Here is a 57,671-nt window from a genome sequence, read left to right on the forward strand (position 1 = left end):
AGAGTCATCTATGGTTTTGGCGAGCGTAATGACCGTATTCGGCTGTCGGGTTTCTGGGCCCAAACGATTTCAGGCTTCATACCGAAGCTGATGAACGGACTGAATAATCTCAGCTTTGCTATTGTAGCGGGGATCGGTGGGATTTTGGCCATTCGCGGCTCCATTACTATAGGTACAATTATTGTATTCGTAGAATATGCCCGCCAGTTCACCAGACCGCTGAACGATTTGGCTAACCAGTGGAACACCCTGCTGTCTGCCATTGCCGGAGCTGAGCGTGTATTTGAAATATTGGATGAAGATGAAGAGTCCAAGGATGAACGCGGCGCAGTGGAAGTAGGGCATGTAGAGGGGGCGGTGCGGTTTACGGATGTTTCCTTCGGTTATGATGAGGGAAGCGCTACGCTGGAAGGTATTTCCTTTGAAGCCAAACCTGGTGAAATGATCGCACTAGTCGGCCCGACCGGGGCAGGGAAAACGACACTGATCCAGCTCCTTTCCAGATTCTATAGCCCCGACAAGGGAACGATTACGCTGGACGGGCGCGACATTATTACCATCCGGCGTGAAAGCTTGCGTTCCCGTATGGCATTTGTGCTACAGGACTCCTTCCTGTTTCAGGGGACGATTCGTGAAAATATCCGCTTCGGCAGACTGGACGCCACCGATGAGGAGGTTGAACAAGCATCGAAATTGGCCAACGCCCATTCCTTTATCATGCGGATGAAGGACGGATACGACAAGGTGCTGGAAGTGAATGGCAGCGGCATCAGTCAAGGGCAAAAACAGCTGCTGGCTATTGCCCGTGCTATTTTGGCCAACCCTTCTATCCTTGTACTCGACGAGGCAACCAGCAGCATTGACACCATTACAGAGATGAAGATACAAGAAGGACTGGAGCGGCTTATGCAGGGTCGAACAAGTTTCGTCATCGCGCATCGGCTGAATACCATTCGTAAGGCTGACCGGATTTTGGTCTTGAAGGATGGCCGTCTGGAGGAGCAGGGTTCTCATGATGAACTGCTGGCTCACAAAGGCTTTTACAGTGATTTATATTATGGTCAGTTGAGAAAGCAAAGCTCTTAAGCGGCTCGCGATTAACAGCTTTGCAGGTATACTTAAAAAGGACTACCTACCCCGGGGTGGTCCTTTTTAAGTATGCCTTTTTATAGGTACGTACTCCTAAAGGTCATTGTTCTGGTTTTGGCATGGGAATTGGGAGAAGACATGTGACACGGGTTCACCCAAGAAAGCTCCTGCTAAATTGGTAGAACAAATAAGAGGCATGTTACAGGAGTTTGCAAAACAGGAGCCCAATAGCTAGGCTTAATAGGTTTGTATTTTTATTTACAATGGCCCCTATTTCAGCTAATATGGTTTACACATAGTAAAGGGTTACATAGTGTAAATGGTCGGAGGGGGTTACAAATATGAGCAGTTTACCTAAGTCTGCTACATTTCCACTTTTCATTCTGATGCTGAATTTGTTTATTGCTTTATTGGGTCAAGGTATGGTGATTCCCATTCTGCCTGAATATCTGAAACAATTTAATGCGGCAGGAGCTGCTGCGGGGTATCTTATTGCCGCTTTTGGAGCAGCACAGTTTATTTTTTCGCCCCTAGGTGGGCAGCTTTCGGATAGATGGGGTCGAAAATCCATGATCATCACCGGTCTGTTTTTAACCGTCATCTCGGATCTCATGTTTGCTGTTTCTACGACATTGCCTCTTCTATATATTGCCCGATTTATCGGGGGGATAGGTATTGGACTAATGGTTCCTTCCAATATGGCCTACGTCGCGGATATTACCACTTCTGAAACCCGAGCTAAAGGAATGGGATACTTGGGTGCCTCCATGAATTTAGGTATGGTGCTTGGTCCGGGGTTAGGCGGTATGATCGCTGAGTTTGGCATCAGGGTGCCCTATTTTTTTGCTGGTGGACTTGGACTTGTAGCTACGCTGCTTAGCTTGTGTATGCCAGAGACATTACCCAAGGAAAAACGAAAACCCGCTAGCCAATGGGTCCGCCGGGAGCCAATTCGCAACCAAATCCTAAATTCATTTCGGACATCCTATTTTCGTTATCTTCTCCTCATTCTGATCATGACATTAGGTTTGATGAATTACGAAACAGTGTATGCTCTTTTTGTGGAACGAAAATACGGTTTTGATGCCACTAAAATCTCAATGATCATTACGGTTGGTGCAATTATAGGCATCGTTGTGCAGATATGGCTGCTCGATTATCTCATCAAGAGACTTGGAGAGATGAAGCTAATACGTCTCTCTTTGATCATGACAGCCATCGCTTTATTGTTAATGATAATTAAGATCAATTTAGGTTATTTGCTGGCGGTATCGGCACTGTTTTTTGCTTTTAATGCCTTCCTAAGGCCAACCGTAAATACAATGATCGCGAACTCAGCTGGTGATCGTCAAGGATATGCCGCCGGATTGAATACGACGTATACTAGCCTAGGCAATATATTGGGGCCTATTTTAGCGGGTTTGTTGTTTGACAAGCACATTCATATTCCTTATATTTTTGGTGCAATTATTCTTGCATCTGCCCTTTTCTTAACCTTACAAAAACCAAAAAATGAGAAACGGATGGTTGCTAATGACTGAGAACTGGCACCAGAATTTGAAAAACAAAAATCGGGAAGAGCTCATTGCTGCTGCGAAGGAACTTTTTATGAAGCAAAGCTTTCTCAAAGTTAATGTTAAGGATGTATGCAACGTGGCTGGTGTAAGCCGGGTCACATTCTATAAGCACTTTCAGTCCATGAACGAACTGATCTTTGAGGTCCAGATGGAAATCCTGGAGAGCATGACCGAATTTGTTAGAAGGGCACCTTCAGCCGAAATGAGCGGTAAGAAGATGCTTACTTCGATGCTTGATGCATGGATTGATTACGCTTGGCAACATCCGGAATACATCAAGTTTATTCTTTTATTCGATCTGCATTACGAAGCTTATGATTCAAATCAAGAACTCAAAGAACAGTACAAAAATTTTGTTAGCAGGGGAAAGGAACGACATTTCCTGATGGATGCTCTGGAAGCTGGATTCCAAGATGGATCATTGAAGTCTGATACGGAACCCTTAAAGACCGCTCATTTTATCTTCACGTCTATGATGGGTATACTCCAGAAAATGAGTCTGACGTCCAAGGACGATTGGAATAACGAACTTGAGGATATACAAATTGCTAACCGATTTGTGGGAATGTTGATTCAGTATTTAAGTCCAGAAAGTGATAAATCCCCAACCTTTTAGGCAGGAGTCCCCTAACGTAATCCAAAGGATTCCAGATCGTCCGATGGAGTGAAATAGAAGTACATGGCTCAGTCTGTTAAACTGTGAAAATAGAGCGGTTGCAGATACGTTGTCGTGTTAGCCTTATCTATTTTGTGGAGGTGCGGGGATGAACGGAAGTCTGTTTGAGCCACGGCTGCGTGACAGGGATTATATTCCCCGTTTTTTTGCTTACTATTACAAGCAATGGCATGACTATACCATGTCTTACCACGATCATCATTCTACCGAAATTATGTACATGATTTCCGGCTTTTGCAGGGTAGATGTACAAACGGGAGAGAATGTGGAAGAAAGCATCACGCTGCGTAAAGGCGAGTTTATTATGCTAGACGCAGGTGTACCGCATCGACTGGTGGTGGAAGGAGAACAACCGTGCCGGATGCTAAATGTAGAGTTTGGTTTTTCGGAGGGAGTGAGAGTAGGACCGTCTATCCGACAAATGGCAGCAGAGGAGCAGGAGGTCACGACTCTCATGTCACGTCCGTTCCCGTATTTGGTACTATCGGACCCGGAAGAGGTATATTATGCGCTGAAAAGTCTCGTGCTGGAGCTGGACCAACGAAAAGCACAGCCGGGTGCAATGGCTGAGATGCTTTTTATGCAATTGCTAGTACGAATTGCACGTCTACGGGAAGAGGCAGAGCGCAGCAACACGCAGCAAACGGATATGTACATCAAACGATGCATTGAATTTCTCCATCTAAACTATGACCGAGATATTGTGGTTAAGGACATGGCGGCAGCCGTGAATCTGCACCCAGGTTATTTGCACCGTATTTTCAAAAAACATACTGGGCAAACGCTTACCGCGTATTTAACGATGCTGCGAATGGACAAGGCCCGTATGCTTCTTCAGCAAACGGACATTCCCATTCAAGAAATTGCCGATTATGTAGGCGTGGCCAGCAGGCAGTATTTTCATATGTTGTTCAAAAAGCACACAGGCAAGACGCCTGTAGAATACCGCTCAGCTGTGGAGCGCAATGTGAGGAACTATGCGGAGGAGGATGGGAGCTGATAATAAGAAGCCTCTGAACCATTGCCGATTTAAGGTCGGTATGACTCAGAGGGCGTGGCTAAAGTTGGGTCATTTCCCAAGCCACATATTTTCCATCTGTTCAAGTGATCTCCCCTTGGTTTCGGGAACCTTGCGCCATATAAAGACTACGACGAACAACGAGATGGCTCCGAATAACCAGAAGGTATTGGACGGGCCGGCTGAACTCAGCAGAGGAGGGAATGCCTGCGATACTAGATAATCGCCGGCCCACAATGCCATCGAAGCGATGGCCACCGCTTTGCCGCGAATGCGGTTCGGAAAGATTTCCGAGATCATAACCCATACGATCGGCCCAAGCGATATAGCATAGGAGGCCACGTAGATCAATATTAGGATGAGTACGAGCGGTCCGGTGGTCAAACCCATTTTGAATGCGGCGCCAATAATAACCAAACAGCAGGTCATCAACGAGGTGCCGATGATCAGCAGGACTTTTCGTCCCGCTTTGTCGATCAGCCATACGGATACGATGGTGAACAACACATTGATCAACCCGATCCAAATGGTCTGGGTCAAAGAAGCGTCCGTACCGAGTCCCATTCCTTTAAAGATAACCGGCGCGTAATACAAAATGGCATTGATGCCGGTAATATGCTGCATAATGGCGAGCATGACACCGATAAAGAGAGCGACCCGAATACCGGGAGCAAACAATTGCTTCAATGAGTTGTTCTCATTTTTGAATGATTCCTTGATATCAAGCACTTCCTGCTTAGCGGCTTCTTCACCGTGAATTTTCAGCAAAATCGGCAGCGCTTCATAGGGCCGATTTTGTTTAATAAGCCATCGCGGGCTTTCGGGTATGAAGAGCATCAAGAGCATAAAGATCAGTCCCGGAACGGCTCCCACTCCGAACATCCAGCGCCAGGCTGTTGAGACACCCCAGGCTTCATCTCCCATGCTGACTATCCACGAATTCTGAAAATAAACCAGGAAAATCCCTGTTACGATCGCCAACTGATTTAAAGCAACCAAACGACCTCGGTATTTGGCGGGAGCGATCTCCGCGTTGTACACCGGACAAACGGTGGAAGTGATTCCTATGCCAATGCCGCCGATCATGCGAAAGATAACATACCCGGTGAACGTGTCTTGAAGCGCAGAGCAGATCGAGCCGACGACGAATAAAAATCCGGCGGCCAGTAATACCTTTTTTCTGCCGATCTTTTCACTCATGTAGCCGGAGAGAGCTGCTCCGGTGACACTCCCGACAATCAGACTTGAAACGGCCCAACCAACCTGAAATTCGCTCAGCGAAAAACGCTGCTGTAGGAATTCGACTGCTCCCGAAACAACCGCGATATCAAAACCGAACAGGATGCCTCCGAGCGCAGCTACGATGGATACCAACGTCACAAAAAGCATATTGGGTTTTTCTGATTGAAGCGCTTTCTGTTTAGCGCTTTCATTATTGATGATTACTGCCATATGGTCATCTCCCCTCCAGATCTCTGGAACCTCATTCCGTTCTTCGAGGAGAAGTATAACATGCGCTTATAAAAGAAAGGCCAGTTATCGTCTTCAATAAACGGACCTTTTCATGCACGATTTTGGCTTCGGTTCCCGAATCGGAGATAGAGGGGCTGAACCTAGCATTACCTTGTCATTCGAGCTTAAAAAAATCCATGCCGATAGTCGGCATGGATGAATCTCTACTATTTTTGGCCTTTGAACTCAGTAGGAGGAACGCCCGTTATCTTCTTAAAGACGCGGCTAAAATAGTTCGGGTCCTTATAACCCACTTCAAAGCTGATTTCCTTAAGAGTAAGGTTGCCAGCCTTAATCAGAGAGATGGCTTTATCAATCCGCAGCCGGGTTACAAAGTCGATGAATGTTTCTCCGTATTCCTGTTTAAAAATTTTGCTGAAGTAGTGAGGATTCAAATGGACAAAATCAGCCACTTCTTCCAGCGAAAGATCATCGTTGAACCGTTCCTCAATATACATTTTCGCCCTACCCAGCATAGTCAGTGTTTGAACCTCCCGCTGTTCGCGTATCCGTTGCAGTGCTGACATGACGTACGTCTGCTGAAGCATTCCATTCTCCGCTTTGACGGCAAGCAAAGAAGCGTTTCCAGCCTCTGATGACTTCAGTTCGTCAAAGTGGCAGTAACCTCCATCCCGTTTGCGTAGGGTGGAGGCAAAAACAGCTTCAAAATAGGATTTGCGAAGTCCTTCCTCGCCGTTATGCAGCGATCCGATTCCAATGGCTGTCTTTATACCAAGTTGCTGCTGGGTAAGCTCGGAGAGCTGCTGAACAAGGTGTTTAACCAACTGGCGCCAGTCGTTTTCGCTAGTGGCAGGCGGCTTGCGTAAAAAAGTGGCTACATGATGGTCGATCAAAGAGCTTACAATGGCATTCGGGCCATGCGTTTTTACATAGCTTCGGAAATGATCGTAAATTTTCTTTTTATCCTGCTCGTCCGTATATCCGTCAAAGGCGGCAATGATGGCGCTTCCCTGATCAAGAGGAAAGTCCAGCCATTCTGATAGCTGGGAAGCGCTCGAATCCACGGTCTGGTCGACCATAAGCATTAAAGCCAGCTCATTTTCTGCGAGCGGCATCAGCTGTGAGATTTTATGCCTAAGCTCCAATTCTTCCGTACGTGCCCGCTTCTCGCACTCAATTTCTTCAATCAGTCGTTTCAATGTGCCGATGATGAGTTCTCGCTTCGCCGGCTTCAGAATATATTCTTTTACGCCCAAAGAGAGCGCCTTCTGGGCATAGGCAAAATAATCGTAGGCAGTGACGAGCACGAATCGGGTATCGGAAAGCCGCTCCTTTAATTCACGAAGCGCTTCAAGCCCGTCAATTCCGGGCATATTGATATCCAGAATGGCAATATGGGGACGGTGCTCTTCCGCGCATTCAATCGCCATGCGGCCGTTGCCAGCATGAATAAACCGGAATATCCCCGGCATCGCCCGTTCCACTGTCAATTCCAGTCCTTCCCTCTCCAAAGCCTCGTCATCCGCGATCAACAACCGATACATCAGTCCGCTCACTCTCCTTCTTGACTGGAATTCGTATGGTTATGGTAGTACCTCGTCCGATATTGCTATTGATTTCAACCATTTCTTCTTCCTTTCCGTAAAACAACTGCAGCCGCCTAAACACATTTTGCATTCCAAGTCCTGTTGAACTGCCGCTTTCGGCTTCGCCTTTAAGACGGAGTACGGACAGTCGGGTTTCCTCCGTCATGCCCTTTCCGTTGTCCGAAATTTCAATTTGTACATCTTCGTTCGCTCTCGACAGCGTTAACACGATAATGGCTCCGCTTTCCATATCTTCCACACCATGAAGAAAAGCGTTTTCAATAAATGGCTGGATCGTCAGGGCCGGAATTTGCTGCTGAAGTACGGAAGCGTCAAAGTGAAGATCAAAGCGAATCCTGTCCCTGAAGCGCGCCTGCTGGATGGTTACGTATTCGCGGATATGATCCAGTTCCTCCTGGAGAGTTACGGGTTTGTCCAGCTTCTGCAGGCTGTACCGTAGCAGATTGGACAGCGAAACGATCAGGTCGCTGGTTTTCTCCGCCCCTTCCAGGATCGCCAGCTTGGAGAGCACATTTAAGGTATTAAATAAAAAGTGCGGGTTAATTTGATTTTGCAGAGCCAGAAGCTCCAGTTCCTTCACAAGCCGCCGCATTTCCAGACTCTGTTTATCCTTCTCGATAAGGATGCTCAAATCGGTGGACATTTGCGAAATGGCGTCCGACAGTACGCCTAGCTCGTCATCCCGTCGCGGTTGGGGCCTAATATTCAGATCACCTGTGGCGATTCGCTTCGCCAGTCCGACAAGTCTGCCGACAGGGCCAGTAATGCTGCGCGAGACCCAGATTGCAAGCAAACCCCCCATCAGCGCGTTCATGCCGAACAACGCGACTCCCCATCCGTTCATTCGCTCATTCTTGTTCCGGATGTTCTCAATGATTGGCCGGTAATAAGCCAGTTCAGCATCGATCAGTTGCTGACCCTCCTCATGAATATAGCTGACGGTTTTTTCCGCTTCAATATAATGTTCAAAAGCCGATTGTGGATCTTGTGCCTTTGCATCCAGAACTGCGGCTTGTTTCTGTTCAAGAAATGTGGCCAACAGATTCATGTAGTCCTCTTCGGCGAAAGAAGGGTCGGTCGAGTCGGAGACTTCCTGAATTCTGGCTTTCAACTGCATTAATTGGTATTCTGTCGGACCCTGCACAGCCTTATCGCCTCTTGGATTAAGCAGATAGGCATATAGGAGCTTTAAGTTGCTCTCCGCCGATTCGGAGGTTTGCTCAATGAGGAGAATTCGGCCAAGCATTTCATCGTAGCTCTGTTGTACGACCTTTCCGCTTTGGAATACAAAATAAGCGATGATATTGGCGAACACAACTAGAAGAGGGATGAACAGAAGCAGCTTCGTTCTGATCGTCATCGTCTGTCATCTCCGGACATGTTGTCGGGAGTGTCCGCATGCATCTCATATATTCTGGTGTAGGTTAATTCCTGGGGGGCATTCCCCTTTAGATAATCATTCAGCAATTTTATGGCCTTAGCCCCCATTTCCTCTGGCTGTTGAACAATGGTCAGTTCAATTTTGCCATCTCTGATGGCTTCCAACGTCTCGGTCATATCGTCAAAAGCGAAAATCTGCAAACTCCGCGCGCCGCGCCGCTCCGAGGCTTCCAGAATGCCAAGGCCGTCCAGCGCACTGAATCCGACCATGTAGCGGATCTGCGGATACCGGGTGAGCATGTTCTGAGCTTGCTGTGCTGCCTGAAGCCGTGAAATATTTGAGGAGCGAATCTCCACAATGCGGAGCTTGGGATAACGACCGATCACGGAACGAAATCCAGCAAGCCTGAGTCGCTGATTCTCGACACGCTCGCTACTGATCATAACTCCGATGTCGCCACGCTCTCCAGAGGCTTTCGCTAACAGCGCGCCCATCCGTTTTCCAGCTCCTTCGTTATCCGTTCCCACGTAAGCTAGTCTACGGGAGCCTGGTTCATCCGTATCGATCGTGATGACGGGGATGCCAAGTCCGGCTGCTTTGTCGATTAATCGGCGATACTCTGGATCATTTATCCCTTGAACCAGAATTGCATCCGCCTTACTGGCGATCGCTTTATCCAGCAGTTTGACCTGCTTGGACGGATTAATGCGGTCCGGCCCGATATAATCGAGCCGCATACCGTACTGTTCCGCTTCCTTTCGGGCTCCTTGTTCAATTGACCGCCAGTAATAATTATCCAACTCCTGTGATATCAGTACGACTTTTGTATCGGAAACCCCGTCTTTTGGAGAAACCGTCTTCAATAACTCTGCAAATTGGTGAATCTGAAAAGAAGACAGAGTGAACTGAAAGAGCAGCCAGGCAAATAGCAGAAAGACGGGGATAAGGATAAATGTCCATTTACGGTTTGACATGTCTTGCTCCTTTGTCAATATTTAGAGACTTAATTCATTATACAGCAACAAAAGAAGCGTAGGCAGCTATCGTCAACGGCAAGCAGCATTTATTGATGCGAAAGTTAGGATTTTTGACACCTAAATACGAAACTGGTCATGATTTTGATAACGCTTTCTACGGACCTATTGCTACAATGACGGTATATACCCATTCTAATTACCGGAGGTTGAATGCCGTGTCATTTAAAGTAGCGTTTATTGGAGCAGGAAGCATCGGTTTTACCCGTGGAATTTTACGAGATCTGTTAACGGTGCCGGAATTTAATGATATTGAAGTGGCTTTTACGGACATCAGTCAGCACAATTTGGATATGGTCACTGAGCTGTGCCAACGGGATATTCGGGAGAACGGTTTATCGATACAAATACAGTCCTCTACGGACCGAAGAGTAGCTTTAAAGGGCGCCAAATACGTCATTTGTACGATCCGGGTTGGCGGGCTAGAGGGCTTTGCAACCGATGTGGATATTCCGCTGAAATATGGCGTGGATCAATGCGTGGGCGATACCCTGTGTGCAGGAGGCATTATGTACGGTCAGCGCGGCATTGCTGAAATGCTGGAGATTTGCAAGGATATCCGCGAGCTAAGTGCACCGGATGTATTGCTGCTGAACTACTCGAACCCCATGGCGATGGTGACGTGGGCCTGCAATAAGTACAGTGGTGTACGTACAATCGGTCTATGTCACGGCGTCCAGCATGGGCATCACCAAATTGCCGAGGTGTATGGTCTGGAGAAGCAGGATGTGGACATTGTGTGTGCCGGAATCAATCACCAGACGTGGTACATTCAGGCGTCACATGAAGGCAAGGATCTGACAGCCGGACTGCTGGAGGCTTTTGAAAAACATCCCGAATATAGCCGCACCGAAAAGGTACGCATCGACATGCTTCGTCGTTTTGGCTATTACAGCACAGAGTCGAATGGTCATCTCAGTGAATATGTACCTTGGTACCGGAAGCGTCCGAATGAAATTATGGACTGGATTGATCTAGGCAGCTGGATCAACGGAGAAACAGGCGGCTATCTGCGTGTATGTACAGAAGGACGTAATTGGTTTGAAACAGATTTCCCTAACTGGATGAAAGAAGACCCATTGGAGTACAAGGCGGAAAATCGCGGTGAAGAGCATGGTTCATACATTATCGAAGGTCTGGAAACCGGACGTGTATACCGGGGGCATTTTAATGTCGTAAATAACGGTGTGATTTCCAATTTGCCAGACGACGCGATTATTGAAGCGCCTGGATACGTGGATCGGAATGGTATCTCCATGCCACATGTAGGAGACCTACCGCTTGGTCTTGCTGCCGTCTGCAATGTAAGTATTTCCGTCCAGCGTTTGGCTGTCGAAGCGGCTGTACACGGAGATGATAAGCTGCTGCGGCAAGCGTTTATGATGGATCCGCTAGTAGGCGCGGTGTGTAATCCGAAAGAAATTTGGCAGATGGTCGATGAGATGCTGGTGGCGCAGGAAGCATGGCTGCCGCAATATGGAGCAGCGATTGCCGAGGCGCGTCAACGTCTGGCTGCAGGCGATCTGATTCCAACCCGACCCTATGAGGGAGCAGCACGACTTAAGGTGAAGACGGTTGAAGAAATGCAACTGGATCGGGATGCCGCCAATAAAAATGCAGGGCAATCCGACAAAGGCAAGGATCGCGAAAAAGTGTAGAACAATAAGAGCAGAGATTGTCTTCACAACAATTAAAGGGTGTTTTCATGGTCATGATGGCCTGAAAGCACCTTTTTGCTGTCGATAGATATAACGATTTGGCACAGTTGGCGTGCTGAAGTTTATCATTGTCGATTTAGGCTGACGGAAATTAAAGAATACGGTCTTACTTTTTATGAATTTGCTCTTTTGCCGTCGATCCTAAATCTCCCGAAAGCTTGTTATAGCAGGGATGTTCAACAAATGAAGAAACCGACTTCAGAAAAAGAGGGGCCGCGATGAACCACTAGGGTGGCAATTCATATGCCTAATTAATAATGTAGTCCTTAATTTATTCAATTTACAGCAGATTTCCAGCTCACTATAATCTAACATAGGAGGTGACAAAAAGGGGAAAATGTGAGCGCATGAACAAATAGAAAGCGCTTACCTTTTACAACTATGAACGCCGCTTTTTTTTGGAGAGAGTAGGCGTAACTCACATTTAATCATGTAACAATCAGGTGCCGACATAGGAAGATTCAACAAAATCCACGGAAAGATAGGTGAAGCAATTGAAAACAAAGCAAGTGCTTCGTAAAAGCATGAAGTATGCTTTTGCGCTATCACTCGTCGCAAGCAGCTTTCTACCAGGTGCAGGATTTACGGATAAAATACATGCAGAATCCCATGTGGACAATCCTTACCAAGGGGCTACAAAATACATTAGCCCTGATTATGCGGCTAGTGTCGACACATCGATTGCCAAAATTACGGATGCCAATCTGAAAGCAAAAATGCAAACGGTCAAAACATTTCCGACAGCCGTATGGCTTGATCGTATCGCTGCTATTAACGGCGGTGGAGGCAAGCTTGGCCTGGAAGCGCATTTGGACCAAGTATTGGCGCAAAAGAAAGGCAGCACACCGATTACGGCGGAATTTATTGTGTATGATCTGCCCGGACGGGATTGTCATGCCTTGGCTTCCAATGGTGAATTGCCACTGACTCAGGCAGGTCTGGAAACCTATAAAAAGGATTATATTGACAAAATTGCTTCTATTTTTGCGAATCCCAAATATAAGGATATTCGTATTGTAACGATCATTGAACCAGATAGTTTGCCAAATCTGGTAACTAATCTGGATGATCCTAAATGTGCGCAAGCCAAATCTACAGGAATTTATGAAGCTGGCGTGAAGTACACAATGAATAAGCTGAACGAGATTCCTAACGTGTACAAATACGTAGATATCGGTCACTCTGGTTGGTTAGGTTGGGATAACAACCGTTCAGCAACGGTATCCCTGTTTACAACCATTTTCAAAGATACTAGCAAAGGTCTGGCCAGTGTAGATGGCTTTATCACGAATACAGCCAACACTTCACCGCTGACAGAACCTAATTTACCTGATCCAAATCTGAATATCGGTGGACAGCCGATCAAATCGTCCAAGTACTATGAATGGAATCCTAATTTCGATGAATCGGATTTCGCAGAGGCATTGCATAGAGATTTTGTCAGCGCAGGCTGGCCGAGCTCACTCGGTATGTTAATTGATACAGGCCGTAATGGATGGGGAGGACCTAACCGTCCGACTTCCGCAGTCGGCAATGATATTAACTCCTATGTAAACTCAGGCCGTGTAGACAAACGCTCACACCGTGGTAACTGGTGTAATAACAGTGGGGCAGGTATGGGAACGCCGCCACAAACGGCTCCAGCTGGCCATATTGATGCCTATGTCTGGGCGAAACCTCCGGGTGATTCCGATGGTTCGAGCTCACTCATCCCGAACGATGAGGGTAAAGGCTTTGACCGTATGTGTGATCCTACCTATACAACCAAGGATGGCACATTAACAGATGCTTTACCGAATGCACCTATTTCAGGAGCATGGTTCCATGATCAGTTTGTAATGCTGGTACAAAATGCGTACCCTGCTATCGTGCCTTCCACTGGTGGTGTGGACCCAGCGCCTACAGCTCCAGCTGTACCGTCAGGCTTAAAGGCTGTTGTGGGTAATGCTCAAGTAACGCTGACTTGGAATGCGTCTACGGGTGCCGATAGCTACACGGTCAAACGCGCCACTAGCGAAGCAGGTCCTTTTACAGCCGTTGCGCCTCTTGTAACGGAAAGAGAGTACACGGATAAGGGACTGACGAACGGAACAACTTACTTCTATGTTGTAAGTGCTACGAATGCGAACGGAACAAGTAAGGATTCCGCAGCGGTAAGTGCTGAACCTAAAGGTACACCGACAGATCCGACGGACCCTACAGATCCTACAGAACCAGCGGGAGATCTGGTTGTAATGTACCGGGCCGGGGACACTGATCCAGCGAATAACGCAGTCAAGCCTTTCTTTAACTTGAAAAATAAAGGAACAACACCTGTGAAGCTGAGTGAGCTGAAAATTCGTTACTATTTCACGAAAGATGGCAGCCAGGAGCTGCAATCTGCAGTAGACTATGCACAAGTAGGTAATGATAACGTGCTGCGCACCATTAAAGACAACTATATTGAAATTGGTTTCAGTCCTGCTGCCGGTACGCTTGCTGCCGGAGCGCAAACAGGTGATATTCAGATCCGCATGAACAATAGCGACTGGTCCAACCTGGACGAATCCAATGATTACTCCTTCGATCCAACCAAAACCTCTTATGCAGAATGGAACAAAGCAACGTTGTTCCACAATGATAAGCTGGTGTGGGGAATCGAGCCTTAGGATTTGGTCAGAACATGTGCCCTTGAATGATTGAAAAGTATTAAAAGAAGGTTACGGCATAACTGTCGTAGCCTTTTTTACGTCTTCGAATAAAGAATTTGATGACCAAGGGAATAAGCATTGAAATTGTGTATAATGAAAAAAAGAATGCTGTTCTACTGTGGAGGGTCATCATGAGCAAAAAGTTAATCTTAGATGTAGATACTGGCATTGACGACGCGCTTGCTATTGCGTACGCGGTCCATTCGCCGGAATTGGAGCTACTCGGTATTACAACCACCTTTGGTAATATCTCGGTGGAGGAGGCAACACGCAACTCACTGATTCTGCTGGAAAAACTGGGGGTAGAGGCTCCGGTCGTGTCTGGCGCTCACAAGCCGTATACTCGGGAGCTGTTCAAACCTTATTCCCGGCATATTCACGGCGAAGACGGTATTGGCAATCAGTTAAAATCAGCACCCTCCCGTCAAGCTGCGTCTGGGGATGCCGCTGATTTTATAATCGGACAGGCTCGTCGCTATGAAGGCAAACTTACCCTGGTAGCTGTGGGACCGCTGACCAATCTTGCGATTGCATTGGATCGCTGTCCCGAATTGCCCCAATTGCTTGACCGCCTGATCATCATGGGCGGCGCGGTCACAGTGAAAGGGAATGTAACTCCGACGGCTGAAGCGAATATTTACGCCGATCCAGAAGCCGCAGCCTATGTGCTGGGAGCGGGCTTTCCGCTTACGCTCGTTGGGCTGGACGTCACGATGCAAACACTGCTTCCACAGCAGGATGTGGACAAATGGCGTGAGCAAGGGACCGAGCTGGGTGCGTTTATGGCAGATATGACAGACTTTTATATGGAAGCTTATCGCAACTTCAGACCTGGTATTGCAGGCTGTGCTTTGCATGATCCACTGGCTGTAGGATTAGCGATAGATTCCAGCTTTGTGGAGACGCGTCCAATGCACATTGCCGTTGAGGTGGGCGATTCCACCGAGGTTGGTCGCACCCGTGAGGTGCAAAATGAGAACGAAGCTCAAGCACTGACTACGGTTGACGTGGCACTTAAAGTCGATGCGGAGCGATTTTTGCGTCATTTTCTTAGCCGGGTGGTATAAAAAAATAATTCGAAGATTGCCGATGAACCTGCATCGGCAATCTTTTGTGCATACATGTTTTAAGGGCATTCATCTAGAGGCGGACTCACCGTTATAAAAATTCCATATCATGTTAGAATAGGTATAGTTAGAAAAACTGCCGGACCACAAAGGAGGAGATTCATTGTGTTTTCTGCTGCTCGACGACTGCCTTTGCTGGAACATATGTATAATCATGCCCCGACAGGAATCGTGATTTTGTCGAGGGAGGGGAAGTGCCTGTACGTCAATCCCGCCTTTTGCAAAATGGTCGGATATGAGCAGGAGGAATTACTAGATATCCGATATTACCATCTCTTATATAAAGAGGCTCAGGATCAGCAAGGGTTGAGGGAGGCTTACGCAGGTTGGCTTAAGGCTACAGATCAAGTCTATAAGACAGAGCTGCGTTTGAAACATAAACGGGGAACATCCGTCTGGCTATCGCTGGAATTAACCATATTTGATGATGAGGCTACCGAACAATCTTATTTGATTGCGTATGCAATGGATATCACGGAGAAAAAAGATATGGAGCAGGTGCTCTCGGATAATGAGGATTTGTACATGCTGATTACGGAAAATACGCCGGATGTTATCTCATATAGCACGGCGGACGGCATACTCCAATATATTTCTCCTTCGGTGGAAAAACTCCTAGGCTATACAAAGCAGGAAATGCTCGGCAAAAAACGGCTTCAATTTTACCATATCGAAGATGCCGATTACATGCGTGTACATGGAATGTTCAAGGAAACAGGCATCATGAAGCGGCGTGTACGTCATAAGGACGGGCATTATTTGTGGCTGGAAGTATCGTACCGTATTATTCGGGATGAACAGGGCAAGATCAAGCGAGTTCTATCCATCGGACGAAATATCACAGAGCGCCAGAAGAGCGAGGAGAACCTGGCAAAAGCTCAACAGTTGGCGATGTTCGGCTCATGGGACTGGGATCTGGTCAACGATGTTATGCATTTTTCCAAGGAATTTCGCAGCATATTTGGCTATCGTGTCAAGCCGGTTGAAACAAGTATTGACGCCTTCATGAAGGCAGTTCATCCCGAAGATACTGAACGGATGAAGCAAATTATCAACAACGTGATCTTAAAGGGAATTCACGAAGAAACCTTTTACCGAATTGTATTGCCCACTGGGGAACAGAAGGTACTGCGTTCGATCTGGGAAGCTGAGATGGACGAGCATGCAGGCAAGCCTGTTCAAGTAGTCGGGATGATACAGGATGTTACAGAGCACCGGGAAATCGAGCAACGTCTTCGTGAAAGTGAAAATCGTTATAAGTCACTATTTCAGCATAATCCACTCGGGATATGCGCCATGAATATGGAAGGTCATATTTTGAGTGTGAATCCGAGCTTGGTGGAGCTTACGGGCTATACGAAAGATGAGCTGCTAGGAGCTGAAATACTTGTAATGGCTTCCTCTGAGGAACAGGACAAAATCAAGCGTCATATGGAACTGGCCAAGCAGGGTGAGACGCAAACCTATGAATCGGAATTCATACATAAGGAGGGGGAGCGTCTATTCATTAAGATGACGAATATCCCGATTTTCGTGCAAGAGGAAATTGTAGGCTGCTACGGGATTATAGAAAACGTTACCCCTCTCAAAAGCTACATTGCTCAAATTGAAAAGCTCAGCAACGAGCATTCGCTTATTTTGAATGCCGTATCCGAAGGGATTGTGGGTTTAAGTAACGAAGGACATGTCCGCTTTATGAACCCGGCAGCTGTCGAGATGTTCGGCATTGGATCGGCTAATCCGCTGAACGGCCCATGCATAGATATCATTCGCCATGCAGACGAGATTGGTAGCCATTTTCCGGACGAACAGTCCTCTATTCTTCAAGCGATTCGAAGCGGAGCTTCTTATCAGGCAGAGGAAGCTGTATTTTGGAAAAAAGACGGGTCCAGCTTTCTGGCCTCCTATCGAATCAGCCCTTTGATGGATAATGGCGAGCGAAAAGGGGCTGTGATGGTTTTTGTAGACAGGACGAATGAAAAGGAGATCATTCGGGCCAAGGAGTCTGCCGAACGCGCCGATCGGGCCAAGTCAGAGTTTCTCTCTGTGATGAGTCATGAGCTCCGAACACCGATGAACGGCATTATAGGCATGGCAGGGTTACTGGCAGATACTGAATTGGATGAGGAGCAGCGTAGCTATATAGACATTATTACCAGCAGCAGCGGTGCTTTAATGCAGATATTGAACGAGATACTGGATTTGAGCAAAATCGAAGCTGGGAAAATGTCTTTGCTGCACGAGTCCTTTGTGCTAGATGATGTGGTCGGCAGTGTGGCTGACCTATTCATGACGCAGGCTATGGAAAAAGGCATTGAGCTGGAATGGCATGTGGATCAGGAAATGCCGGGAATGCTGGTCGGTGATCATGTGCGTATTCGACAGGTGCTGGTGAATTTGGTGAGCAATGCGATCAAATTTACGGAGCGAGGGCGTGTAAATATCTTTGTGGAGAGAAAGGCTTACAGCCGTCGTAAAAATAGATGCCTGATTGAGTTCAGTGTAACGGATACTGGAATCGGTATTCCAGCAGACCGCCAGCATTTATTGTTTCAGCCTTTTTCCCAGCTTCACCCGGCACTGAACCGAAAATATGGAGGGACAGGACTGGGATTGTCCATCTGTAAAAACTTGGTCAAGCTGATGGGAGGTTCTATTGGTGTGGATAGCGATGAGGCCAGAGGAGCGACGTTCCGGTTCCAGCTGGATCTTAAGCTGCCGGAAGGTTCAACGCTTGCGAATATAAGCCGTGATGAACCTTATGAGTCAAGGGAAGGCTAAAAAGCGATAACCGTGATGCATGATGCATCACGGTTATTTTTTTTGTAAGAAATCCCCAAAGAAAAGATTGACAAACTGTTCTAACTGTACTATTAATTATAGTACAGTTAGAACAGCTGAGCATATACAAATGAATCAGATTAAGTCTTGAAAGGAGGAAGTCCATGTTCGAGCTGGATATCCGCAGCCGCAAGCCGATCTACGAACAGCTTATGGACAGGGTAAAGGAAATGATCGTGTATGGGTCACTTCAGCCGGATGAGCAATTGCCTTCTGTGCGGACATTGTCCGCTCAGCTAACGGTGAATCCGAATACGATTCAGAAGGCGTATCGCGAGTTGGAACGAGAAGGATACATTTATTCCGTTCAGGGCAAAGGCAGCTTTGTCACACCTGCCCAACATCAGCCACAACAAATCAAGCGAGATGAGATTCGGGCGGCGTTGTTAAAACAGATGATTGTAGCCGTCCATTTCGGTTTTACACAGCAGGAAGTGGACGACATATACGTGGAAGCTATACAAACAAAGGAAAGGGGGATGTCCCTTGATTGAATTAAGGGAAGTCACAAAGACATTTACAGAAGAAAAGGCTGTCGACCAGCTCGCCCTTAGAGTGAAGAAGGGCTCCATTTTTGGACTGCTGGGCTCAAACGGGGCGGGGAAAACAACACTGCTCAAAATCATCGCCGGGATTTACCGACCGGATGCAGGAAAGGTACTGATTGGCGGACAGTCCGTATATGAGCAGCCAGAAGTCAAGCAGCACATTCTGTTTATGCCAGACACCCCCTATTTTTTTCCGCAAGCGACAATTCGTCAGATGGCCCGGTTTTACCGCTCCATTTATCCGAGCTGGAGCGAGGAACGCTACATACAGCTTACGGAGATTTTTAAGCTGGATCCTAAACGAAAGCTCCACCGTTTTTCCAAGGGGATGAAGCGTCAGGCTGCTTTTTTGCTTGCCTTGAGCTGTATGCCTGAGCTGCTCATTTTGGATGAACCGATTGATGGACTGGACCCGGTGATGCGTAGAATGATCAAAAATTTACTGTTCCAGGAAACCGCTGCACGCGAGATGACCGTCGTGATCTCATCTCATAATTTGCGTGAAATAGAAGACATGTGTGATCACGTCGGCATTATGCACCAGGGGCGGATGCTGTTGGAAAAAGAGGTCGACGACCTCAAGTCTGATACGCATAAGGTGCAGGTTGCCTTTCGTGAAAGCACGCATGAGGAAACCGTATGTGGACAACTTTCGGTTGTACATAAGGAGCGGAGGGGCAGTGTTCTGCTGCTCATTATCCGGGGGGAACGAGAGCGGATTGCAGAGACGATTGAGGCGTATGAGCCGCATGTGTTTGATTTGCTGCCGTTGACGCTTGAAGAAATTTTCATTTATGAAATGGAGGACGCAGGTTATGACATCCAACCGATTCTTCTGTAGCGGCGGCGTAATTCGCCAATGCCTGAGACAGCATGGCTGGATCGGTCTATTGTACTTGGTAGGATTGCTGTTTACAGTACTGCTGCCATTGTTTATGAGCATTGGTGATGAACAACCACGAGTGGTTTTAAAAAGCTTGTTTGATAACACAAGCTCAGGTAATGAATTGCAAAAATTAATCTTAACGACCGTACCCGTGCTGGCAGGTGTGATGCTGCTTCGTTTTGTTCAGCGACAGGGGTCATCCGATTTGTATCACAGCCTACCTTTGCGTAGAGAGCATTTATTAACATCACATTTAATTAGCGGTCTTATTCTTTTACTTGTACCTGTATGGCTGACTGCGGGAGTAACTGCTTGGGTTAACACGTCAGTCGAACTGCCTTATATTTTTCATATCAATGATATTGGATCGTGGGCACTGGTCGTATCTGTCCTTACGATTTTCCTGTTTACTTTTACTGTGTTTGTAGGGATTTGTGTGGGACAATCGTTGCTACAGATCGTAGTAGTGTATGTTTTGCTGCTATTGCCTCAGTTTCTATCCATGATGATAGGGCGTTTTCTGGAACGTAATTTATACGGTTATGTGCAAGTGCGAGAAACCATTGTTCAATATATTAACGGCTCGGAGTTTCGCAGCAGTAATAATGTCTGGGATAACTTATCGCCGTTTGTACGCATTATGGACAATTTGCCGCAGCGCGCCTTTTCCTACATGGAGCTACTTGCCTATTTAGGTATCTCTCTGTTGTTTGTTGCCTTGAGTTATGGTTTGTATCGTAAACGCTTGGTCGAGAAGGCGACTCAGGCCATGGCGTTTTCTTTCTTTCAACCTTTGTTCAAGGCAGGGGTTATACTATGCGCCATGCTTGTAATAGGCGATTATTTTTATAATGCAGGTACAAGAGGAGCTAATTGGTCGATTTTTGGGTATGCACTTGGAGCTGTTCTAGGCTATATCGTTGTAGAGATGGTCGTCCGCAAGACGTGGCAAATTGTGCGTGTTCGAGCTTTGGTGGAAATGGTCGTGTACGGTGTGATCATGGGGCTGGTACTATATATCCCGATATCAGGTTGGTTGGGTTATGAGGGGCGGATTCCAACAGCACACTCCGTAGAAAAAGTTTATGTCGGGCAAGAGGAGCCTCTAGGGGGAAATACAGAAAAAGAAGCTTATTACTCCCAAGACAGGGCCTATATCGCCTCTGTGCTGAATTTACATCGTGAACTCGTACGTGCACATGCAGCTGGCGAGAAAACATTGTCCAAAAACCTGGCCGTCGAAAGGGCAGTCATAATCTACCGCTTGGATGATGGTTCCACCATGACTCGCCGCTATACATTCCCGGAGAAGCCTTTCCGGACAGAACTGACTAAAGTGATGGAAGCAGAGCCTTATAAAACGGTAAGATACGAGCTGGATAAGCTGCAAGGAAAAGCAGAGACGATTAATATCCAATCCGTAGATGATAATGAAAGACGAGTGGTTTTAACCAATCCAAAAGAAACTCGTGAATTTGAAGATATACTCAGAGAAGAAGTATTAAATATGAGTTATAGCGAAATGCAATCACATCGATATCCCCTAGGGAGTGTTTCTATTACAAACAAAGAGTCATCCTTTACCAATAACGAACCGAGCTGGCATCGTGAATTTTCATTTGAATGGCCGGCTTCCTATCACAAGCTTACAGGTTGGCTAGAGCAAAAGGGATATGCGGATAAGGTGATCATTGATTCCAAGGATATTTTTTCGATACGGGCTGTTCCTATTATTGCTGAAGAGCTTGAACCTTATCAACCCAATCAGTATATTGAAGACTATAAGCTATTTAAAAGCATCCAACAGAAGCATAAAGCAATAACGATTGAAGACCCGAAGCTGTGGAGCACTGTACTGGAAAAGCGTAGATCTAATAGCTATACTCCAAATATGACGAAAGGCACTTACCTGGTTCAGGTCAAGATCAAACCTTTATTTAGTTCAGATCCCCATACACGCTATTACTATTTTACTCCGAACGATATGACACCGGAGCTTGCGAAGGCATTACCGACAGCTCCTTAAGTGGGACAGCATCTGGTTTGGATGGCATATGGACGGAGGTAGATGAACATGGGATGGTTCCGACACGACATATAACAACCTCACCGACGGGCAAGAGCTCCTCAACATTAGAGCTGACATAATAAAGGCACAGAGAGATACAACGTAGAACATACAGAGAGAAGAGTTCAATTATGTCCAGTCCAATAGTGGAGGAGCAAAATAATATGAAATATACAGAAGATCGTGAATTTCTACAGTTGTTGGAGCATCATAGGCAGCCATTTTCCGGATGGGATTTTTCATTCATTTTGGATACAGGACGAGTGGCGAGCGAACCTTTGGACTGGTCTTATGCCAGCAAGGCTTTGGCATTGATCCATTCCTCCAAAGCGATGCTGGATATGGGAACAGGCGGGGGAGAGCTATTGTCGCGGTTACGTCCTTTTCCAGAGATCGTTTGTGCGACAGAGGCATATGCACCGAACGTTCCTATCGCCAAGGCAAGATTGGAGCCGCTGGGTGTGCGCGTGATGGCTATACATGATGACGATTCCCTTCCGTTTGGCGATGCCGGGTTCGATCTTGTGCTGAATAAGCATGAGTCATTTTCGCCAACGGAGGTACGACGTATTTTGCGCCCAGGTGGGACGTTTTTGACTCAACAGGTAGGGGGCCTGGATTGTGCGGGTATCAACGACCGTTTGGGAGCACCTGAATACGAGTATGCGGACTGGACCCTTTCTCAAGCACTTGCAGGTTTGAAAAGCAATGGCTTCGAAATTGTAGAGCAGCAGGAGCAGTTTCCAATACAGCGGTTTTACGATATTGGAGCACTTGTCTACTATTTAAAAGCCATTGAATGGCAGATTGCAGACTTTCAGCCAGAGAAATATATAGAACAGCTGTATGGTCTGTATTTGGATATCCAACGTGATGGGTACTGGGACGTGAAGCAGCACCGTTTTTTGATCCATGCCAGAGCGATATAAAGAAGATTCGATACCAAAAAGGTCCTTCCCGTGGGGGAGGCCTTTTTTGCCATAAGCATTAGGGTAAGAACAATATCAGAAGCCACATGGCGGTTGGCAGTGAAATACCAACGGCTATCGCTATATAGGGCAAGGGAGTTCGGAAGTAGTTTTTACAGTCCGCCTCCTTGTCCTTTTTCTCGTGATAGAACGCTACCTGGGTTGCAAAGCTGTGAAGTAGCTTGAGTGCTTCATCGCTTGGAATGTGCTGTAAGGAATGCCATAGATCATCATGTGCTTTTCGGAGCAAGGTTACATCAGATGTATGATTCGGATGATCGGATAAGGACATTTTTATCCTCCTCTCGTATACTAATCTTTACCATAATTGTACAATGAAGAAGCAATGGTTTACAGTCTCATTTCATTCATTAGATATAGGGGGATGTACATGTCTGATCCAAAGAGAGTTATAACCAAGCCGGAGAAGGATGAGTCTGTGCGGATAGCATGGTTTTGGCCATGGCTGGGCGGTACGTTTATGTTTGGATTGTTTTCAGTCATGTTTAATGTAGTTTGGAGTATGGTTGTGGCACCCCAAGCGCAGCTTCTGCTGAGGCATGAAGGTGTCACAGATACAACTGTGTTTGTAATACTACTTCTATATGCATGGATTATCGGTCTCATTTTTGCAGCTTATGGTGCCTTGAGTGCGCGTATGTCTAGCATGGGCAAGCTTTCGCTCATGCTGACTGGGCTATTATCATTATTATGTGGGCTGTGGTTGTGGATTGTAGGAATACAAGGGTCTGGTGGCCAACCTGCTGAAGTGGGAGGGGCGTGGGAGCTCTTTTCACTCTATCACGCTTGGGCAGAACCTGTACTAGAGGTATTGGGGTTATATACACAGCGTAGCGGAATCTGGTTTTTGCTGACCGCACTGCTACCCATAGCTGGCATGGTAGTCGGGGTTGGGGTAGATCGTTATCCTGCGGTGACCGACAAGCACGGAAAGGTGGACCATAGATGGCAATGGGTTGTAGCTGCAATATCTGCTGCGCTCATTATTGTGCTGGTGATTACGATCATGCTTCCTCAACGTCCGTACATTGCGGAAAGGGATTTCCCGGTAGTAGATGGAGCTACAGCGGCCATTCCATTCGCGCAGGATATGCTGCATGAATTGACCGGAATGAACAAGGTTCGTGCGGCTCACGAACTGAGATTCAACACAACACATCAGGCTTATGTCAATCTGATTGAAAAGAAGGCGGATCTGATCCTGGTGGCCGGTCCTTCCGATGAGGAATTACGCCTGGCAAAAAGTCGGGGAATTCAAATGAAGCTTACACCCATTGGGTGGGATGCTTTTATTTTTCTCGTTCATAAAGGCAATCCAGTTAACGGACTTTCTTCGGAGCAGGTACGCAGCATATATGAAGGATCTATTCGTAACTGGAGTGAAGTAGGGGGAAAGCATCAGCCGATCGTTGCTTATCAGCGGGAGGAGAATTCAGGAAGTCAAACATATATGCAAAAGAAAGTGATGAAAGGTCATGACATGGCTGAACCTCCTCGGGAACTCCGAATTGGTATAATGGGTGAAATGATTAATGCAGTTGCTGATTTTAACAAGGATCACAACGCGCTCGGATATTCATTTTATTATTTTGCAAATGTGATGCATAATCGTCAAGAGGTCAAATTTTTGTCTATTGATGGAGTGAAGCCGAACAAAGAGCACATTCGCTCGAAACAATATCCATTCACAGCTCAACTGTTTGTGGTCACACGGGAAGGCGAGAATTCAAGCCCTTCGATGCAACGATTACTCGAATGGCTGCAAAGCGAAGCAGGAACCCGGGCCATCGAAAAGGGTGGCTTTGTTCCTGTAAACTCGTAATCCTGTAACACTGGTTTGCATTCAGTCCATTCCGTATATTCACCTTAAGAGTGAAACGAAGACAGCAGGGTAATACATAGAATATACATGGCTGTGAATACAATACCCGCACAGCATGTATATCACCAACATAAGGGGATGAACGAAAATGAAGAAAAAAACATCGGTCTGGGTGCTTTTACTCGCCGTAGCCATAGTGACAGCGGGGTGTGAAACAGGTTCGGAAACAGAACAAACGGCTCAAAATCAAAATGAGCAAAAGGGTGTCACCTCGGCACAAGCGAATGGTTCGGGAACCACTGTGGATACGCCGAAAACAGGAGGACAAGCAACCACAGACACTACGATAGCGAAGGTCCGCATGGATAATATTACCGCGCTGCGTTTGATCGACGGCCAATCCGGCTGGATCGGCGGAAATGGCTGGATTGCCCGAACGGACGCGGCTGCATCCGGTTCAGTCGGATCGACGTGGAATGTGCAATATCAGGGCCAAGGTACGGTTCAGCAGATTTTTGCCTTGAACGGGCAGCAGGCTTGGGCTCTTATGGCAGACAGCGGATCGCTGCTGGCCACTCGCGATGGCGGCAAACGCTGGGAGGTTGTTGGGACTGTACCTGAGCAAGGGCAAGCGGGCTTTTTACACTTTGTATCATCCAAGGAAGGGTTCAGTGGCAACCAATATACGAAGGATGGCGGGCAAAGCTGGTCTTCGCTCTCCGTGCCTGGTCACACGGTAGGACAGCCATATTACCATGATCAGCAAAACGGCTGGGCAGTTACGCAGGACACAGACCGTTCGTTTCAGATTTTACACACGGTTAACGGGGGCCAAAAGTGGACTACTGTCATGTCACGGACAACGGAGGCGCCTCTAAATGGAGCCATTATTCGTTCGGTAGAACGTGGCAACGCATGGATCGAGCTGGTTGGCGATACGGGGATGAATCAGACGTCGTATTCGCTTTGGCATACTGCCGATAGTGGACAAAGCTGGCGTGCTGTGCTGGCGAATACCACTGCTGGCGGCGGTCCGGCACCAGGTATTAGCCAGCAAGACAACCAGGTTCCCAAAAATGAAGGGGCTGCACCAGGTATGCTCTATGCGGTTAATAGCAGTACCGCATGGATGGGCGGTTACTGCGCACCGTGCGACAAGCCCAATAACATCGGCTGGACGACTGACGGCGGCAAGACGTGGAACAATGGCAAGCAAGGCTTTGAAGGTTATGGTGGTCAGCAAATCGGGATGGCAAATGCCAAGGAAGGCTGGGCTATTTTCTCGGATTCAGAGCAGGCCCCAGTCATGTATACCACCTCGGATGGTGGACAGCATTGGACGCAGAGCCATGTATTTGACAAGCCTGTGGCATCAGGCTCCTAAGGAGGGAATGCATATGAGCCAACATAAGAAAAGTGTGATTACCTGGACTGACGGTCGTGAAGTGCCGCTAATCGGGCAGGGCACGTGGCATATGGGTGAAAAAGCATCACTCCGCCAGGAAGAAGTGCGCGCGCTTCAACTTGGCTTGGAGCTGGGCATGACGCTGGTGGACACGGCTGAAATGTATGCGGAGGGCGGCGCAGAAGAGATCGTCGGAGAGGCCATTCGGGGTCGCCGGGATGATGTCTATCTTGTTAGCAAGGCGTATCCTCATCATGCGGACCGTCAAGGACTGGCTCAAGCGTGCGAAGCGAGCCTAACCCGAATGGGAACGGAGTACTTGGACATGTATTTGTTGCATTGGCGTGGGAATATTCCGCTTGAAAAGACGATACAAGGTATGGAAAAACTGCGTGAGCAGGGCAAAATCCGCAGCTGGGGAGTGTCCAATCTGGACAAGTCCGACATGGAGGAGCTATGGAGCCTAAGTGGAGGCGAAGCCTGCGCTGTCAACCAAGTGCTGTATCACGCAGCTTCGCGGGGCATCGAATATGATCTGCTACCTTGGAGCCGTACGCATGGAGTGCCTGTGATGGCCTATTGCCCGATTGCCCAAGGTGGCCGCCTGCGACGGGGGCTGTTGGAGCATCCTGTTATGGTAGACATTGCTGCCAGCCACGGGGTAACTCCATCCCAAATTGCGCTCGCATGGGTCATACGGGACGGCGATGTCTGGGCAATTCCGAAGGCGGTGCAGGAATCGCATGTACGAGAAAATTCAGCGGCAGCAAGTATTCGGCTCACTCCTGAACAACTTCAACAAATAGACGAAGTTTTTCCTCCGCCAACGCGGAAGCAGCCGCTGGATATGGTTTGAGGAAGGAGGAGCCCATGACAGAGCGAGAGACAGAACTGCATGAGGTAGATGATCATCTGGATTATGGATTATCCGTTGTATTCATCGGCTTTAATCCCAGCTTGAAATCAGGCGAGGTAGGACATCATTATGCGAATCCGCGCAACCGATTTTGGCGCATACTGGAGGGGGCAGGCTTGACACCTCGCTTGTACGATCCATCGGAAGATCGGGAGCTGCTGAAGCTGGGCTTTGGCTTTACGAACATTGTTTCCCGTCCCACGAGGGGAGTAGAGGATATTTCACGCGAGGAATACGCCGAAGGACGTCTGAAGCTATACGAGAAGCTAAAGGAATACCGCCCGAAGGTTGCTTGCTTTGTCGGCAAAGGCGTGTACACCGAATACAGTAAAAAATCCAAAGTAAATTGGGGATTTCAGCCTGAACCGCTCATTCCCGAGATGCATGAATTTGTGGCACCTTCGTCTAGCGGACTGGTGCGCATGTCGCTGGAAGAAATCACAGATATTTATCGCCATCTTCAAACGTTCCTTTCGTCAGAAATCGTCTGAAATGCAGTAAGCACGGTGAATACAGCTAGCACAAAAAGAACCACACGCTTCAGTCCCTGCTGGGAAGAGCGTGTGGTTCTTTGAGTTGTTTCTATTCTATTGTAAGGCTTTCGCCTGCCATGCCTCTTCCACGGGAACATAAGGATATCCCAGATCACGTGCGACCGCTTCATAGGTAATATGTCCGTTCAGGACATTGGTGCCGCTAAGCAGTGGCTTGCTTCTGCGAAGCGCCTCCTGCACACCCAAATCTGCGAGCTGGAGAGCAAAGGGGAGCGTCGCGTTCGTCAGAGCGAGCGTCGAGGTTTGCGGTACTGCGCCCGGCATGTTTGCTACCGCATAGTGAATGACGCCATGCTTCACATAGGTAGGCTGATCGTGTGTGGTGATGTGGTCAATCGTCTCGACTATGCCGCCCTGATCGATGGCCACATCCACAATCACAGAGCCGGGCTGCATCGTCTGTACCATGGCTTCCGTTACGAGCCGCGGAGCTTTGGCACCAGTGATCAGGACAGCACCGATCAGCAAATCACTTTGCGCCACGGCTTCAGCAATGTTGGACGGGGTGGACACCAGCGTATGGAGCTGATTGCCAAAAATATCGTCCAGTTGGCGCAGTCTTTGCAGGCTCAGGTCGATCAGTGTCACATCTGCCCCAAGACCGATGGCGACCTTGGCAGCATTGGTACCGACCACCCCTCCGCCAATAATGGTCACTTTACCGCGTTTTACCCCCGGCACACCTGCCAGCAGAATGCCTTTGCCACCCTTTGGTTTTTCCAGCAGTTGTGCTCCAATTTGTACAGCCATTCGACCGGCAACCTCACTCATCGGAGTAAGCAGCGGGAGGCTGCCTTCAACATCTAGCGTCTCATAGGAAATGGCGGTTACGCCGTGGTCTGTTAAAGCGCGGGCCAGTGCTGGCTCGGCAGCTAAATGCAGATAGGTGAATAAAATCAATCCTGGTCGAAAATATCCGTATTCAGAGGGGAGCGGCTCTTTTACCTTGATAATCAGATCCGCCTGGGACCACACGTCCGCAGCTTGCTGCACAAGAGTCGCACCCGCAGTGGCATATTCTCCATCCGTAAAGCCGCTTTCAACACCTGCATGGCTTTCCACAAATACGTGATGTCCGTGTTGAATCAATTGAGCTGCACCTGCTGGCGTTAGAGCGACACGATTTTCATTGTTTTTAATCTCTTTCGGAACCCCAATTTTCATTTCATTCACCTCTCCTAAAAATAATTGTTAAGAAAATTACACTATCATTTTTGCGCAGCCCTGCCGATTAGTTACATGGACTCAAGCCGATAAATGCAATTCATGTTAGATTAGGTACAGTTTACAAGGGGTGAAGCTCCTTGACATCATACATTTTGTCGGATTATCTGACTTAAAGGCTCGACTTTTTGATGAATATATGTCATATAAAATGACATAAAGACATATACATAAGGAGAATGCCGATGAACGGTAAAAAAACATTTACCATTGCGGATGTGCTGGAACGCCCCGTTTTCCGGCGGGCGAAGCTGGCGGCGGGGGAACAGGGCGTACATCGCCTTGTGGGTTGGGTCCATGTGCTAGAAATCACAAATGTTTCTCCGTTTGTGAGCCGTCATGACTTGATTTTGACGACCGGCTTGTGGCTCACCCGGAAGGGGGAAGAGCGTGCCGAGTATATGGAGCAACTGATCCGCTCGGAAGCCGCGGGATTGTGTGTGGAGCTGGGCACGAGCATTCATGAAATCCCCTCTGAAATTTTGGAGTTGGCGGAACGACATCACTTCCCGGTCATCGTATTTGAGCAGCCAGTGCGTTTTGTTGAAATTACACAAGATATTCATTCCCTACTTATTAACCGACATCATGAACTTCTAAAAGATCTGGAGCGATTTTCACGTCAGCTTCAGCAGGAAACCCTGCGCAGCACTGATATGAACGCCCTCTTGCGTGTGCTTCATGACTATGCAGCCCGGCAGGTCATCTACATGTCTTCCATTGAAACCAATCGATTCGTACCTTTCGTCCAGCCGGATCTAGCGGACCGTATTGCAGATTTTTATGCCAATGAAGTGGAATCTAGTATGACCGCCGATCGGGAGGGGCATCTGCTGTTTCACCTGAATGAATCCACTGCCGTCTTGTTCCAGCCCGTTGTATGCTTCGGTCAGGTGTTTTCCGCAGTAGGTTTGGTACTGCATAGTGAAATGCCGACGGAAGAAATGTCGCTGCTACTCGATTACACTGCCAAGGCAGCCGCTACATTGGTGCTGAGAACACAGTTTCTTGAAGACCGATTGCTGCGTAATCAAAATGAATTGATTCAGGATGTACTGAGCGGGCAGCTTCCCAGTGAAGAACAGGCTCAGACCCGGATGGGCCTGCGATTGTTATCGAAGGGGCAGTATTTATTTTGGGCAGGGGTCATTGAGGTAGAACACCAGGACAAGGATGCCAGTCAGGTACGCAAGGAATCCATCAATCAGGATGTGCTAGTGCTGCTTCGTTCATTGTTGAAAAAAGAAACGTTGCACAACCTGCTGATGATGAAGGGAAGTCAATGCTACATCCTTTGTGCCAAGGAGGAATTAACACTGCGTTCCGCAGCGCAAATGAAAAAAGTGCTTGCCCATACTGTTCAATATATTCAGAATTATGCCGCAGGACAGCTTGATAAGGTGCGCATTCATGCAGGCTTTGGTAAAGTAAGGCATCGCATGACGGGGACGGATCGCAGTTTTGAAGAGGCATATGAGGTCATTGAAGTGGCACGAAGCGTCCCAGTCATGAAGGATCGGTTATTTTACGACAGCATCGGAATCTATCAGTTGTTGAAGGCGGTGCCCCGCATTCCTTTTCTACAAGAGTTCGTAGAGGACCATTTAGGCGAGCTGATTGCGCATGATCGTGAGCACCATATGCAGCTTTTGGATACACTGGATGCCTATTTTCAATCCCATGGCTCCAAGCGTGATACCGCAGGAATTTTGTACATTCACAGACAGACCCTTTATAATCGGCTGGATAAAATTAATGAAATCATAGAGGGAAATCTGGCAGACCCTGACAAACGTCGTTGCCTGGAAATGGCACTACTGGCTTACCGGATGCTTCAGGCTGAAAATTGATCCTAAATAACTAGTTCTATTTTCCATTCTACTCATTTACAATGCGTGTTAACACTGAGATAATAGAAGAGATTACGGAAATATCTTGAAAGGGGATTAATATGAATATAAAAAAATGGATCGCCGTCCCTCTTATTCTGTTAATGGTAGCTTTGACAGGTTGCCAGGCAGTAGGTGGATTTGATGTAAGTAAAAGTTTATTGGGAACACTTGATGTGAAATCCCAGCAGACAACGGAGAAAATCTCTCTTAAATTGACTCCAAAAGAAGGAATCACGCAAGGAGATAAGGAAATCGTAGATTTGATTAATTCGATTTCCGTCACTGTGGATGAAGCCAAAGTACAATCGGAGGAACTTGCTTCTGCCAAAGGTACATTGCACATCGATAAGTATAATTTGCCGTTTGAACTTGCTTTAGACCGCCAAGGTTTGGCTATTCAACTGGAAGGTGCCAAAAAACCTTATTACATATCTTTGAACTCGCAAGAGAGTTTGAGCGGTCTGCCTGCTGGATTTGATCCATATGTATATTCCAAAGACGTGAGAGAACTGACGAAAACAGCCGCTGCACTTATGCTCAAGCATGCGCCTAACCCTTCTACCATTTCTGCAACGTCTGTAACCGAGGAAGTATACGGTGAGAAAGACAAAGTGAAACTGACCCATCTGCATGCTGAACTTCGTGGTGATGAGCTGGTAACATTGGTAAAACCGTTCCTGGCGAATCTGGCCAAGGACGAAGCAGGCTTGAAAGAGCTGATCGGGCAAGCTATTGATATGACTAAAACAATTGCTTCCGGCATGAATATTGAAGGTAGTGATAAAGTAACAGCGGAACTGAGTGCTAACAAAGAAAAAATGGTCAATGAGGCTTATACCGAAGTTAAAAAGTATTTGGATCTGGCCGTTGATCAGTATGATGTAGGCGTTAGCACCATGTATGCACAGTCCCCTGAAATCAAAACGGTTCTGAGTGCTAACACAGTTCTGAAAAGCGACATGTATTTTGATGAAAAAGGAAATGTTCGCAAAGCGGCTACAGACCTGACGGTTGCTTTGCCAGATGTGGACGGTCTTCCGGTGAAGTCCTTCACAATTCTTACCGAAACTCAATCTTGGAACGTCAATGGTAGTGTGACGGCTGATAAAGTGGATATTTCTAACGGTGTTATTGACTTGAATAAACAAGCTGAATTAACTCCGGGAGCAACGCTGCGCAATTTTGAAGCGAATTCTCCGATCTACAACATTTTAAAAAATGATTTGGAAATTACAAAAGTAGAAACAACTTTCGATCCTAAAGACGATTACTACGTCTTGGAGAATCGTGGTGGTACTGCCTTTATTCCATTGCGTGAACTGACGAGCGAACTGAACTCCGAGTTAAAATGGGATGCAGCTGCCAAACAGACTACTGTAATTGATGATATTACAGGTAAGACGATTAAGCTGAAAAGTGGCTCCAAACAGGCTGTATTGGAAGGAAGCACATTGACGCTGCCACAAGCTCCATATACGGATGAATATGGTACATTGTATGTTCCTTTCAAATCAGTTGCCGAGGCGCTTGGCGCCACAGTAACTCGTAATACTGATGGGGAATATGTACTGAAACGCGACTAAAAAGAAATTCAAGGAACCGGCCCAATTAGGGGCTGGTTCTTTTTTTGTTATATTGGTAAAATGCTCAGTAAAGCGATTAAAATAAGCGCTTACAAATTTTAAAAGTGCCATACTTTCATACAGGGAAAATTGAGATAATGATAGTATCATTCCAGCATAGGAAAACACATACAATTAGGGGGATATACGATGAAAGATATGGAACTATTGAATTCCAGAGAGGGACAAATGGTGCTTGCCCGAATGTACGGTCAACAGCAAATCTCTGAGCAAACGACTCGATATGAATCCCTTATACAGGCGTATCGGGAGCATTTTGGTGTAGGGGATATTGAACTGTTTAGTGCTCCGGGGCGCTGCGAAATTGGTGGAAATCATACAGACCACAATCACGGGAAGGTGCTGGCAGGCAGTATTACACTCGATACCATCGCTGCAGCTTCTAAAGTGGAGGAGTCTGTAATTACATTCTTTTCTGAAGGCTACAAGACGAAGTACGTCATCGATTTAACTGACTTGTCGCCAAAACCGGAGGATGACAGTACGATGCTGCTGATCCGTGGCATTGCCGCTGGTCTACTTGAATTCGGATACCGTATCGGGGGATTCCGAGCTTATATATCAAGCAATGTGTTCTCTGCTTCAGGTTTAAGTTCTTCCGCTTCTTTTGAAATGTTGATATGTACGATATTAAATCATTTTTATAACGAGGGAGCGTTAGATGCTGTTGTTAAATCCAAAATTGGTCAGTATGCGGAAAATGGCTATTGGAACAAGCCGTCGGGGCTGCTCGATCAGATGGCTTGTGCGTATGGCGGCTTGATTTCCATTGACTTTGAAAATCCCAAGGAACCGATCATAAATCCTGTTCATTGGAATTTTGAACAAAACGGATATTCCCTCGTTATTGTAAATACAGGTGGAAATCATGCTGATTTAACGGACGATTATGCGGCGGTGCCCAACGAAATGTTTGCAGTGGCTCAGTCTTTAGACGCTTCGGTTTGCCGTGACTTATTGCCGGAGGATCTATATGCCAACCTTAAAATGGTCAGGGAAAAAGCAGGAGACCGTGCAGTACTGCGGGCGTTACATTTTTTTGAAGAAAATAGACGCGTGGATGAACAGGTGAAATCACTGGAGGAGGGGCGCTTTACTGATTTCCTGAGGCTCGTTACCGAATCTGGTAATTCCTCATGGAAATGGCTCCAAAACGTATATAGAAGTGGGATTGCGCGGGAACAAGACGTATCGGTTGCACTGGCTTTAACCGAAATGTATTTAAAGTCAATAGATAACAGCGCATGCAGGGTACATGGTGGTGGCTTTGCTGGTGTCATCTTGACGATTCTTCCAAATGATCATGTGGATGATTATAAGGAGTGGATCAGCGGCATGCTAGAAACTCCGGTACTTGTTGTCAACGTCCGTGAGGACGGTGCTGTTAATGTTAGTGATTTGATACATGTTGAACGGACTCATTGCGAGTCTACAAACTAGTCAGTCAGTAGAAGACTTTAACCCATGGGTTAAAGTCTTCGTCCTTTTTATCGCCGATACAGCTTGGGTTTGCGTTATAATAAAGAGATGATAGTTTTAATGAAGGAGGGCCTATCTGTCATGGCTATATACCCGTCCTGGTCCTATTCGCAATCGAGGGCTCAAACGTTCGATGAATGCTTACGCAAATACTATTATCATTATTACGGCTCGCATAATGGCTGGAATTCGGCACAGGGCACTGAAGAGCAAGTTACGTTGTATCGGCTCAAGCAACTGAGCAACTTATATATTTTATTCGGGAATATTACGCATCAAATGTGTGAATCAGTCATACGTGGATGGATGGAAAAAGGGGCTATCCCGCGCACAGCATACCTCGAGACAGCTATGAAGAACATGTTGAATAACAGTTACAAGGAATCGCTACACCGTGAGCTATGGCTACAAGATCCGAAAAATCGCGTCATGCTGGCGGAGGTTTATTACGACGACGAGGTGCTTCCGGAACGGATCGCCCTTATTAAGGAGCGACAGCACGCGGTGATACACAATTTGTACCGTACTGCGGTTTGGCGTGAACTGCAACAGGGAAAGGCCCGAATTGTAGAAGTGGAGAAGTGGGATACGATGCTCCTTCATGAGACGAAAGTGTATGTCAAAATGGATTTGCTCTATCGTAGAGACAATGGAGACATGGTCATCGTGGATTGGAAAACAGGCAAGGAAGGCGATTTTTCCGACCAACTTTTTTTGTATGCTTCCTATGTGCAGGAGCACTATCAGCTTCCTTTGGAGAAGATTGAGGTACGTGTGGAGTATTTGATGACAGGAGAGCATGAGGTATATCGTCCCGCGCAAGAGGATATCGACAAAGTGGTTGGTAATGTCGGACGATACATCGATGAAATGAAGTCCTGTCTCGATGATGATTACTATAATCGCCCCAAGCCCGAGTCTTTCTTCACTCCGATGCCTTCACGCAGAGCGTGCGGAGGCTGTAATTTTCGTGAGGTGTGTAAGTACCGAGCGGTGTGAAATGACTTGATTGCCTTTGCCCCCGGATTCCTACCCTAATTAAGCTAGTGAATCCGGCTATATGGCAAATCTATAATTCTTCTATATTTTGAAACCGCTTTATAATTTAGAAGATGCGAGGTATGATAAGGGTATTACTGGAAAATGTGAAGGGGGAAGTTAGGAAGATGACGAGTACAGAACATGCACGTATTCTTTTTCAAGGAGATTCTATAACAGACGGAGGAAGGGGACGAAATGAGGATGCGAACCATTGGCTGGGTCAGAGCTATGTGTATCTGATCGCAGGTGCATTGGGGAGCCGTTTGACTACTACGCAGCCAGAATTTGTGAACCGGGGAATTTCGGGGGATCGAGTTTCGGATTTGTATGCACGCTGGAATGAGGACACGTTTAGCTTGAAGCCGAATCTGCTCAGTATTCTAATCGGAGTGAACGACGCCTGGCGGATCGTGGAGCAGGAGCCGTCCGGGGTGACGGACCGATTTGAACGAGCCTATCGCCACCTTCTGGAAGAAACGCGTGAAGTACTGCCTGATCTGGGATTAGTGCTGTGTGAGCCGTTTATTTTGAAAACGGGAGCTACCGAGGCGCGATGGGATATTTGGCAAGAAAAAATAACGGGATACCAGCGTATTGTATGTCAGCTTGCAGACGAATATGGGGCCGTATTTGTGCCGCTCCAGAGCATGTTGAACGAAGCCGCTACCCAGGCGGACGCCTCCTATTGGCTGCATGACGGGGTCCATCCGACAGCGGTTGGGCATCAGTTGATAGCTGATCAATGGATAGATATCGTGCAAAAGAGTCCGCTGGCGATTCGCTAACAGGGTCATACATAGTCTACTCCTTGTCATTTTTGGGTAATACACGATTATGGACATCATTACTTATGTTATGGTTCCATCCAAAAATGAATGTCAAAGGGGGTGCTTCTTGCTTCGTTATGAACGGAGCAAGAGAGGGCTATGGAAACGATAAATATCATTCTGGTTATATTACTTATCGCATTAACTGCGTTTTTTGTGGCCTCGGAGTATTCCATTATTCGTGTGCGGGTATCTCGCATCAATCAATTGGCCTCTGAAGGCAACAAAAATGCGAAAGCCGTTAAAAACATTTTGTCTCGGCTGGACGAGTATTTATCTGCTTGTCAGCTCGGAACCACATTAACCTCAATGGCGCTAGGCTGGCTAGGGGAATCTACTGTTGAACATCTGCTACACCCTCTGTTTGTATTGGCTCATATTCCGGCAGGCCTGACGGGAGTGCTCTCCTTTTTGCTGGCTTTTTTGATCTTGACCTATTTCGAGGTGGTCATTGGGGAGCTGGTACCGAAAACATTCGCCATACAGATTGCTGAACCCATGGCATTGTTTTTTGCCCGTCCGATCACGATATTTTATAAAATGACCTATCCCCTGAATTGGGTGCTCAGTCGTTCATCGCGTGTCATTACGGGTCTCTTCGGGCTCAAAAAGGTATCTGAAGAAGATGCAGCACTCAGTGAAGCTGAGCTTCGTTTGGCGTTATCTGAAGGCTTTCGTAGTGGTGAAATTACACCGACAGAATATCGATATCTGAACAATGTATTTGATTTTGACGACCGTGCGGCGCAGGAAATTATGGTACCGCGCATCCATATCCGTTCCATCTCCCACCAGGCAACAGTGGCCGAGTTTATGGAGCTGATCGAGGATAAAGTTTATAATTTTCTACCTGTAGCTGAACATGGAGACCGGGATCGTATTATCGGAATGATTCGCGTCAAGGAAGCCCTGCATGATTTGGCACGTGGGCACAGCACAGGGAATACGACGATGGCTTCTTATATTCACCCGGTGCTTCAGGTTATCGAGACGGTTCAGGCTCGGGATCTGCTGATTCAGATGCAAAAACGACGCATTCCAGTAGCGGTGCTGGTGGACGAATATGGTGGAACATCTGGACTTGTCACACTGGAGGACATTATGGAGGAAATTGTTGGAGACATTCCTTCCTATACCGACACCGAAACCCCCGCAGCGTTAACTCCACTCATTACAAAAACAGATGATCATCGTTACATACTCAAATCACAGGCGCTCATTCATGAGGTCAATCGGCGCTTGGAGACGGATATTGAGGCCGGAGACGTATATACGATTGGCGGATGGATGCTTTCAGAGCGTTTTGATATCCAGCAAGGAGAAAAGCTGACCATTGGTGTATGGGAATTTACTGTACTGGAAAAAAACAGTCACCAAATAGACACAATTGAAGCGATTAAGAAAGCAGTCGTTGACCAGAAAAATGACAATGATTTTTAATAATGGAAATTGACTTTGTCGGTAACAGCTCGCTTAAGATGTGACGAATGGCCTGTAAAGCTTGTGACAGCGCGATTCGTCCGTTTTAAGATGCAGCTGCTACCTGGTAACATATTTTTTTTGGAATTAGGATAGGGGACTTAAGACTCTGTATCTTTATGCTCATAAATATATCTGTCTGTGAAAAATTCTACTAGAAATGTAGCAATTTTATGGTAAAATGGAATCAAATTTGAGTTTTTTGGGGTGGGCTACAGTACATGAAGATGTCACTAGGTACGAAAATGGTTACTGCATTTGTCTCAATTTCTGCAATAACCTATGGAACAAGCGCTTTTTTTATTTTTGTACTCAAGGACTGGCTTGCTCAAGGTACACAAGAATGGGTGTACACTTCGATCATTCTGTTATTGGGTGTCCTGTGGAGTGGCATTTTGGGCTGGTTGATCTCAAAATTACTCACACGGCCAATTGTTAGGTTGGCAAAGGCGGCAGAGGAAGCTTCGGCGGGGAATCTGTCTGTTGTAATTCCTGAACGTCGTTCGGAGGATGAAATCAAAGTTCTGTATGATGCATTTCGGCATATGATGCTGAACATTAAAGATATGTTCAATGAGATCTCGTACAGCACCAGAACAACTTCGCAAAGTGCGGAAAATCTGAGCTTGGCTATTGTGCAGGCTACCACACAAATTGAGTCCATGTCTTCGGTGGTAGAAGATATTTTGAATGGCGTGGAGCAGCAAAAGCAAGCATCTGCCCAATCTATTAAAACAGCAGACCGAATGCTGGGCGATTTTAAAATGATGCGTAGCAAATCGGGGCATATGCTGGAACTGTCAGGCCATATGGAGCATTCAGTAGATTCGACGCAGACTGTATTTTCATCCCTGATGGATGGAATGGGAGAACTGACAGCATCACATGGTCGTTCGCAGCAGGTAATTGCACGACTGGAAAAAGAAGCTTCCCAAATTGAAGCGATTACAAGCACCGTGAAGGATATTGCCGAACAGACCCATCTGCTGGCGTTGAATGCTTCCATAGAAGCGGCGCGTGCGGGAGAAGAAGGGAACGGGTTTGCGGTAGTGGCTCACCAAATTCGCGCACTTGCCGCCCAAAGTACGGAGTCTGTGCAGCAAATAAATGCCATCGTTAGCCGTGTCCAGTCACAAATTGTAGAGACAGTGCAGTTGATGCATCAGCAAACGTCATTGGTCAGTGCTGAGGCGGAACGGACAAGCTCTGTGGATCAGACGCTGAACCGTTTGAACGCTATTGTACGTGAATTTGTCGAGAGCATCCGATTAATGGAAGAGGCCGTGACGGAGCAGACGAATCGGGTAGATCAAACCTTTGAGCAGATCCATCGTATTCAGCAAATGTCAGGGGCCTTCTCTGAAGGAGCTCATAAAATTTATAAGGCTGCTCATGAGGAGACAGCAATTATGCAGGAAATTTCGTCTTCTTCCGAGGATTTGAAAGTGCTTACGAATAAACTCATGATGAAAACACGTGGAATGCAACTATAACAGAAACCATCATGTGAGGCATGATATATACAAACAAAATATAGCCGCTATACACCGGAAAACGCAGCAAAATGGTTCCCCGGTGTGTAGTGGCTATTTTTTAATTTCAAAAAACTCACATTGTTTTCTGGGGTGGTAAGCCAGATCACTGACGCTGGATTGCACGACAATGGTTTGATCGTCAAAACGGATTATGATTCCGCCAGAGCCAATCAATTGGTCATCCTGAAATACCCGGACACGCAGATGACGTTCCAGTGCCTCGCTGAAATCCTGATCTGTAATTAATCGGCGATTAATGGCCATGAGGGTTCTCCTTTGAATATAATATCTTTTATCATAAAGGTAAGGTATGGAACAAGCAAGAAACACGGCTAGAACATAATCGGCTATTGGGTATAAAATAGAATGCAACGAAGAGAGAAAGAGATCAAAGGGGGCTAGCTATGGATAGGTCGTGGTCAGGGCCTTGGTTCGACGCCAACGCGCCAGAAGGGTTCGAGGCTTTTACTCCGTCACATGGGTTGGCTATATTGGGACTCATTGTATGCGCTTTGATGCTGTGGCTGACTCGGGGATGGATTCGGTCGAACAAGCCTATAAGCGAGGGAATTCGCTGGTTGTTAATTACAGTCCTCATTCTGTCAGAGGTGACTCTGAATATTTGGTATGTGATGCAGCATATTTGGGATGTCCAGACCTCACTGCCATTAGAACTGTGCAGTGTGACACTGCTGCTGTCTATCCTAATGCTCATTTTTCGAAGCCGATCGTTATATCCAATCATCCTTTTTGCCGGAATTGGAGGGGCGCTTCAAGCCGTACTCACGCCTAATTTGGCATACGCATTTCCGCATTATCGTTTTATCCATTTTTTCATAGCTCATAGTGCTATTATTCTGGCAGCCTTGTATATGACCTGGATAGAAGGACTCCGACCGACGTGGAAAAGTGTGGGAGGAGTGATGCTTTTTCTGAATGGCCTGGCGCTGATAGTGTGGATCGTAGACGATGCTCTCGGAGCTAACTACATGTTTCTGGCCGGAAAGCCGTCAACACCGTCGATATTAGATTTTTTAGGGCCATATCCTCTGTATATTGTGGCAGAAGAGGCCATTGCGCTCCTATTCTTTTCTCTTCTGATGCTGTTGTTCGAGGTGCTTCCGGGAGGCAGGCTGTATGTCCGCTCGCGTAAAGGAGCTGTGCATAGTGCTGACAGGTCGACATAAAGTCGTTGTAAAGCCATACAAAAGCAGCCTATTCCACAAGTATATGACTAGGGATAAGGCTGCTAAGAATGCCTAAACAGTAGTATGGGTATAACGTTCCCCATTCTAATACTTAACGCAGTAGTGATTCTGCTCCGTCTACATAAATTTCCGTACCCGATACATGAGATGACTCGTCTGAGGCGAGAAAAAGGACCAGATTGGCAACCTGCTCTGGCTCACCAGGGGCATCCTCTAGCGGATGCTCTCCGCCTTTCGGAAATTCGACTGGAATTTGTACCTTCTTCAAGTCTTCCGAAGGGTACGTGTTATCGTCAATTTGCGTGTCGATAGCTCCCGGGCATATCGCGTTGACCCGAATTTTGTAACGTGCCAGCTCCAGCGCTGCCATTTTCATAAAAGCAACCTGAGCTGCCTTGGTGGAGGCGTAGGCTGAGAATCCAATGCCCGAAAAGGTTCGATTACCGTTGATGGAGCTGGTAATGATAATGCTGCCACCGCGTTCTTTCAGGTAAGGGACGGCATATTTAACGGTAGCAAAGGTGCCGCGAAGGTTAATGTTCATCGTGCGGTCCCATTCCTCCAGTTCCAGTGTCTCGATAGGGGCCATGGTGCCGTTAATGCCTGCATTGGCGAACACGATATCCAGCTTTCCGTACGTTTCCACGACTTTAGCGAACCCCTGCTGAATCATATCCGGCTTGGATATATCACATTCCAGTACAAGCGCCTCGCCGCCAGTTTGCTCGATGATTGCTTTGGTCTCCTCTGCATGCTTGGGTGTCCGATCCAGCATGACCACCTTGGCGCCTTGTTCTGCAAAACGGATCGCGGTCGCCTTGCCAATTCCTGAACCTCCACCACTGACCACTGCTATCTTTCCTTGCAATCTCTGCTCTGCCATTGACTATTCCTCCCATTCCGTTCATAAACTAAACCTGACTCGTTATTCCATACCTCTGGACGTTGATGGTGAAACAGTCACAGCTGGATTTTATCCCATTTGCGAAATATGGTAACATAGGCGAACCAGCAGGAACTTGTAGCAAAAATATATAGCAGGAACAAGTATGGAGAAGACCGAGTGACGGAGGTGGATCGAATTGAGCTATAACGCAAATGACCGACCCGAATCGACAGACGCTATAGCACTGACCGGAAAAATGAAACCGTGGGCACTAAGCGGCCCCAGTATTCAAATCGATCCGTTGTTTCCCTATTACGCCAACCGTTCGCGGGACAGTATAGCAGATGAGATCGCCCTTGCGGGCTACCAGACCGTTCATTATTTTGTCGTACGTGAAAATGAAGTGGATGGAGCGCTTGTTGCTGCTTTTCAACGCAGAGGCATAGCGGTGTGGGCAATGGTGCTAGGCAACGGTTCTTTTGGCGTGTCCCAGCTACCGCCGGAGTGGAAAGAATGGCGTATGGAGCTGCTGCGCGAACCGAACGACGGATTTCAGCGGCTTTCGCATTTTGCCCAGGAGTATGTGGAATGGAAAAAGAACGCCGCTGCCCGGCTCGTCACCGACATTCCGTTCGACGGGTTCGAGGTGGCGGAGCCTTATTTCCCCGAATGGAACGGGCTGCGCAGTGGAGTGTACGGGGATATTGGGCCGCATGCACAGCGTACCTTTCGCGAGCGCAGCGGTGAGAACATTCCGGATTTCCGCGACAAGCATGCGCGGAATTACTACCGGAAGGTTCCGAACCTGTACGCGCAGTGGGTCGACCTGCGCGTGGACGCCGTGAACGGCCTGATCAGCGAGCTGGTGAACGGCGCAGGCGGTGTGCGCGATGTCCGGCCGGACATCTGCGTGGCGACATGGTCGCTTGCTGTGAGCGGGCGCGGCGATGTTCCCGGCCAGCTGCGGGAATGGCAGGGTCTGGACGCGGTAGCCATGATCGGGTGCATCGCCCCGGATATGCACGTAATCCAGACCCATTGGCCGGACTGGATGCGCCGCCGTCTGCCGCCACAGTATATTCGCGGCTACGCCCGCATCGCGCAGTCGATTCGCGCCGCTTATCCGGGCCTGCCCCTCGGGGTGCAGGCGGATATCGGTTCGCTCGCGCGGATGGTTCGAGACCGCGAGTGGACGCGGCGGTTCGGGGCTACCGCCCTGGAGGGCGACTACGACGCCTGGACCGCCTATGAATACCATTTGGGTGGTTACATGTACGATGAGCTGCCCAAACCGCTAAGGGCGGAACGTTCAGCCGAAGATGAGGTGGTTATTTCTTTCAGCAAGCGAATTGCCACGCCGTCTGTAGATGAGCTGCGTATTTGGAGCCGGGAGGACAGAGCAGGTACAACATGCGATCTGAGCCGCCACCTAAGGAACGATTCACTAACGTTGCTGGAGCTTGTGAATGCCGTAGCAGACGGAAACCGTCTATTGCTGCGTGTACGCAATTTACCAGCGGGGGCGTTCAGCTTGCGCCTTGATGGTGTGCAGGATACACCGCAGCTATGGCTGCTCAAGGGAAGGAAGGCACATCGCAATCTGCCAGAGGATGAAGTGAGGGTTCCTTAAAATTTGGGTAATAACAAAATAACAGCTGTATAGATGGCTCATTTGCCGTAGCATTTTTGAATTGTATACTTTGAGGCAACATCTTTCAAAACATAAACTATAGTGGAGTGAAAAAAGTATGTGGGATTGGGATTATCTGATTCGGGTCATGTTTGCAGGATTATGCGGCGCGTTAATCGGTTATGAGCGCAAAAGTCGGATGAAGGAGGCGGGCATTCGCACGCATTTCATTGTTGGTATTGGCGCAGCGCTCATGATGGTGGTATCCAAATATGGTTTTCAGGATCAAGCCGTCTGGTCTAACCTGTCGCTGGACCCTTCCAGAATAGCAGCACAGGTTATAAGTGGAGTGGGCTTTATCGGCGCAGGGATGATTTTTACACAAAAAAATAGAATTAAAGGACTGACCACTGCCGCAGGCATCTGGACTACCGCCGGAATCGGTATTGCCGTAGGTGCAGGGATGTATGGGCTTGGTGCAGGCGTAACGTTGTTTATTTTAGCGGCTCAGTCCTTGCTCCATAGTCGTTTTTATCAGATGGCTACCCCGTCCACGCAACAAGTAGTTGTTCAGGTCAACAATGAGCCGGGCGTACTGAATCGGATCAAAGAACTGCTGAAGCACAAGAAGCTGACGATTCACAGCTTTCACGTCGAGCGCATCAATAACGGTGAGCAGTTGGTTATTCATATGCTTTTAAAGCTGTCCCGGTCGGAGGGAGTGGAGGAACTGCTGTCACTGCTTCAAGAGATGGAAGGTATTCGTTCAGTCGAGACCAAGTCCAATTAGACGAATTTACTGCTCATACAGTAGCTTTTTTGTCGAACGCTGACGGCTTTTATAACGAAAAAAAACTTTAGAAATAATGATTGAAAACGCTTCCTTTTGTGTATATACTCTTACTACATCATAGAGGCAGCAGCTTAGAGAGCATCAAGGGATAAGCAAAAACGACCTCATGCGTATGCACAAGGTCGTTGCTGTTATCCCGATTTGAAAGACTGATTTGAATGTCTTACTTTACTTTGACTGGAGCTGGATATTTTTTACCCAGCGTATCCACAGTGACTTTTTTCATCGTAGCCGGTTGGATCGGTTTGTCATTGCTATCCCGTTTGGAATTGACGATAGCATCGACTACATCCAACCCGGACGTTACTTTACCGAAAGCGGCATATTGACCGTCGAGGTAGTCCGCATCGGCAACCATGATGAAAAATTGCGATCCGGCCGAATCCAGATCCGCTGAGCGGGCCATGGATAATACGCCACGTGTATGTTTGAGTGTATTGTTAACACCATTGCTCTTGAATTCGCCTTTGATACTGTAGCCGGGGCCACCTGTACCGTTACCTTGCGGATCACCACCCTGAATCATAAAGCCTGGGATAACACGGTGGAAAATGGTACCGTTATAGGCTCCCTTTTGCACCAAAGAAATGAAATTGTTAACCGTGTTCGGTGCTACTTCCGGATACAGCTCTAGCTTAATTTTCTTGCCATCATTCATGACAATCGTGACAATCGGATGGGAAACAGCCTTGTTCTTGTCTTTAGTCGCAGCAGGAGTTGTAGTGCTTGTTCGGCTGGCAGCTTCCACATCGGCCGCTTTTGTACCGCATCCAGCAACCAGCACGAGCATGATGGCCAGTAGGCACAGCGTGTACCATGGGCGTATCGTTTTTCGGTTCATTGATATTCCTCCTGAAAGGTTGGATGGTGTAACATCCTAATTTTAAAGTTTGGGGGCAGCGCAGAACACTTTTCCATTTTCTATCATACCTTTTTTGCTGGGGATAAGGAAATACGGGTTTGAAAGCCGTATTCTTGACCCATACTGCTGCTATTCCCAAGGAAAGGGGCAGGATCATGATGGAGGTAGACAAAAAGCTGGCGAAAGGTCTCATATGGGGTATGGCGTTCAGTCTGCCGGTTTGGGTAGGGGTGCTGTACTCAGTACAACATATTCGTGACTGGCTATAACATAAAGCGTAAAGATAGGCCAAAACCGTTATGGTTTTGGCTTATTTGTATTTGTGCCAGTCCAAATTGCTGTTATTCAGCAGATGCTCAAAGTTGTTATCCAGCTTCTTCTGTTCAGCTTTTTTTGCTTCGACGGCACGCTGCCGTTCGTCTTCTTTACGCTTGTCCTGTTCTGCTTGGGCTTCATTGGCTTGAGCCTTAAGTTTATTCAGCACATCCTGACTCAACAGATCCTTTAACGTAGCAGGTTTGTCCTGAGCCGCAGGAGCAGGGGAAGACGAATTTCTCTTCTTAGCCATGTCATCAACTCCATTCCATTCGATTATATCAGCTTCTTCACGGTTGTTCCACGATTGAAGGATGAGGGGGCGGTAGACTTTTCTAATTTAGAGGGTAATAATGGAATGAGCAGAAGGGACGTGTGGCATCATGCATCTATATTGGAAGCGAAATCTGGTCATTTTGTGGATTGGAGTATTGTTTTGCAGCATGGCCTATTCCGTGTCTATTCCGTTTTTACCTATATTTCTGAATACGGAAATGGGTGTAAATGATCATCTGGAACTGTGGTCGGGGATTGCCTTTGGAGTCACTTTTTTAGCCAGCGCGCTGATTGCCCCATTTTGGGGTTCGCTTGCGGATAAGTATGGACGTAAGCCGATGCTGATTCGTTCAGGCTTTAGCCTGGCGGTGTTGTACCTGATATGTGCTTTGGTGACAGATCCATATGTGTTCGTAGGAGTACGGTTGTTTCAAGGCCTACTATCCGGGTTTATTCCTGCTGCGATTGCGCTGGTCGGAACAGGTTCGCCTGAGGAGAAAACCGGCTATGCACTCGGTATTATGGCGACCGCTGGGGCAACAGGCAGCATTATAGGTCCGTTAATTGGCGGTGTGGTGAGCCATTATTATGGCAATCGGAATGCCTTTTTTTTCTCAGCGGCTCTTGTACTGGTATCTGCGTTAATTGCGACCTTTGGCGCTAGAGAGGACAGCTTCAAGGGAACCAGTACCCGCTCGCATGTTCGTGATGATATCAAGGAGGCTATTGCTAATCGGCCTTTGTGCTTTTTGCTTATTCTGGCGGGATTAAGTACCTTTTCCGTCATGATCTTGGAACCGTTAATTACGGTGTATGTGCTTGAAATGGGAGTTGACCGTAGCCAGGCGTCTTTAAGTTCCGGGATTGTATTCTCAGCCGTAGGCATCGCGGCGGTGCTGATGGCTCCCCGATGGGGACGGATTGGAGGACGGACCGGATTTGCACACGTGCTGCTGATTGGGCTGATCGGTTCGGGAATCGGGAATATCTTACAATTTTTTATAACCAACTTTGTTGGTTTTGGTGCACTTCGGTTTGGATATGGATTGTTTTATGCGTCCGTCATGCCTGCTATCAACGCGATGACTGTGGAGGTCACCAAGCCGGAGTTTCGCGGACGAGCCTTTAGCTTGAGCCAATCAGCCACTCAACTCGCGACAATGGCAGGGCCGTTGATTGGCGGCATGCTTGGCAGCTGGATGCCGATCCGCTGGATCTTTGTGTTAAACGGTGGCATACTGCTGCTTGCAGCGTTGTTGCTAGGGGTGAAGGGGAAAAACGTGTTCCCGGTTTCAGCCAAGAAGAACGTCACGGATCAGGATATTCATTCTGCCGGATAAGCGAATCACACAGGATTGTCGAAGAGGACAACCTTAGAGCTCATAGAGCAGGTCTTTTTTTGTGTTATTAGATAATTATCCCAAACCTTTACTTTTAGTATACTTATTCATAACCCTCTACACTGATAATATGACAAGGAGGGATATATTATGATAAGAGACGACATTTTGTGTCAACAGCTTGAGAAAGCTCGTCAAAAGCTGTATATTTTGCAAGCAAAACATGGTTTTAATCATGCCAGTGTGCTCAGACAGTCTGTAATTATGGATAACCTCATCAATCAATATAACCACCTTTTTTATATAAAAGAAAAAAAGCCAACTGCATAAATGGAAGCGATGGGCGAGAAACTTTTGGTGAGGTCACTCGCCCTATATTGTAGCGCTGATACTTATAACAACGATGCTTGTCTTAACTTTTATAACTAGTGTGCAATCTTTCATTTTAGGTACGATTTGTTTGATGTGCACTCAGTAAAACACCGATAATAACGACCAAACCGCCAATGATTTGGCGCCATGTAATCGTTTCTTGCAAAAGCAACACAGAAAATAAGACTCCAAATATCGGAACCAAATTCATCAGAGAAACGGAACTACTCGGTGACAGCTTGATTAATCCGTAATTGTAGAGCAAAAATGCGATAACGGAGCAGAATACACCCAGATATACTAACAACATAAACGATCCGGTTGTCGGAACCTGCCAACGATCCTTTTCTAATAGAGCCAACGGTATGAAAAAGATACTCCCTGCAACGGTTTGATAAAAAGATAACGTCAAAGGCGGATATTTGTCCACAACCTTGCGCGTCATGAAAGTGTAAAACGCCCACGCAAAACCCGTCCCGATTAATATTAAATTTCCGATTAGTTGATTCTTACTATCCGAACTTTCGCCAACTGAAGTCAAGAAATATACCCCGATCATGGCCAGTGCTATGCCGCAAATTTTATATTTGGATATTTTCACTTTATACAAAATAAGTTCAAGCAGCGACGTAATTGCGGGATATGATGCAACAATTAATGCTGCGTTGGAAGCGGTAGTCAGGCTAACCCCTATATTCTCCATTGAAAAGTAGAGAGTGATCCCCAAAACACCACTAAACGAAATCGTAGCCAAATCTTTTGGCTTTACTTTGACATGTTCTTTTTTAATCAGCAAAACGATACCTAGCACAACGGAAGCTATAATAAATCTGGATAGACCCAAGGTAAGAGGGGGAAACGTCGTGTAGGCTGCTTTGGTGGCAATAAACGATGTACTCCAGATCAATAGGGCTAGAATCGTAGAACCGTAGTAAATGCGGTTGCTTTCGCTGTGATGAGCTATGACTTTGTTCAAGTTAAATCCTCCCTGAGGTAATTCCCTGTGAAATATAATAGTTGCTACTAAAGTGACTACTATAAAAACGTTACTAAAAAGATAGTGTGTATATCAGTTTTTGTCAAGGGGAAGTGATATAGTAAGGATGAACACGAATTGAGGAGAAGACGTCATGAAACCAAAACCAAATATATTAGAAATTCTACGAGATTTGAATTTTAGTGAATATGAAGCCAAGGCTTATGTGACCTTATTGGAAAGCTCTCCACTTTCGGGATACGCCGTTTCATTGAATTCCGGGGTACCGAGATCCAAAATTTACGAGGTTTTGTCTGGAATGGTTAACCGTGGGGATATCATGGTCAGTCAAGAAAATACGCCTCTGTATGTGCCGCTTCCGCCACATGAATTGATTGCCCAGAGAAAACGCAAAGCAGAGCAGATTTTCAATGTGGCGCAAGAGAGTTTGGAGCAGTACACAGCATCATTTCAAAATAGAGAGAATATTTGGAATATTTCGGGGTATGAAGCCATTATCAATCGCATAAATGAAGGGGTAAAGGGAGCAAAACACCGAATTTTATTAGAAATTTGGAAAGAGGATGCCGAGGTGTTCCGAGATGCCTTAGAGCAAGTCGCTCAACAAGGAATTGAAGTGATCATTGTAGCGTATGGGGAGCTTAACTTTGATTTCGCTACTGTTTACCGCCATGATATGAGTGAGGAGATTACGTCTGAAATTGGTGGTCGGTGGATTGTACTTAGCATAGACGACCGGGAGGTCGTAGCTGGCATACTTTCACTTGGTGATGACAGCCGCGCTGCATGGACGTTGCATCCGGGGCTGGTGATGCCGATTACTGAAGTGATTATTCATGATATTTATATCATGGAAATCCTATATGAGTTCCGTGAACAATTAGAGGAGAAATTCGGCCCTAATCTAATTCATCTTCGCAATAAATTTGCTATGGGTCCGAATGGCAAAGGATATTATATTCCTTTGACTGAAAAAAGCATTAAACGTGTATAGAGATTGTCCGAGGTTCGATGTGCAAAAATAAACAGGCCCATGGAGTGTTATTCCATGAGCCTAATTTTATTGATGTTGTGTTCTATTATTTTACGGTTATAATCACACGTTGATAATGCTTTAAAGGATGTTTACCATTGTCCTGTACCTCTGCGATGATATGAATCGTATTTCCAGACTTAGCATCTGCAGGAACTGTGAAACTTGCTGTATTTGTGTCACTTCCTTGCAAGTCAATCGTGTTTACTTTCTCGCCTTTAGCTACTTCTCGATTAAGCCCAAGCTGCATTTCTCCCAGCAATTCAGGTTTAACTTGTGCGGGTTTTACTTTGGAATCTTCATACGTGTCGGCTTCAAAATATCTCCACCATTTGTAAGTCAATTGATCACCGTCTGGATCTGCACCTTCTGCATGCAGGGTTATTTTCTCCCCTAGACTAGCCGTTAGGTCTATTCCTTCTTTAATGGTCAATGTTGGATTATGGTTGGCATCTTTGTAGTCGGATGCAATAGCCCAATCTGCACGAGCAGCAAAGTCATTTTGAATATCATCAAACCAACGCATCAAAGAATATTCTGCTTCGAATTTTTTCGTATGCACATCATAATCTAACACAGTATTTCTAAACAATTTATCGTTAACGACACTGAAACGACCTCCCCAGCCACCATAGGTTGGGTTTTCCATACTCCGCAATCCGTTATCAATTAAATAGAAGAAGGATGGAGAATCACCTTCAGAAATAAAGTCATACTTGTCGTATTGTGGATTTTTCTTTAAGTAGGCTTCACTGCCTCTTTGTTCTTCATCCAACTCGCCTTTGATGATATTGCCATCGCCCATCAAGGCATACATATTGAGCAATTTGCCATGACTCTCTTTAATATTTTTGAAATTCCATTCCCCGTGCAACTTGCTGTTTACTTCTTCTGTGTGCATTTTCCAAGCATAAGCGAAATGCCAGAAGTTAGATTGATCATTAATAATTCTGATGTCAGGCCAATTTTTAGCGATGTAATTATTGTAGCTATCGTCCTGGTCAAGAATGATGTACAGTACGAGTTTATCACTTACTTTTTTTTGAATCGTTTCCCATTGATCTGTATTTTTATATTCGTCTTCAATGGACTTTAGAGCTCTGGCCGTGGTATTGGTTCCACCCCAAGTTTGTACGTATAAATCTCTTTTGTCATCGTCCAGGAAAAGCGTTTTAAGGAAATTGGAGCCTTCCGTTTCTTTGTCCATTTCACCTTTATTTGAAATGTTACCTATTTTGGTAACGCTCTTGATATATTCAGGCTTTGGATATCCCTCGGCATGTTTGATTAAGTTGGGATAAATCTCTCCGTAGGCATCAATCATATCCGTTACCCATTGGGTTCCGGTCCATCTAAATGGCTTGATACCAGCTTTTTCATCACCTGCATAATGATATACAGAGCTAGTCAGTACAATCCCGGACAAATCCATTTCATTGGAGTAAAGAAGGAAGCGAATGACAGAGTTCATATCATCTACTTCTCCATCGGTAGTGATCACCGTTCTGGCCTTGGTAGTTTTATTTTCTACTTTATTTTCCGTTTGTTTTTCTGTTGGAGCAGCGCTTTCATCTTTCACAACGGCGGGCGCCTTACCACTGCAACCACTGATGATCAGAATACATATCATGGCTAATAGAAAAATGCTTAACCCTTTTCTTTCTCTCATTTCTGTTCCCCTCTCTGAACGTTCCTATGATGTTTTTTGTGGATTATAACCATGTAGGTATTCTTTTTATTCAAGAATTAGGCATAAAAAAAACCTAAACATATATATGTCTCAACAAAAGTCGAGCATATATACATTTAGGTTTTGCCTGCATGATCAGTCACAATCCTGATCCAATTTCACATCATTATCTGAGGAAATGAAAGCGGTTTATGAATGCCGGCATAAAATTAGTTTTACGCTTTGAATAAACCGGATTCTTTGACTTCAGACAGGAAGTTGTGGAACTCAGGAATGTTCAGCTGTTGCTGAGCATCGGACAAAGCGACTGCCGGGTTCGGGTGAACTTCCACCATGATACCGTCAGCTCCAGCAGCTAGGGCAGCTTTGGCGCAAGGGGCCAGGATGTCCTTACGTCCTGTAGAGTGAGTCACGTCCACCAATACAGGCAGATGGCTTTCCTTTTTCAAAATCGGAACAGCGGAAATATCCAGCGTGTTACGCGTCCATTTTTCGTACGTACGAATACCGCGTTCAATCAGCATGACTTGCGTGTTACCACGGGAAACGATGTATTCAGCAGCATGAAGGAACTCTTCCATTGTGGCAGCCAGTCCGCGCTTGAGCAGAACCGGAGTTCTGGTTTCACCCGCAGCTTTGAGCAATTCAAAGTTGTGCATGTTGCGCGCACCAATTTGGATAATGTCGATGTATTGGATCGCTTCCTCCAAATGTCTTGGATCGACAATTTCACTGATTGTAGCCAGCCCGAACTCGTCGCCTACACGTTTGAGAATTTGCAGTCCTTCCACGCCCAGTCCTTGGAAATCATACGGGGACGTACGTGGTTTGAACGCACCACCACGTAGAATCGGCACACCGGCTTCCTTGAGAGCCGCACCTACTTCGCGAGTTTGCTGGTAGCTTTCCACCGAGCAGGGACCTGCGACCATAATGGAGGCTTTGCCGCCCACCAACGTATCTTTAACCTTGATAACTGTGCTATCCGGTTGATTTTTGCGGCTGACGATCAGATGTTTTTTGTGTTCTTCTTTTTGATAGTTCAAAGAAGCCTTGAAAATATTTTTGAACAGCTGGCGAATCGTAGCATCGTCAAATGGTCCACGGTTAGCCGCGATCAGCTTGTCCAGCATTTGTTGCTCGCGTACCGGATCAAAGTCAGGTACCCCTTGAGCTTCCTTCAATTTTCCAAGTTGTCCCGCCAGTTCAGCGCGTTGGGACAGCAACTCCAGCAATTGCAAATTTGTAGCATCGAGCTGTTCACGCAGCAGCTCCAAAGAACTTTCATTTGTAGACATACAGTACACCCTTCCCGAATTTAAATTTGTTTTTTCTGTTAGCCCATGGACTTTTTTTGCAGAAAATAACACAAAAAGGCATTCGCCGCAAGGGACGAATGCCGTGGTACCACCCTAATTACAGAAGTATACATACGAATCGTCAACGTCGTTCAGTCGACGGCAGTAACTTCTGATCTTGATGCCCGTAACGGGGGCTTCCGGAAACCTCTACTGCGGACAAAGGAATGAATCCTTCTGTCGGTTCAAGGCTCGACTCGGGAGTGAATTTCAACGCGGGATTGCGGTACGCTCTCAGCAATTCGTACCTTTCTGTGGGAATCCGTTAAACGTCTACTTGTCTCCGTCGATGTCTTTGTTCATGGTATTCAAAAGATTTGACCTTATTTTAAACAAAGTAGGTGCAGAAGGCAAGCCCTGATTATCAGGTTCAGTTTTCGCACCGTTTTGAATCGGTTATAATGTGAACAGCAACGGGACCCCCTTGCAATCTAAAAGACGTGATGTCCGAGGAGGAATTATGAGCAAAATCAGAGTATCGGCGGTTCAATATCACCTGCATACGATTGACTCATTCGAGCAATTTGCCCTGCAATCGGAGCATTATATCAAAACAGCGGAGGAATTTGGCGCGGAATTTGTTCTGTTTCCCGAGTTTTTTACGACCCAGCTTATGTCGATTGGTGACAGTGAAGGCAAAGCTCTGACGATCAACGACCTGCCGGATTTTACGGACCGGTACCTTGAATTATTCACTTCGTTCGCACGTCGAACCGGGATGCATATTATCGGTGGCACTCATGTAGTTAGGAGAAACGAACGTTTATATAATACGGCACATTTGTTTTACCCGGATGGGCGTGTGGCCACTCAGGACAAAATTCACATTACACCGACAGAGGTGCATGAATGGAATATGGCTCCCGGTGAGGGGCTGAATGTGTTTGAGACGTCCAAGGGCACCATAGCGATGCTGACCTGCTATGATATTGAATTTCCCGAAATCGTTCGCATGGCGAAGACTAAGGGAGCAGATATTATTTTCTGTCCTTCCTGTACGGACGATCGTCACGGATTTTACCGGGTACGGTATACAAGCCACGCCAGAGCGGTTGAAAATCAGGTGTATGTCGTTTTAACGGGGACTGTCGGCGCTTTGTCTACGGTTGATTTTATGCGTGCCAATTATGGACAAGCCGCAGTCATTACCCCCAATGACATTCCTTTTCCGCCACGCGGCATTATGGTGGAGGGTGAACTGAACAACGATATGATTGTGACAGCAGATCTCGATTTGCAGCTGTTGTACGATGTGCGCGAGCGGGGCTCGGTTACAACCTGGCGTGACCGTAGAACAGATTTATACACAGACTGGAGCTAATGAAAGGAAATAAGCCATGTATCGCAAAGAATGGTTCATCTTTGACGGCGATCGACCGCTACGGGCGGTGATTCGTAATTATTCTACAGCCGATTATGAGGGGTTGCTGCGAATTCAGCAGGAGAGCTTCCCCCCACCTTATCCGCAGGAGCTGTTATGGAGCCGGGAGCAGATTGCCAGCCAGACAGAGCATTTTGCAGATGGAGCGCTGTGTGTGGAAATTGAGGGGGAACTGGCGGGTTCGGTAACCAGCCTACTGATGCATTATAACCCCGAACATCCCCAGCATACATGGGATGAAGTAGCGGATGACGGTTATATTCGTACGCACTGTGAGGACGGCAAGGCGCTGTATGTGATTGATTTGGCGGTACGTCCTGCTTACCGCAGATTGGGTCTGGGCAAATGGCTGATTTTTTCCTTATATCATCTTGTGATTGAACGGAGACTGGATCGTTTGCTGGGCGCGGGGCGTATGCCTGGTTATCAGCATCATGCCGACCAATTGAGCGCAGAAGCGTATGTGGATGCCGTAGTGTCTGGTGAGCTGAAGGACCCGGTATTAACTTTTCTGCTTCGTTGCGGACGGGTGCCCGTTTGTATCCTGCCGAATTATTTGGATGATGAACAATCGCGTAATTATGCTGCCCTCATGGAATGGCGAAATCCGTTTCATACCCATCACTAATTGTAGAGGAGCGTGTCCTATCCTATGGAATATCATCGCATTACTCATATTGAAGACCCCTTGTTTGCGAGCATGCATCAGCTAATGCAGAGAGTATTTCCACCAGAGGAAGTGCTAGAGTACAGTCTGTGGAAGGAACCGCTGGAAGACCCGGGTATTCGTGTCTTTGTTGCGGTACAGGATGATAAGGTAGTTGGTGCAACAGAGTATCGTTATTATGAGGACTTTAATGTAGCTATGACAGATTTTACGATCATCGGACAATCGGGACTGGGCATTGGCCGTTTTCTTTGGACACGACGCCAGAATGACTTGCACGCGCTTGCTCAGGCCAGCGGACAGCAGTTGCTGGGTATGTTTGCTGAAATCTATGACCCTTACCGTGGCAACGAGCATCCCTTTGGTGGTGTCAAGCCAATGGACCCGTACGTGCGACGTGAGGTGCTATCTCATCTGGGCTATAAGCGTTTGGATCTGTACTACGTACATCCGTCCTGGAATAACGATGGTGTAGCAGTAGAAGGGCTGAATTTAGGCTTTATGCCTGAGGATGATAGCATGGAAGAAGTGAGCGCCAAATTGGTGGCAGCTTTCCTACGTCGTTACTATACAGTATTGCCGAACAAGCCTGCTGTCTGGAACGAAATGATAGATGAATTGGAAGCCAAATCGACAGTAGCATTGCTGCCATTGTAAACATGTGAAGTTCAAAAGGGTGCACTCAAGCCATGTGTATCATTTGTGTGGCTTGGGTAGCACTCTTTTTGCATTCTCTATCTGTCCTTTCATTTTCCTTGATCTCTGGGTTCGGGCTTCGCAGATGCGACTCCTCGTGGGTTATCTTCGGCCGAGATATCATCTGTAATTGTCTTGTCCGCAGACCTGCGGTCATCCTCTTCCACGGGATTCAAGGCTTTGTAGCGCTTATACTCCATATCGGCTTGAGACATCGGATCTTTATACATAGGAGATCAGTCAACTCCTTTCGGTTATACACTTCATTACCCGCATAGCAGAATGGGTAACCGTTTTCTTTCACCCGATAAAATGAAGTGTTTAATCCAGCATATCGTCGCTGTCCAGTTGCTCTTCTTCGTCCCCATCGGTACCATTCAGCAAATCGGTACCATGCAGGAATTCGGCAGGAGCAGAAGGATCAACAGGACTGTTCGGTGTCAGTTCATCGGCATCTGGGACGTCTTCGAGAGGAGTATCTGGGCCCTCGGTTAGATTCTCCCAGTTGGTTTCTGCATTTTGCAGAGAAGGCTCAAAATCATTGTCATGTAGCTCATTAACTCGATCATCACGATTGGCCATGTTGCTCAGCTCCTTTACTTTTTGTTGCTTATTCCGACCTTACCCAAACAGTAGAACGGCTAAACCTTGAGTTAGTGTGTCTGTAGGAAGTTAAAATCATGCGAATAGGGATATGCCCATTCTCAATTAGCGTTTTTTTGGTAACTGCTGTGATATGATAAAGAGGATAGGGAGGGATATGAATTGGAATGGTACATGTTTGGTCCGATGATTAGTCGTATCCGAGTAGGTCAAAAGGCATCTACCCCGGGATTTCCCCGTACCCTCATTCGGCGCCCGGAAGGCTTATACTGGACAGATGGCGGACAGGCTGGAAAAATAGTAGAAATACGTGATTATTTATTTTCCGATATTTGGACGATCTATGAGGATGAAGATTGTGAACCATGGTTGGGGCTTAGAGAGCAGAAGGAGCGGCGCGAACAGGAAATGATCATTAATCAATATGAAGATTTTACAAAAAATGAGTAAAAAGAACATGATACCCTACTAATGAAGAAGGTATGCACATCATCGTATAGAATAATATAATTTCAGGACGTAAAAAATGTTAAAACGTATACAAACTTGTAAATCCTACTATGTAACTTTGAGGTGCTTAATATGAGGCATGTGCCCAAAGCTGTCGCCACCCTGCTAGCGGTCATTGTGTTGTTGTCGCTGGGCTACTCCGCCTATGCGGCCAAAATGACCCCGGAAAGGGATTATAAGATACCCTCCTGGGATATGAGATGGGGAGCGGTAAACGAGGATGGCTCTTTAGATGAGGTAAAGGATTCCAGTAAGGTCTGGATGCATATTGAAAATGATACACAACTGCTTAGGCAGCCCGGTAATATAGGCTCTGCCTGGATTCGTATTAAGTTACCTTCGCTAAATGATGAAACGCCAGCGGTACTTTTTGAAAATATTTATGGCAGGCATATTACGCTGTATAAAGATGGGACCAATTTTTACGAATCCTACCGTGGGTACAATTATGAGAATAATCGTATTCTGATTCCGCTGAAGCCGGAAGACAGCGGTAAAACATTATACATATGGACGGAAAGCAGTAAGAATAGACTGGGCATTATCGGCAATGTGATGACCGGTGATTATCGTGATTTGTTAGGGACCTTGGTCAGAATGGATGTTTTAGATATTGTACTGGGCAGTACGTTTATCTTTATGGCACTAGTACTACTGATCTGCTCATTTTTCATGTTCCGTCCGAGTATGGCTATGTGGCTGTCCCTAAGTGCGATAGTATTGTCTATTGGTCTGATGATCGTAACGTATTCACCATTCTTGTATACATTCTATCGCGGCTATGGCAAGCTGTACTTACAACTTTTTGATGTGGCACTATTTATTCTGCTGCCTTCATTAGCCTTCTTTTTTGAACAAAATATCAATTCGATTATACTGATTCGCAAATTCAGAAAGTTGTTAACCGCATACTCTTTGTTATGCTTTACCCTGATGATTGTGAATTTAGGAGCACAGGAGCGGTTGAACGATATATATTATTTTTTTAGTGTAGTCATCTTGGGTATATTACTCGTCGCCTTAATGATACTGCTGGTATTTGCTTCGGTTCGCATGGCACTTAAAGGTGATCACGAAGCGATCATTTTATCGACAGGCTTTGCATTTTTTGCAGTCATCTCTATCGGGGAACTGAGCTGGTTCTTCATTCTGGACGGACACTACAATATGTTTTTGTGGAAATGGGGCGTGTTCGGTTTTGTACTGGCGTTGATCGCGATTTTGGGCAGAAGGCTGGCAGAAAAGCACAAGCAGGTGGTTCGGTACTCCAGGGAACTGGAGATGTTCAATAATGAGCTTCAACGTTCGGAGAAAATGGAGATTATTAGCGATTTGGCTGCATCTGTAGCTCATGAGGTACGTAATCCCCTTCAGGTTACACGTGGATTTCTTCAGTTGATGAGCAAGCAGGAGGATGGTAAAAATAAAGACTATCTACATATCGCTCTGGAGGAACTGGATCGAGCCTCCGCGATTATTACTGATTTTCTGACTTTTGCCAAGCCAGAATTTGACCAAACCAAAACGTTGACCATATTGAATGAATTCAAACATATTGAAGGAATCATCAGTCCAATGGCTAATTTGCAAGGTGGAAAAATTTCACTGGATATTCCCCAGGAAATCAAAGTGCGCGGGAATTCCTCCAAGTTCAAGCAAGCGTTCATCAATATCATCAAAAACAGCATTGAAGCGCTGCGAGATCAGGGTCATATTCATATATGGGCTTATGTGGACAACGGAGAAGCTGTCATTCATATTCGGGATAATGGTGAAGGGATGGATGCTCAGACTTTATCCAGACTAGGGGAGCCTTATTTCTCGAATAAGACAAAAGGCACGGGTTTGGGGATGATGGTGACTTTTCGGATTATTGAAACGATGAATGGCAAAATAACCTTTACAAGTTCAAAAGGGGTGGGAACAGAAGCGACCATCCGCTTCCCCGTAGCCGGATAATATCCGGCTTTTTTGCATTCGGAGAAAACGGAGGGAAACTTGCTGAGCCCACCCACATGAGAGTAAGGAATATAGATTAAATAAGCATTAACAACTAATTTACCACATCGAGCGAGGTTTCTGGGATGCAGCAAGCACGCCGGAGGGGTCTGGAGGAATTACCAGAAAAAACTGATCAGGCGTTTCCTCTAACGTTTTGATTTGGATATGATCGGGGATCACGACTCCTAACACATCACGAATTGCAGATTTGGGATCTGTCATCAGTTTCTCTCTGAAACTGGCATCCTCCCAAGCTTTTTGAATGACTTGTGTTTGAAGAACTTCTGTAGCCATCAAAAATCACCCTCTCATTCAATTGGTTATATTTACCTAGTCAGTATACCACGAAAGGCTCAGAAAAATCTAGCATTATTTCATATTTTTGGAGAGCCAGTAGTCAAGTCCGCCTCTTCTCAAATGCGAGCGTCCGCCTTCAATTTCCGCCGCCACTTCG

The 57,671-nt window shown here is 46.6% G+C and carries 51 protein-coding genes and 1 other annotated feature (2 of these 52 cut by a window edge); of the genes, 34 read left to right on the forward strand and 17 right to left on the reverse strand.

Annotated elements, in window-relative coordinates; genetic code table 11:
- From WA407_RS09620 to WA407_RS09635, 4 genes are all read left to right on the forward strand, one after another.
- Positions 1-1,086 carry the 3' portion of an ABC transporter ATP-binding protein gene (locus tag WA407_RS09620; protein ID WP_336077252.1) on the forward strand. The gene continues 753 nt to the left of window position 1, outside the view, so only the last 1,086 of its 1,839 coding nucleotides appear in the window; its start codon lies off the left edge, out of view; it ends in the stop codon at positions 1,084-1,086.
- A 344-nt stretch (positions 1,087-1,430) separates the two neighbouring features.
- Complete coding sequence (locus tag WA407_RS09625) at positions 1,431-2,630, forward strand: MFS transporter (RefSeq protein ID WP_336077253.1); 1,200 nt, start codon at positions 1,431-1,433, stop codon at positions 2,628-2,630.
- Positions 2,623-3,282: a TetR/AcrR family transcriptional regulator gene (locus WA407_RS09630; protein WP_336077254.1), complete on the forward strand. Its 660-nt coding sequence runs from the start codon at positions 2,623-2,625 to the stop codon at positions 3,280-3,282. The genes WA407_RS09625 and WA407_RS09630 overlap by 8 nt, the downstream gene beginning before the upstream one ends.
- Before the next feature lie 148 nt (positions 3,283-3,430).
- On the forward strand, positions 3,431-4,342 hold the full coding sequence (locus WA407_RS09635) for an AraC family transcriptional regulator (RefSeq protein WP_336077255.1): 912 nt from the start codon (positions 3,431-3,433) through the stop codon (positions 4,340-4,342).
- A 69-nt stretch (positions 4,343-4,411) separates the two neighbouring features.
- On the opposite strand, the gene WA407_RS09640 is transcribed toward WA407_RS09635, so the two are convergent.
- The 4 genes from WA407_RS09640 to WA407_RS09655 all read right to left on the reverse strand — a co-directional run bounded on the left by WA407_RS09640 (position 4,412) and on the right by WA407_RS09655 (position 9,795).
- Complete coding sequence (locus WA407_RS09640) at positions 4,412-5,812, reverse strand: sugar porter family MFS transporter (RefSeq protein ID WP_336077256.1); 1,401 nt, start codon at positions 5,810-5,812, stop codon at positions 4,412-4,414.
- 227 nt (positions 5,813-6,039) lie between these two features.
- Entirely contained in the window at positions 6,040-7,377 is a 1,338-nt protein-coding gene (locus WA407_RS09645) for an AraC family transcriptional regulator (protein WP_336077257.1), read from the reverse strand.
- Positions 7,352-8,800: a sensor histidine kinase gene (locus tag WA407_RS09650; RefSeq protein WP_254329397.1), complete on the reverse strand. Its 1,449-nt coding sequence runs from the start codon at positions 8,798-8,800 to the stop codon at positions 7,352-7,354. The genes WA407_RS09645 and WA407_RS09650 overlap by 26 nt, the downstream gene beginning before the upstream one ends.
- Positions 8,797-9,795: a sugar-binding protein gene (locus tag WA407_RS09655; protein ID WP_336077258.1), complete on the reverse strand. Its 999-nt coding sequence runs from the start codon at positions 9,793-9,795 to the stop codon at positions 8,797-8,799. Before WA407_RS09655 ends, WA407_RS09650 begins: the two co-directional genes overlap by 4 nt.
- A gap of 218 nt (positions 9,796-10,013) precedes the next feature.
- Here WA407_RS09655 and WA407_RS09660 point away from each other — a divergent pair, with 218 nt between their 5' ends.
- The 8 genes from WA407_RS09660 (at position 10,014) to WA407_RS09695 (ending at position 22,662) form a co-directional block, all read left to right on the forward strand.
- A complete protein-coding gene (locus WA407_RS09660) occupies positions 10,014-11,513 on the forward strand; it encodes an alpha-glucosidase/alpha-galactosidase (RefSeq protein WP_336077464.1) in 1,500 nt (499 codons plus the stop codon).
- A gap of 584 nt (positions 11,514-12,097) precedes the next feature.
- Positions 12,098-14,221 (forward strand): glycoside hydrolase family 6 protein, encoded by a 2,124-nt coding sequence (locus WA407_RS09665; protein WP_442952030.1) that lies wholly within the window; start codon positions 12,098-12,100, stop codon positions 14,219-14,221.
- 173 nt (positions 14,222-14,394) lie between these two features.
- Complete coding sequence (locus WA407_RS09670; protein ID WP_250259218.1) at positions 14,395-15,330, forward strand: nucleoside hydrolase; 936 nt, start codon at positions 14,395-14,397, stop codon at positions 15,328-15,330.
- Positions 15,331-15,495: 165 nt separating this feature from the next.
- A complete protein-coding gene (locus WA407_RS09675) occupies positions 15,496-18,171 on the forward strand; it encodes a PAS domain S-box protein (RefSeq protein ID WP_336077261.1) in 2,676 nt (891 codons plus the stop codon).
- A 164-nt stretch (positions 18,172-18,335) separates the two neighbouring features.
- Positions 18,336-18,725 (forward strand): GntR family transcriptional regulator, encoded by a 390-nt coding sequence (locus WA407_RS09680; RefSeq protein WP_336077262.1) that lies wholly within the window; start codon positions 18,336-18,338, stop codon positions 18,723-18,725.
- Complete coding sequence (locus WA407_RS09685) at positions 18,718-19,620, forward strand: ABC transporter ATP-binding protein (RefSeq protein ID WP_025723753.1); 903 nt, start codon at positions 18,718-18,720, stop codon at positions 19,618-19,620. Before WA407_RS09680 ends, WA407_RS09685 begins: the two co-directional genes overlap by 8 nt.
- Entirely contained in the window at positions 19,595-21,691 is a 2,097-nt protein-coding gene (locus tag WA407_RS09690; protein ID WP_336077263.1) for a multidrug ABC transporter permease, read from the forward strand. The genes WA407_RS09685 and WA407_RS09690 overlap by 26 nt, the downstream gene beginning before the upstream one ends.
- Before the next feature lie 206 nt (positions 21,692-21,897).
- Positions 21,898-22,662, forward strand: coding sequence for a class I SAM-dependent methyltransferase (locus tag WA407_RS09695; RefSeq protein ID WP_336077264.1), 765 nt, complete (start codon positions 21,898-21,900; stop codon positions 22,660-22,662).
- A gap of 58 nt (positions 22,663-22,720) precedes the next feature.
- Here WA407_RS09695 and WA407_RS09700 read toward each other — a convergent pair whose 3' ends face one another.
- Positions 22,721-22,993: a hypothetical protein gene (locus WA407_RS09700; RefSeq protein ID WP_322173414.1), complete on the reverse strand. Its 273-nt coding sequence runs from the start codon at positions 22,991-22,993 to the stop codon at positions 22,721-22,723.
- Positions 22,994-23,092: 99 nt separating this feature from the next.
- Between WA407_RS09700 and WA407_RS09705 the strand changes: the two genes are divergently transcribed.
- The 4 genes from WA407_RS09705 (at position 23,093) to WA407_RS09720 (ending at position 27,356) form a co-directional block, all read left to right on the forward strand.
- Positions 23,093-24,544, forward strand: a complete 1,452-nt coding sequence (locus WA407_RS09705) for a PstS family phosphate ABC transporter substrate-binding protein (protein WP_336077265.1) — start codon at positions 23,093-23,095, stop codon at positions 24,542-24,544.
- A gap of 148 nt (positions 24,545-24,692) precedes the next feature.
- Positions 24,693-25,928, forward strand: coding sequence for a WD40/YVTN/BNR-like repeat-containing protein (locus WA407_RS09710; protein ID WP_336077266.1), 1,236 nt, complete (start codon positions 24,693-24,695; stop codon positions 25,926-25,928).
- 13 nt (positions 25,929-25,941) lie between these two features.
- The gene (locus WA407_RS09715) at positions 25,942-26,805 is read left to right on the forward strand and encodes an aldo/keto reductase (RefSeq protein WP_336077267.1); all 864 of its coding nucleotides are present in this window, start codon (positions 25,942-25,944) and stop codon (positions 26,803-26,805) included.
- A 14-nt stretch (positions 26,806-26,819) separates the two neighbouring features.
- Positions 26,820-27,356: a mismatch-specific DNA-glycosylase gene (locus WA407_RS09720; RefSeq protein ID WP_254326603.1), complete on the forward strand. Its 537-nt coding sequence runs from the start codon at positions 26,820-26,822 to the stop codon at positions 27,354-27,356.
- A gap of 96 nt (positions 27,357-27,452) precedes the next feature.
- On the opposite strand, the gene ald is transcribed toward WA407_RS09720, so the two are convergent.
- Entirely contained in the window at positions 27,453-28,583 is a 1,131-nt protein-coding gene (ald, locus tag WA407_RS09725; protein WP_336077268.1) for an alanine dehydrogenase, read from the reverse strand.
- Positions 28,584-28,828: 245 nt separating this feature from the next.
- Between ald and WA407_RS09730 the strand changes: the two genes are divergently transcribed.
- From WA407_RS09730 to WA407_RS09760, 7 genes are all read left to right on the forward strand, one after another.
- The gene (locus WA407_RS09730) at positions 28,829-30,493 is read left to right on the forward strand and encodes a PucR family transcriptional regulator (protein WP_336077269.1); all 1,665 of its coding nucleotides are present in this window, start codon (positions 28,829-28,831) and stop codon (positions 30,491-30,493) included.
- A gap of 101 nt (positions 30,494-30,594) precedes the next feature.
- Positions 30,595-32,118 carry a copper amine oxidase N-terminal domain-containing protein gene (locus WA407_RS09735; RefSeq protein WP_336077270.1) on the forward strand — a complete coding sequence of 508 codons (1,524 nt, stop codon included), beginning with the start codon at positions 30,595-30,597 and terminating at the stop codon, positions 32,116-32,118.
- A gap of 189 nt (positions 32,119-32,307) precedes the next feature.
- The gene (locus WA407_RS09740; RefSeq protein WP_336077271.1) at positions 32,308-33,618 is read left to right on the forward strand and encodes a galactokinase; all 1,311 of its coding nucleotides are present in this window, start codon (positions 32,308-32,310) and stop codon (positions 33,616-33,618) included.
- Between the two features lie 120 nt (positions 33,619-33,738).
- On the forward strand, positions 33,739-34,656 hold the full coding sequence (locus WA407_RS09745; RefSeq protein WP_209950039.1) for a PD-(D/E)XK nuclease family protein: 918 nt from the start codon (positions 33,739-33,741) through the stop codon (positions 34,654-34,656).
- Between the two features lie 167 nt (positions 34,657-34,823).
- A complete protein-coding gene (locus tag WA407_RS09750) occupies positions 34,824-35,483 on the forward strand; it encodes an SGNH/GDSL hydrolase family protein (RefSeq protein WP_336077272.1) in 660 nt (219 codons plus the stop codon).
- 141 nt (positions 35,484-35,624) lie between these two features.
- Positions 35,625-36,965 (forward strand): hemolysin family protein, encoded by a 1,341-nt coding sequence (locus tag WA407_RS09755; protein WP_165176570.1) that lies wholly within the window; start codon positions 35,625-35,627, stop codon positions 36,963-36,965.
- A gap of 260 nt (positions 36,966-37,225) precedes the next feature.
- A complete protein-coding gene (locus tag WA407_RS09760) occupies positions 37,226-38,497 on the forward strand; it encodes a methyl-accepting chemotaxis protein (protein WP_061831071.1) in 1,272 nt (423 codons plus the stop codon).
- 93 nt (positions 38,498-38,590) lie between these two features.
- Here the strand turns inward: WA407_RS09760 and WA407_RS09765 are convergent, their stop codons facing one another.
- Positions 38,591-38,803 carry a hypothetical protein gene (locus tag WA407_RS09765; RefSeq protein ID WP_025723740.1) on the reverse strand — a complete coding sequence of 71 codons (213 nt, stop codon included), beginning with the start codon at positions 38,801-38,803 and terminating at the stop codon, positions 38,591-38,593.
- A gap of 140 nt (positions 38,804-38,943) precedes the next feature.
- Here WA407_RS09765 and WA407_RS09770 point away from each other — a divergent pair, with 140 nt between their 5' ends.
- A complete protein-coding gene (locus WA407_RS09770; protein ID WP_254329381.1) occupies positions 38,944-39,726 on the forward strand; it encodes a YwaF family protein in 783 nt (260 codons plus the stop codon).
- Between the two features lie 112 nt (positions 39,727-39,838).
- Here the strand turns inward: WA407_RS09770 and WA407_RS09775 are convergent, their stop codons facing one another.
- Positions 39,839-40,630 (reverse strand): SDR family oxidoreductase, encoded by a 792-nt coding sequence (locus WA407_RS09775; RefSeq protein ID WP_254329380.1) that lies wholly within the window; start codon positions 40,628-40,630, stop codon positions 39,839-39,841.
- 259 nt (positions 40,631-40,889) lie between these two features.
- On the opposite strand from WA407_RS09775, the gene WA407_RS09780 reads away from it, so the two are divergent.
- On the forward strand, positions 40,890-42,263 hold the full coding sequence (locus WA407_RS09780; RefSeq protein WP_336077465.1) for an N-acyl-D-glucosamine 2-epimerase: 1,374 nt from the start codon (positions 40,890-40,892) through the stop codon (positions 42,261-42,263).
- Between the two features lie 118 nt (positions 42,264-42,381).
- Entirely contained in the window at positions 42,382-43,053 is a 672-nt protein-coding gene (locus WA407_RS09785) for an MgtC/SapB family protein (RefSeq protein WP_254350912.1), read from the forward strand.
- 226 nt (positions 43,054-43,279) lie between these two features.
- Here the strand turns inward: WA407_RS09785 and WA407_RS09790 are convergent, their stop codons facing one another.
- Entirely contained in the window at positions 43,280-43,957 is a 678-nt protein-coding gene (locus WA407_RS09790) for a peptidylprolyl isomerase (protein WP_069291265.1), read from the reverse strand.
- A 331-nt stretch (positions 43,958-44,288) separates the two neighbouring features.
- The gene (locus tag WA407_RS09795; RefSeq protein WP_023987317.1) at positions 44,289-44,546 is read right to left on the reverse strand and encodes a YqkE family protein; all 258 of its coding nucleotides are present in this window, start codon (positions 44,544-44,546) and stop codon (positions 44,289-44,291) included.
- 130 nt (positions 44,547-44,676) lie between these two features.
- On the opposite strand from WA407_RS09795, the gene WA407_RS09800 reads away from it, so the two are divergent.
- Positions 44,677-45,909: an MFS transporter gene (locus tag WA407_RS09800; protein WP_061831221.1), complete on the forward strand. Its 1,233-nt coding sequence runs from the start codon at positions 44,677-44,679 to the stop codon at positions 45,907-45,909.
- A 150-nt stretch (positions 45,910-46,059) separates the two neighbouring features.
- Positions 46,060-46,239 carry an aspartyl-phosphate phosphatase Spo0E family protein gene (locus WA407_RS09805; RefSeq protein WP_061831220.1) on the forward strand — a complete coding sequence of 60 codons (180 nt, stop codon included), beginning with the start codon at positions 46,060-46,062 and terminating at the stop codon, positions 46,237-46,239.
- 115 nt (positions 46,240-46,354) lie between these two features.
- On the opposite strand, the gene WA407_RS09810 is transcribed toward WA407_RS09805, so the two are convergent.
- Positions 46,355-47,257: a DMT family transporter gene (locus WA407_RS09810; RefSeq protein WP_254350914.1), complete on the reverse strand. Its 903-nt coding sequence runs from the start codon at positions 47,255-47,257 to the stop codon at positions 46,355-46,357.
- Positions 47,258-47,411: 154 nt separating this feature from the next.
- On the opposite strand from WA407_RS09810, the gene WA407_RS09815 reads away from it, so the two are divergent.
- Complete coding sequence (locus WA407_RS09815) at positions 47,412-48,272, forward strand: TrmB family transcriptional regulator (RefSeq protein ID WP_165176560.1); 861 nt, start codon at positions 47,412-47,414, stop codon at positions 48,270-48,272.
- Positions 48,273-48,357: 85 nt separating this feature from the next.
- Here the strand turns inward: WA407_RS09815 and WA407_RS09820 are convergent, their stop codons facing one another.
- Positions 48,358-49,980, reverse strand: coding sequence for a DUF1593 domain-containing protein (locus WA407_RS09820; RefSeq protein ID WP_336077273.1), 1,623 nt, complete (start codon positions 49,978-49,980; stop codon positions 48,358-48,360).
- 236 nt (positions 49,981-50,216) lie between these two features.
- The gene (locus tag WA407_RS09825) at positions 50,217-51,299 is read right to left on the reverse strand and encodes a bifunctional 3-deoxy-7-phosphoheptulonate synthase/chorismate mutase (RefSeq protein ID WP_336077274.1); all 1,083 of its coding nucleotides are present in this window, start codon (positions 51,297-51,299) and stop codon (positions 50,217-50,219) included.
- An 87-nt stretch (positions 51,300-51,386) separates the two neighbouring features.
- Positions 51,387-51,658: a binding site (T-box leader), on the reverse strand.
- Positions 51,659-51,819: 161 nt separating this feature from the next.
- On the opposite strand from WA407_RS09825, the gene WA407_RS09830 reads away from it, so the two are divergent.
- Genes WA407_RS09830 through WA407_RS09840 form a run of 3 tightly spaced genes read left to right on the forward strand, consistent with a single transcriptional unit; the run spans position 51,820 to position 54,064 of the window.
- The gene (locus tag WA407_RS09830; RefSeq protein WP_061831216.1) at positions 51,820-52,680 is read left to right on the forward strand and encodes a carbon-nitrogen hydrolase family protein; all 861 of its coding nucleotides are present in this window, start codon (positions 51,820-51,822) and stop codon (positions 52,678-52,680) included.
- A gap of 16 nt (positions 52,681-52,696) precedes the next feature.
- A complete protein-coding gene (locus WA407_RS09835) occupies positions 52,697-53,368 on the forward strand; it encodes a GNAT family N-acetyltransferase (RefSeq protein WP_061831215.1) in 672 nt (223 codons plus the stop codon).
- Positions 53,369-53,392: 24 nt separating this feature from the next.
- Complete coding sequence (locus WA407_RS09840) at positions 53,393-54,064, forward strand: GNAT family N-acetyltransferase (RefSeq protein WP_336077275.1); 672 nt, start codon at positions 53,393-53,395, stop codon at positions 54,062-54,064.
- A gap of 89 nt (positions 54,065-54,153) precedes the next feature.
- On the opposite strand, the gene WA407_RS09845 is transcribed toward WA407_RS09840, so the two are convergent.
- Together WA407_RS09845 and WA407_RS09850 are read right to left on the reverse strand one after the other, a co-directional pair.
- Positions 54,154-54,333 (reverse strand): hypothetical protein, encoded by a 180-nt coding sequence (locus tag WA407_RS09845; protein WP_235307519.1) that lies wholly within the window; start codon positions 54,331-54,333, stop codon positions 54,154-54,156.
- Between the two features lie 91 nt (positions 54,334-54,424).
- Entirely contained in the window at positions 54,425-54,685 is a 261-nt protein-coding gene (locus tag WA407_RS09850; protein WP_061831212.1) for a hypothetical protein, read from the reverse strand.
- 183 nt (positions 54,686-54,868) lie between these two features.
- Between WA407_RS09850 and WA407_RS09855 the strand changes: the two genes are divergently transcribed.
- Both WA407_RS09855 and WA407_RS09860 read left to right on the forward strand, forming a co-directional pair.
- On the forward strand, positions 54,869-55,156 hold the full coding sequence (locus tag WA407_RS09855) for a hypothetical protein (RefSeq protein WP_336077276.1): 288 nt from the start codon (positions 54,869-54,871) through the stop codon (positions 55,154-55,156).
- Between the two features lie 132 nt (positions 55,157-55,288).
- On the forward strand, positions 55,289-57,175 hold the full coding sequence (locus WA407_RS09860; RefSeq protein WP_254329375.1) for an ATP-binding protein: 1,887 nt from the start codon (positions 55,289-55,291) through the stop codon (positions 57,173-57,175).
- A gap of 99 nt (positions 57,176-57,274) precedes the next feature.
- Here WA407_RS09860 and WA407_RS09865 read toward each other — a convergent pair whose 3' ends face one another.
- Together WA407_RS09865 and WA407_RS09870 are read right to left on the reverse strand one after the other, a co-directional pair.
- A complete protein-coding gene (locus WA407_RS09865; RefSeq protein WP_013309068.1) occupies positions 57,275-57,511 on the reverse strand; it encodes an NHLP leader peptide family RiPP precursor in 237 nt (78 codons plus the stop codon).
- Positions 57,512-57,586: 75 nt separating this feature from the next.
- On the reverse strand, positions 57,587-57,671 hold the 3' portion of the coding sequence (locus WA407_RS09870) for a hypothetical protein (protein ID WP_336077466.1). The gene runs 851 nt beyond the window's last position; 85 of the gene's 936 nt are visible here — the last part of the coding sequence; the start codon falls outside the window, past its right edge; its stop codon occupies positions 57,587-57,589.

Source organism: Paenibacillus sp. 203 (assembly GCF_037027525.1).
Classification (GTDB): Bacteria; Bacillota; Bacilli; order Paenibacillales; family Paenibacillaceae; genus Paenibacillus; species Paenibacillus polymyxa_B.

Excerpts from the sequence above, each read along its gene's own strand:
- WA407_RS09835 (WP_061831215.1), top strand. The coding sequence starts at position 52,697 with ATGTATCGCAAAGAATGGTTCATCTTTGACGGCGATCGACCGCTACGG.
- WA407_RS09740 (WP_336077271.1), top strand. The coding sequence starts at position 32,308 with ATGAAAGATATGGAACTATTGAATTCCAGAGAGGGACAAATGGTGCTT.
- WA407_RS09765 (WP_025723740.1), bottom strand. The coding sequence starts at position 38,803 with ATGGCCATTAATCGCCGATTAATTACAGATCAGGATTTCAGCGAGGCA.
- WA407_RS09690 (WP_336077263.1), top strand. The coding sequence starts at position 19,595 with ATGACATCCAACCGATTCTTCTGTAGCGGCGGCGTAATTCGCCAATGC.
- WA407_RS09865 (WP_013309068.1), bottom strand. The coding sequence starts at position 57,511 with ATGGCTACAGAAGTTCTTCAAACACAAGTCATTCAAAAAGCTTGGGAG.
- ald (WP_336077268.1), bottom strand. The coding sequence starts at position 28,583 with ATGAAAATTGGGGTTCCGAAAGAGATTAAAAACAATGAAAATCGTGTC.
- WA407_RS09705 (WP_336077265.1), top strand. The coding sequence starts at position 23,093 with ATGTCTGATCCAAAGAGAGTTATAACCAAGCCGGAGAAGGATGAGTCT.
- WA407_RS09625 (WP_336077253.1), top strand. The coding sequence starts at position 1,431 with ATGAGCAGTTTACCTAAGTCTGCTACATTTCCACTTTTCATTCTGATG.
- WA407_RS09755 (WP_165176570.1), top strand. The coding sequence starts at position 35,625 with ATGGAAACGATAAATATCATTCTGGTTATATTACTTATCGCATTAACT.
- WA407_RS09830 (WP_061831216.1), top strand. The coding sequence starts at position 51,820 with ATGAGCAAAATCAGAGTATCGGCGGTTCAATATCACCTGCATACGATT.
- WA407_RS09800 (WP_061831221.1), top strand. The coding sequence starts at position 44,677 with ATGCATCTATATTGGAAGCGAAATCTGGTCATTTTGTGGATTGGAGTA.
- WA407_RS09680 (WP_336077262.1), top strand. The coding sequence starts at position 18,336 with ATGTTCGAGCTGGATATCCGCAGCCGCAAGCCGATCTACGAACAGCTT.
- WA407_RS09825 (WP_336077274.1), bottom strand. The coding sequence starts at position 51,299 with ATGTCTACAAATGAAAGTTCTTTGGAGCTGCTGCGTGAACAGCTCGAT.
- WA407_RS09815 (WP_165176560.1), top strand. The coding sequence starts at position 47,412 with ATGAAACCAAAACCAAATATATTAGAAATTCTACGAGATTTGAATTTT.
- WA407_RS09635 (WP_336077255.1), top strand. The coding sequence starts at position 3,431 with ATGAACGGAAGTCTGTTTGAGCCACGGCTGCGTGACAGGGATTATATT.
- WA407_RS09695 (WP_336077264.1), top strand. The coding sequence starts at position 21,898 with ATGAAATATACAGAAGATCGTGAATTTCTACAGTTGTTGGAGCATCAT.
- WA407_RS09735 (WP_336077270.1), top strand. The coding sequence starts at position 30,595 with ATGAATATAAAAAAATGGATCGCCGTCCCTCTTATTCTGTTAATGGTA.
- WA407_RS09645 (WP_336077257.1), bottom strand. The coding sequence starts at position 7,377 with ATGTATCGGTTGTTGATCGCGGATGACGAGGCTTTGGAGAGGGAAGGA.
- WA407_RS09860 (WP_254329375.1), top strand. The coding sequence starts at position 55,289 with ATGAGGCATGTGCCCAAAGCTGTCGCCACCCTGCTAGCGGTCATTGTG.
- WA407_RS09780 (WP_336077465.1), top strand. The coding sequence starts at position 40,890 with ATGAAACCGTGGGCACTAAGCGGCCCCAGTATTCAAATCGATCCGTTG.
- WA407_RS09760 (WP_061831071.1), top strand. The coding sequence starts at position 37,226 with ATGAAGATGTCACTAGGTACGAAAATGGTTACTGCATTTGTCTCAATT.
- WA407_RS09785 (WP_254350912.1), top strand. The coding sequence starts at position 42,382 with ATGTGGGATTGGGATTATCTGATTCGGGTCATGTTTGCAGGATTATGC.
- WA407_RS09710 (WP_336077266.1), top strand. The coding sequence starts at position 24,693 with ATGAAGAAAAAAACATCGGTCTGGGTGCTTTTACTCGCCGTAGCCATA.
- WA407_RS09670 (WP_250259218.1), top strand. The coding sequence starts at position 14,395 with ATGAGCAAAAAGTTAATCTTAGATGTAGATACTGGCATTGACGACGCG.
- WA407_RS09715 (WP_336077267.1), top strand. The coding sequence starts at position 25,942 with ATGAGCCAACATAAGAAAAGTGTGATTACCTGGACTGACGGTCGTGAA.
- WA407_RS09850 (WP_061831212.1), bottom strand. The coding sequence starts at position 54,685 with ATGGCCAATCGTGATGATCGAGTTAATGAGCTACATGACAATGATTTT.
- WA407_RS09775 (WP_254329380.1), bottom strand. The coding sequence starts at position 40,630 with ATGGCAGAGCAGAGATTGCAAGGAAAGATAGCAGTGGTCAGTGGTGGA.
- WA407_RS09805 (WP_061831220.1), top strand. The coding sequence starts at position 46,060 with ATGATAAGAGACGACATTTTGTGTCAACAGCTTGAGAAAGCTCGTCAA.
- WA407_RS09770 (WP_254329381.1), top strand. The coding sequence starts at position 38,944 with ATGGATAGGTCGTGGTCAGGGCCTTGGTTCGACGCCAACGCGCCAGAA.
- WA407_RS09630 (WP_336077254.1), top strand. The coding sequence starts at position 2,623 with ATGACTGAGAACTGGCACCAGAATTTGAAAAACAAAAATCGGGAAGAG.
- WA407_RS09650 (WP_254329397.1), bottom strand. The coding sequence starts at position 8,800 with ATGACGATCAGAACGAAGCTGCTTCTGTTCATCCCTCTTCTAGTTGTG.
- WA407_RS09640 (WP_336077256.1), bottom strand. The coding sequence starts at position 5,812 with ATGGCAGTAATCATCAATAATGAAAGCGCTAAACAGAAAGCGCTTCAA.
- WA407_RS09750 (WP_336077272.1), top strand. The coding sequence starts at position 34,824 with ATGACGAGTACAGAACATGCACGTATTCTTTTTCAAGGAGATTCTATA.
- WA407_RS09665 (WP_442952030.1), top strand. The coding sequence starts at position 12,098 with ATGAAGTATGCTTTTGCGCTATCACTCGTCGCAAGCAGCTTTCTACCA.
- WA407_RS09720 (WP_254326603.1), top strand. The coding sequence starts at position 26,820 with ATGACAGAGCGAGAGACAGAACTGCATGAGGTAGATGATCATCTGGAT.
- WA407_RS09795 (WP_023987317.1), bottom strand. The coding sequence starts at position 44,546 with ATGGCTAAGAAGAGAAATTCGTCTTCCCCTGCTCCTGCGGCTCAGGAC.
- WA407_RS09790 (WP_069291265.1), bottom strand. The coding sequence starts at position 43,957 with ATGAACCGAAAAACGATACGCCCATGGTACACGCTGTGCCTACTGGCC.
- WA407_RS09845 (WP_235307519.1), bottom strand. The coding sequence starts at position 54,333 with ATGTATAAAGATCCGATGTCTCAAGCCGATATGGAGTATAAGCGCTAC.
- WA407_RS09820 (WP_336077273.1), bottom strand. The coding sequence starts at position 49,980 with ATGAGAGAAAGAAAAGGGTTAAGCATTTTTCTATTAGCCATGATATGT.
- WA407_RS09840 (WP_336077275.1), top strand. The coding sequence starts at position 53,393 with ATGGAATATCATCGCATTACTCATATTGAAGACCCCTTGTTTGCGAGC.
- WA407_RS09700 (WP_322173414.1), bottom strand. The coding sequence starts at position 22,993 with ATGTCCTTATCCGATCATCCGAATCATACATCTGATGTAACCTTGCTC.
- WA407_RS09730 (WP_336077269.1), top strand. The coding sequence starts at position 28,829 with ATGAACGGTAAAAAAACATTTACCATTGCGGATGTGCTGGAACGCCCC.
- WA407_RS09655 (WP_336077258.1), bottom strand. The coding sequence starts at position 9,795 with ATGTCAAACCGTAAATGGACATTTATCCTTATCCCCGTCTTTCTGCTA.
- WA407_RS09745 (WP_209950039.1), top strand. The coding sequence starts at position 33,739 with ATGGCTATATACCCGTCCTGGTCCTATTCGCAATCGAGGGCTCAAACG.